Below are 56,586 nucleotides of genomic sequence, written 5' to 3' on the forward strand. Positions count from 1 at the left end.
CCCTGAAGGTCGCAGCAAGACTAGCTGCTTGATAGGGTAGATGTGTAAGCATAGTAATATGTTTAGCTGACTACTACTAATAGACCGCTTGGCTTTTTTATTAAGCGATACTGCCTTATTGAGTGTATTTAGATTCAATGAAGTAAGTGTGGAATGGAATCTATTTTAGCATTTGTGCTTATGCAAGTAAGCGTGTGTTTCGTCATGCTGAGCTTTTTGCGTAGCAAAAGGCGAAGCATCTAAAAACGCATTTAGATTCTATAAAAGCGTAATTATAAGTTAAATTAAAATTACTAAGACTATTAACAATACTTTCTCTTTAGAACTTTATGATTTATAGAATCTAAAAACAAGATTCTGTAAACCAACCAAAAAAGCAAAAAGAGACAAAGCAAAAATGGAAATAAGAGCAAAGATAGAATCTAAAATATAGAATCTAGATTCTACAAGATTCTAAAATTATAGAATCCAAACTTAGATTCTAAAAATTAAGTTTAAGACGAGTGCGAGACAACGCATTTTTGTTTGCTTTTATTTCCCTTTTTCTTTGTGTTTATATGATAGTAGGACACACCTAGCTCCATTCCGAACCTAGCAGTTAAGCTTCTATCAGCCGATGATACTGCACTTTTCAAGTGTGGAAATGTAGGTGAATGCAAGGATAGGGAAAATTACTTTTTTCTACAAACTGCAAATTACAAAACAAAATCACAAAACTACAAAAAGTAAAATTACGACTTACAAAAACGCACAAAATTACAAAACAAAAACATTTTAGACCATAAACAACATTCCACAAAATAAAATCATTAAAATCATAATACAGAATCTAGATTGCATATTTTCAACCGCACTCATTTACCACAAACAAAATTTTTTCTCAAAAACTCTCGCTACTCTTTAGGATTTTAAGGCAGGATTTTGTAGGATTTATAGTCATTGAATCTTAAGTAGATTAAGAATCTAGGCCAGATTCTATACAAAAATCTTAGAACCTCACAGGCCTAGCATCTGCAGATTCTGTATCGCTTATTTTGCTGTTTTATCACCCCTGTGCCGCATAGGATTTAGGCAAGCAAGGAGTGGAGATATAGAATCTAATGCGATTTGCGATATTCCAAAATCATCGCATAGGCTTCATCTTTGAGCCGTAGCTTTTGCTTTTTTAGCACCTCCAGTTCCATATCGCTCATCACCTCTTCCCCATCTTCAATTTTTTTAATCCTATCATCAAGCTCATTATGCTCCTCAAAAATCTTTGCAAAATGCGCGTTGTGCGTCTTGAGAGCAGTAACCTCATCTCGATACTCATGAAACATAGCCTCTCCTTGTGAAATAAAATGAGCCTTTATTGTAGGATATTTTTGATAATAGCACTATTTTTGCGCACAAAATGTCGCCTTTATGTGCCAAAAGCATGCAAAATAAGCACTAACTCCTGTAATCTGCATTGATTTTGACATATTCATAGCCCAAATCGCAGCCATAAGCCACATATTGCGCATCTCCCACACCCAAATCACAGGTAATTTTAAAGCTATCTTTTTTCATAATGTCTGCCGCACGCGCCTCTTGTGCCTCATCAAAGCAAATTTCTCCTTTGTCAAACACCACCACATCATCAAATGCAATGCACAATTGCTCCTGCACAGAATCTACACCACTCGCACCGATTGTGGAGGCTATGCGCCCCCAATTTGGGTCGCCGCCAAAGAGCGCAGTTTTTACCAAAAGTGAATTGCTAAGGGCTTTAGCCGCGCGCATGGCTTGTGCTTTATCCTTTGCGCCGCGCACTTCAAAGGCTACTACTTTGCTTGAACCCTCGCCATCGCGCAAAATATCAAGGGCAAGCTTGTGCATAACCATACTCAAAGCCTCCTTGAAAGCCTCCGCGTGATAAGCCTTGCTGCGCCCATTAGCAAATAAAAATACAGAATCATTTGTGCTTGTATCCCCATCTACACTAATGGCATTAAAGCTTGCCTGCGCGCATTCTTGTAGGATTGCCTGTCCTTGCTCTGCTGGCACTTGTGCATCTGTGGTAATAAAGCATAGCATAGTTGCAAGGCTAGGCTGTATCATTCCTGCACCCTTAGCCATAGCCCCGATAGTAAAGCTCTCGCCAGAATCTAGCTGCACTTTGATGGCGATTTCTTTTATAAATTTATCTGTAGTGCGTATGGCATTGGCCGCTCGCAAATGCGCGTCCTCACGCCGCTCAAAGGGCTTAAAATGCGCAAATGAAGCAATAATTTTCTCTTTAGGCAAATACTGCCCTATCACGCCTGTGCTTGACATAATGGGATTTTGGACAAAGCTAAAAGTATGCTTTAGCGCCTCTAAAATCTCACACACATCTTGCAATCCCCTTTTGCCTGTCATCGCGTTAGCGTTTTTAGTGTTAATGAGCACAAAATTGGTTGGTTTATTTGCTAGATATGTCTTAAAGTGTGTGATTGGTGCGGCTTCAAAGCGATTTTGTGTGAAAAGCACAAAAGGTATTACTAAATCTTGGCTATACAAGAACGCGACATCAAGGGAAGGCTCGCCATTTGCAAGCGGGGCTTTAAGCCCAGCAGCCACGCCATCAGCATAGAATCCTTGCACAGCATTAATGCCGCCCTTTATGGGAATAATCTCAAACATAATCCACCTCCCTTGGCTTTTGCTTTTTCATAATCAAACGCTTTGTAGCGCGGATATTTTCACTCGCACCAATCACAAGCAGCTTGCACTCGCTTGAAATGATAGTGTTGCCATTTGGCATCGTGATATATGTGCCATCTTTTTGCGTAAGCCCCACCACAGAAATATTAGTCACATCGCGAAAATGCGCTTCTTTGAGCTTTTTTAGCACAAGCCACGAGTAGCGTGGGACGATAATTTCCTCTAAATCAAGTGGCGTATCGCGCCGATACAAAAACCGCTCAAGCAGATTTTCCATATCAGGGCGCACCGCCATAGCTGAAATTCTCTGCGCCATAAGTTTAGAAGCAGAGATTACAGAATCACAACCTAGCTTTTTGAGCTTATCGCTCTCCTCTTGCGAGTTGGCATTAGCGATAATGTAATAGGGCTTGCGTCCTAGCTCCTCCTCAAAAAGCCGCGCGCTCACCACCATAGTGATATTATCCGCTGGATTTTTTGAAAAGCTCACAATCCCTCTTGCACTTGATAAATGCGATTTTAGCATAGCAATGTGCGTGTGGGGATTATCGATAATGTAGTAGGGGTATTTGTATTTTTGTGCTTGCTTTTCAAAATCTGGAGCATTGTCAATCACCACAAAAGGAATGTGAGATTCTAAAAACTGCCCAGCTAACTCGATAGTAAATTCATTGTGATAGCAAATTACATAGTGATTTTGCAAACGCGCCACTTTATATATCATTTTTTGCTCCTTAAGTAGTCTAATAAGCGTGCCATTATTCACCACGCTCATAATAAATGCCACGCTAAATGTTACAGCTCCGGCTCCACACACCATAAGCAAAGCCGTAAAAAGAATAGTGATAGTGCTAAAATCCTTTTCTTTTAATGAGCCAAAGCCGGTATTGGTGAAAGTGTAGGAGGTTTGAAAAAAGGCTTGCACCAAGTCATAATCCTCTAATATCAAATACCCCAAAGTGCCAAAAAGCAGAAAAAACTGAATGATAATAAGCGGAAGTCTAAAGGGCTTTAGCTGTTCATACAGCTCGCCCGATAGGGAGAAATCTGGCTTTGGCGTATTCCCCCAATGAAGAAGCTTTTTAAGTCTTGCAAACAAGATGAAAATAAATTTAAGAGTATTTTTTCATCGTGCGCAAAGTCGAAGCAGCCACTTTAACGCGAATGCTTGTGCCATCTTCAAGTTTAAGTTTAACATTGCGCAAATTAGGAAGTGAGCGCTTTTTTGTTTTATTATTCGCGTGACTTACATTATTGCCAACCATAGCACCCTTGCCCGTAAAAAAACATTTTCTTGCCATTATACAACCTTTAAAATGAAAGTAAATCCGCGATTATAGCACAAAATTATAGGCTAAACCTTAAGCCTTGCTAATCCCCACTCCCCCAAGCGTGCGTAGATTCTATAAATACAGAATCTACGCATCATCTAATCTATCAGCACGCTCATGCCCACGCGTAAGTCATTAATATGTGTAGTAGGATAGGCTTCTACCTCAAATGTCCTTACATCATAGCCTTTAGAAGCACTCGTAGCGCGCCAAGTGGCAAAATCTCCCATAACAGAAGTAAATTCCACTCTAAACTCTGCCTCTCTCTCAAGAGCTGGAATAAATGCCTTGAAAACCTTGCCCTTTGGGAAATCTTTCAGGCGATATTCTGGCAAATGGAAAGTAATCCACGCATCATTCATATCCACCATTAAAGCCACTGGAAAGCCGCTAGGAGCTAGCTCACCTTCATGCAAAAGCACATTGCTCACCTCGCCATTTGCTGGCGCTATGGCTTGCGTGTCTTTAGCATAGCTCTCTACTTCATCTACTTGCCCTGCTGCAGCGTCCTCTTTTGCCTGCGCGGCGATTTTGGTTTCATGACTTGCGCCATCAAGAGCAAGCTTATATTGCTGGTAGGCGACATTTTCATTATGCTTTGCTGTAGTGAAATTTGCATAAGCCTCATCACGCCTTTGTTGGCTTACTACACCATCTTTATATAAAGACTCTATACGCTCATAAGTGCTTTTGGCTAGATTTGCCATAGTTTTTGCGCCCTGCCATACATCTTTTGCCGATTGGATAGTCTCAACTCTAGCGCCCTGCTTTGTTTCACTGCTTAGCGCCTTTGCAGCCTCATAGCCTGCCTTAGCCTGCTCAAGCTTCGCGCGCAACTCTGGAGAATCTATGCTATATACCAAATCGCCCTTTTTAAGCATATCGCCCTTTTTGACAAAGATATTTTCAACCCTCCCTGCGACTTTGGAGCTAATGGCGTATTCTCGCGCCTGCACTTGAGCGTAGATTCTATTCTCCTTTGGCTCATAGGCGCGCACAAAGCTTATAACAAGCCATAGCAAAAACGCTAGCACAATCACAATAAGGGCTATTAGTTTGGCATTTATTTTCATAACTCACTCCTTATCAATTAAAAAAAGCATAAAATTGCTCAATCTCATCGCTCAAAGCTAGCAGCCTAGCTAATGCAAGCGCGTAATTATACGCAATGCTTTGACGCTCGATAATGGCTAAAGAGAGCGCATTTTGCGCATCGCTTACTTCTGTTGTCGTGCCTAACCCTTGAGAAAATGCCTTTTGGCGCAATTTAAGATTTTCCTCTGCTAACTCAATAGAGGAGCTTAGGCTAAAATACTGCGTTTTATACGCCTGCACTTCACTATAAGTCTTTTCACATAGTGTTTTTAAATCTTTTCTTGCTTGAGCGGTGGCAAATTGCGCTTCAATAGTGGCAATCTTGCTCGCTTGATATTTTTGAATTCTACCATTTGGGCTAAGTAGCGACCACCGAGCGCCCACACCCGCATACCAATTGGGCATAGCCTTATCAAGCAAAGAGCTATTATCATGAAACATATAGCTCCCAAATAGCGCCACTTCAGGCAAAAACGAGGCAAACTCGATATTAGTTAGCTCATTAGCGGCTTTAATCTTATTATCCATAAGCTGCAGCGCAGGATAAATCTCAAGCGCCTTATTGGTGTAGTGTTCCAAAGGCTGCAAGGCTTTATCTTGCTTAATATCAATACTTTGCGTAAGTTCAAGCGTGGTGTGAGATTCTCTATTAAGTATGGCATTGAGCGCTAAAGAAGCGATTTTAAGGTTATTATCTGCTTTTTGCACATCAATGCTTGATTTATCATAATTCACTTGCGCTTGCAGCGCTTCTATGCGCGCGATTTGCCCTTTTTCTTGTAGTTTAAGCGCATTTTGATAATGGGTTAAATGTCCCGCATTCGCGCTAGTGAGCGTGGATAGAATCTGATTGCTTAACACCACGCCATAGTAAAGCCTCACACAATCTTCAAAGAGGCTTAGCTCTTTGAGTTTAAGGGCTATAAAAGCATCTTGGAGCGCGATTTTAGATAATTTATTAGCAAAATACTTGCGCCCGCCTGTGAAAATGGGATAGACGATATTAAGCGCGCCAAAGATGATATTATTATCTTGCAGCGTAATGGGCTGGGCGAGATGACTAAGCAGCGGCGCTAAAGGCGCAAGTGCGGGCGAGCCTCCCAATGCGGCAAGCTGGGCATTATTAAACAAATGCGCATTCATAGGCTCTTGCAGGCGCACATATACGCCATCAAGCGAGATTTGCGGTAGATAAATCATTTTTGTCGCGCTATCTAGCTTTTCTTGCTTATCTACAGCACTTTGCGTGGATTTTAAACCATCATTATAGAGTAAAATTTGTTTGTAAGCAGATTCTATATCCAAATACTCCGCTTGTAGCGCGCTTAAAATAGCCATAAGTGCGCATATGAGCGAGCAAATCCACCTTTTCATTATTCACCTTTATGCTAAAATCAAAGCCTATTATTTTAACTTAATAAATATCAATATTACTTTAAGGACTGCTATGCGCAAGCTAAAGGCGCTACTTGATGAGCAATATAGCCTAAAAAACACCATAGATGAGCTGCAAGCTACTAAGCCAGACCCGCTTTATGTGGCTAGATTCTATACGCATAGCTCGTATTTTGCGGAGATTGCGCTGCTTTGCGCGCTTTTATCTTATGGGAATGCTAAAGCCATTGTGCATTTGCTGCAAGGCTTCGACTTCTCACTTTTGCAATCCATAGATACGCTATCAAAGCGCGATGTGCAGGACTTTTCATATTATCGCTTTCAAACACGCGCAGATATAAAAGCCCTTTTTGAAATTATTGCCGCAATGCTCGAAAATGGCGGATTAGAGCGCCTCTTTTTATACCACTATAAACACCCACCAAAAAGCTTAACATTATGGAATAGAAGTGGCAACAAATCCCATGCACGCCTTATTTATGGCATTTATGCTTGTATAGAATCTATGCTCACTATCGCGCAAAAGCGTGGCATTGTTTTAACGCAAGGGCTATCCTTTGCGCTTGGCACTTCACACTATGAGATACTGCGCGCCTGCGGCAATCCCCCGCGTAATGCCTCTGCGCTCAAGCGTTGGGCAATGCTGCTGCGCTGGCTTGTGCGCAAAGATGAGCTAGATGTAGGCTGCTGGCAGGAGCATATCTCGCCTGCAGATTTAATCTTGCCGCTAGATACGCACACTTTTGCCCTTTGCTCAAAGCTTAAGATTTTAGCGCGCAAAAGTTATGATTTGCAAAGTGCCCTGCAAGCCACAGATACGCTAGCATTTTTGCGCCCACACGACCCCGTGGCGTATGATTTTGCACTTTATCGTATAGGGCAGGGGAAAGTGGATATTACTTCATTTATCTAAGATTCTATCGGTGAAATCTTTGCATAGCGCCTCTTTAAGCAGGCATGAGATTTTAGGATTTATCACAAGCGAGGCAGGCTCAAGCACAAATTGCAAATTTTTAGAATCTACAATCGCCATAATAGAGCCGCTATGCACATAAAAGGCGCATTTAGCGCGATTATTTTGCTCTAAGCGTGAAAGAATTACATAAGCCTTTGTCGTATCTATAGAATCTGCTTGCAAAAAACGCTGCGCATAATACGCACTAAGCGCACTTTGAGTGCTTATAAGCCTGCTTTTAAGCTCATTTAAGCACTGCTTATGTCCTATATAGCCCATATAGCGCACACCAACGCTTGCAACAATAGCAAAAATAATAATGGCGCACACTAGCTCAACGCTGCTTAAAGCTGCTCTTTTAAAAGATAGCATTTGAGGTGCTAAGTGGCACAATCCTGCGCGTTTGATGTCTTTTTAGGAGTTTTTCACAGAGTGTGGAATCTGCTTTTTGCTGCACAAAAAATACAAGATTGCCATTTTCTTGTGTGAAATTTATGCAATCATTTTGCGTGTCAATCGCGCCATTTTTGGCAAGCCTTATGCCATTATTTTGCGCTACCCAGCGCGATGGGCTAAGCCCTGCTAAATCAAGCATTTTTGCGCCACTAAGGCTACTAGGCTCAATATTTTGGCTAAAGACTTCTCGTTGAATGGCATTAAGCGCGCTTAAAATATCATTTTCAACCGCAATAAGCTGCGCATCTCCGCGCGTTAAGGAAAGGCGCGGAATAGCAATAGCGGCTAAAATCCCCAAAATAATAATGACAAACACCAGCTCCATCATACTAAATGCAGCCCTTTTACGCTTAAAATGCCTCATTTTTTAAAATCTTCAAGCATAAAGGGCGGCAAGATAAAATCAATAATGCCCTCACTCTCTAGCGTTTGCGCGCTAGGATTAATAATAAAGCGCATCAAAACACCCTTTGGCACTAGTGCGCGAAATGAAGGGCAAAGATAAGTAGCAAAGCTTTTTAAATCAGGTTGATGACCGATGATAAGCACATTTGAAGCCTTTTGAAATGCCTTTGTTTGCGTGAGTTTCATATATCCATCCAGTCCGCAATCAGGGGCAATCTCATCGCAAAGCATTATAGAATCTGTAGGGATATATTTGCTTAGCGGCTTAAAAGTTTGTTGTGTGCGCTTAGCAGGCGAGCAAAATACCATATCGATATTAAGATGCTGTATGATAAAGCGTGCCAAAAGCTTGCTTTGGGCTTTGCCTAGCTTGCTTAGTGGGCGAAAAATATCGCTTTTATCTGTTTTGTTTTTTAAGCGGTATTCCTCGCGGCTTATGGTATCTGCGTGGCGCAGGAGCGTGATTGTTTTCATAGTTATCCTTTAAGTTTATTTGAGAATCTGCTCACACATCATTATGACAAAATCCGCACTTCGCTTTGCGGAGCTTTCTAAAAATTCATCAAAGCTCACATCTGCGCTGCCATCGGCGCTATCGCTAATTGAGCGCAAGATACAAAAAGGCACCTTGAGTAAATCACATACCACAGCCACCGCTGCGCCCTCCATTTCCACAGCATCGGCGCCAAAGTGCGTGATAATCCATTGCTTTTTTGCACTATCGGCAATAAACGCATCACCAGAAGCGATAATGCCTTGCTTTAATTTTATCCCTTGAGCCTTTGCAATGTCGCTAGCTACGGCATTAAGCGCGCTATCAGATTCTATAAATACCTTGCTTTCGGGGATAAAGCCTAGCGGGTGTCCAAAGGCAGTAATATCCACATCATATTGGCAAAGCTTTGTCCCTAGCACCAAATCGCCCACTTTCAAATCCGTGCTTAATCCCCCAGCCACGCCGCTAAAGATGATTTTCTCACAGCCAAAGTGTAAAATCATCGTGCTAGCAGTGAGTGCGGCATGCACTTTGCCAATCTTGCTATATGCCACATAGATTCTATGTTTGCCCTTTTTAATCTCATAATAATTATTGCCGCCCACTTGCTTTGTCTCATAGTCTCCAAATCGCTCTAGCAGCGGCGTAATCTCCTCTACCATTGCTCCAATAATGCCTAGTGTCATATTTGCTCCTTTTTTATAGTGATTTGCGCCCTTACGCCGCGCTTTATATTAATCTTGTCGTATGCCCTCCAGGCATTCTTTTAGGCTTGTGAGATTGCTTACATTCCAAGTGGGGTGTTCGCTTAGGCGTTTGTTTAAGCCGCGTAGCACACTGCCATTGCCAAATTCAATAAAGCCATCTACATGCTCATTAAGTTTTAAAATGGATTGTTTATACAGCACAGGTTGTGTAAGCTGCTTGCCTAGCAGTTCTGCAGCCTTTGGCTTTGTGTTATACACCTCAAGCGTGGCGTTTGATAGAATAGGCGTATTGAGGCCGCTATTGAGTGATTGCTCTAAAAGCTCTGTGAAAGGCTTTTGTATAGAATCTAGCATAGGGCAGTGGCTTGCTACCGACATAGGCAAAAGCAAAGCGCGCTTTGCTCCAAGTGCTTTTATGGCAGATTCACACTCACTCAAATCGCTTTTGCGCCCTGCTAGCACGATTTGCCCATCGCCATTGTAGTTAGCACACCATATATTTTTGCCCTCACTCCGCGCGTTTGTGCAGAAAGTCTCTAGCGTCTTATCATCTAAGCCCACTACGACCATCATACCTGCGTCTTTGCCCTCGCATGCCTGTGCCATAAGCTCACCGCGCTTTTGTATGACTTTTAAAGCTACTTCAAAGCTCATACCATCGCTTAAACTTACTGCGCTTACCTCGCCTAGTGAATGCCCCATAGCAATGCTGGGCATAAGCGGATATTCGCTTTGAAACACGCTATGAGCAATCGCACTCACAAGGAAAATCGCGCTTTGCGTGTATTGGGTGAGGTTAAGTTTGTCATTTTCTGTAAATAATAGGGCTTTCATATCCATATTAAGCGTATCGCTTGCTTGCTCAAATAGCTCTTTTGCAAGGGCAAAATTATCATAAAACTCCTTGCCCATACCTACGCTTTGTGAGCCTTGCCCGGGGAAAATAAATGCGTATTTCATCATAATCCTTTTGGTGTGGTGATTAACATTTAAGGGCTAGATTCTATCACTACTTTGCTTTATTTTTTACATAAAGGCGTTTGAAAATATATTTAAACACATTGTATAACTTATGCTACAATGCGTCCCTTTGCCATAGGCGTGCTTAAGCAAGCGCGCATTTTTAAAAATTAAAGGAGCAGAATGGGTGTTCTTAAAAAATACAATGAGGAAATAACGCTTATACTATTTTGCTTAGGGCTGCTCTTTTACTCCATAGGGCTTTCACAATTCACGCGCTCCATTCGAACGCAGTCACTTTTTCACATAGGCGGACTTATTTTTATTATCTTTCATTACAAGGCTTTTAATAAATACACTTTGCGCGTGCTGCTTGTGCCTATTATTTGCTTTGGGGTGGTGCTTGTCTGCGCATTACTTACTGCCTTTGATGATGTGTGGGAGCATAAATTCTCCATTATTTTAAAATCCATAAATCAGAATATCATTGGGCATTTTGTGCTTTTTAGCATGCTTTTTTTGTATGCGCTACACGCTAAGGCAAGAAATGTCAAAATTTTGCTTATATTTTTTGTGCTTGTTTGTATTGTGCAAGTGCTTGCTATGGATTATTTAGGGCTTAAAAAGGGCTTGTTAAAAGGTGGATATGTGCCATTTTTTCATCGTGGTATTATCATGTATAATATTTGGTTGCTTGCTCCTATGGCGATGAGTTTAGCGGGCATTTTTGCTTTTAAAAACAGAATCTATAAGCTTTTAAGTGTGTTGGGTGTGCTACTCACACTATGTGCAATGCTTACAAATAGCGAGCGTAGCTTTTTGGTAGCTTTTGTGGTGATGATTTTTGTGCCATTTTTTGCATGGCATTATCGCCATAAGTTTGCCATCATTTGCAGCGCGCTTGTGGTGGGCGCAGTGTTTTTAAGTAGCTTTTATCATATTTCTAAGAGCTTGCCAGAGCGCTATAATTTTGCTCATATGGTGGATAATTTTCTTATCGTGTGGAATACGCCGCCTGCGGAAATGGGGCAGTATGATGCAAATTGCTTTGCCAAGCAAAAATGGCTTATTTGCGCGAATCAAAGCTTAGAGCGTGGGAAAAGTGACATTTCGTGGGAGCATAGTTCGCTTTCACGCATAGCTATGGCAAAATCCACTTGGCTTGCTTGGCTTGACAATCCTTTAAAACCGCATGTTGTGGGAGTATTTCTGGTAGGAGAGTATTTAGCGCGCTATCATGCACAAAATGATACGCTAAATCGTTCCTATATCGCGGGCTTTAGGTTTAAAAAGACAACCGATAATAATGATTTTGGCTATGTGCATATTCACAATTTTCCTTTAAGCTTGCTTTTTTGCTATGGATTGGTGGGATTTATGGCAATTATAGCATTTCAAATATTTTTACTCATAAGCGCGCAAAGGCGCATTAGGGTGGCAAATGATAATCAAAGTGGCGCAATGGGATTTTGGGCTTTGAGTTTGTGTATTTTTGTATGTGGATTATGCGTGCAGTGCTTATTTGATGGTATTTATAGTGGCATTATGCAAAGTATTTTTATCTATTATGGATTTATGTGTGGGGTGATGTGGCGTGAAGATTGTCTTAACTATCGGTGATATAAGTATTACTGGCGGAGCAGAGCGCGTATGCGTGAATCTTGCCAATGCACTTTGTGAGCGTGGCTTTGAGGTGATTATCTTAAGTTTTTATAAGGCAAGCGATAATCTGCCCTATATGCTAGATTCGCGCGTAAAGCTGCATATTTGGAATGACTTTTCAGAATCTATTTTGCAAAATCGCGCTAAGCGCTCCTTTCTTTTTAAAATCTACTATAAAAATTTTTATAAATTTATCCTTAATCTCAAAATATGGGCGCATTTTAAGGACATTGATGCAGTGATTGCTAATTGCTTTACTTTCACGCCATTTTTAAAGCGTAAAAATGTGCGCTACTATCGGATTTTGCATACTAATTTTACACGCTACATCTCGCGCAATAGGTATTTTGATACGCTTATTGCGCTTTCAACGAGTGAATTGCACATCTGGCAGCGATTTCATAAGCATATTGTGGTCATTCCTAACTTTATCCCCACTATTCCCACACAATGCGCGGATATGAGTAAAAAGATGATTGTTTCTGCGGGGCGTCTGAGCAGTGAAAAGGGCTTTTTGCGCCTTATTGATATATGGGCAGCAGTGTGCAAGTATGAGCAGCATAATTGGCATTTGTGTATTGTGGGTGGGGGCGAGCTAGAAGCGCAAATGAGAGGCAAAATCGCGCAGTATAATCTCCAAGATTCTGTAATTATGAAGCCTTTTACAAAAGATATGGAATCTGTTTATATGAGTGCGAGTATTTATGTAATGACTAGCCATTCTGAGGGCTTTCCCATGGTGCTTGTAGAGGCGAGTAGCTATGGACTGCCTTGCATTGCCTTTGATGTGCCAACGGGTCCTAGCGATATTATAGAATCTAATATAAGCGGGGTTTTAGTCGCAGATAATGACTTAGAAGCCTATGCAAGAGCGCTTTTAGCACTTATGAATGATGAAAATAAGCGCGCCACAATGGGTGCGCATGCCAAAGCACGCATAAAGGCGCATTTTAGCAAAGAGGCGATTATGCCTTTGTGGGAGCGGCTATTAAGAGGCGAGCAAAATAAGGCAAATGGAGAAGCAAGTGGAGAGCATAGAGGGCAAAGCACATAAGGGGGAGCGCATGAGATTTTTTATTATTGTGCCTATTTTTAACGCACAGCATTACTTGCATAGGTGTTTAGATTCTATATTGGCGCAGAGTTATGCGCATTTTAGGGCTATTTTAGTAAATGATGGTAGCAGTGATGAAAGCTTAGAGATTGCTAAAATTTATGCGCAAACAGATGAGCGATTTGAAGTTATTTCACAGGCTAATGGAGGCTCAAGCGTAGCACGCAATAGTGGATTAAAGCGTGTGCGCGAAATACTTTATAATGATACGCTTTGTGGCGATACTTATACTTCGCCCCCCCCCCCGCAAGAATATCATAACTATATAGTTTTTCTAGATTGTGATGATTATTTGGAGCAAAATGGGCTTAGGATATTGCATGATAGGCTTAAAGGGCATAGGATACAAGTGCTGGTGGAGAGCAAAATCACCGCGCGCAGTGCGGAAGATGATAAGATTGTGCCATTTGGGTATCGGGTGTTTGCTCCTTATTTGAAAGGGCTTTATAATGCAAGTAGCATTGCCAAAGCTAATAATGCGCCAATCGCTACGACATGGGCGTTTATTATAGAATCTAGCTATTTTTTTGCGCATAATTTTGCATTTATCCCGCATATTATTTTTGAGGATATTGCTTTTTGCACGGAAGTTACGCTTAAAGCGCAAAGCATTTATATTGATGAGGCGCATTTTTATAATTATGTCCTAACACCCAACTCCATAATGCGCGCACACAAAGACGCGCAGCGATACATTAAGGAGGCGTATAGTTATTTTTTTACTTTGGAATTTTTTAGAAAAATGCGCCAAAGTAGCGATGATGAAGCCATTTGCGGCTATTGTGAGCGAATGCTAGTGCATTTTACTAAAGAGTTATTGCGCGCTTTGCAGTTTGTGGGCTACCGCGCGGAAGTGGGCTTCACACAGCGAGATTTAGACGCGTATGTGCCTTATATGCGCGGCAAATATTACTTTTGCTACAAATATCCTAGAATCTATGGCTACCCTAAACGCATTCGCCTTTGGTGCGAGAACGTATTTGCTAGACTTTGCAAGCACGCACATTCCACAAATTGACGCTAAAGCGCGCAGTTTCACGCAACTATTAAAACTAGATTCTATATTTTGATATAGAATCTAGCGCACAAGATGTTAAGATAATGCAAGAGATGATATTAAAGGAGCAAATATGCAAGAACTAAAAGGCAAAAACAATCTAAGCCTAGCCACGCCTGTGTATGCAAAAGATTTAGATGAGAGTTATTGTATTATTGATATTCGCTATCCTGAAGACTACGCCGCACGCCATATTAAGCATTCCCACCAACTCAATAATCCCTATGATGTCTATGCTTTTATTAAAACCCACCCACAGGATAAATGCGTGCTAGTGTGCTATTCTGGGCATACAGCAAGTATTCTAGGCACAGAGCTTGTGCAGGAGGGACTAGGAAATGTGTATTTTTATGATGATGATTTTAGCACGCTTGAGGGCGCAAAAGTGGAGCTTATTAGCCCATAATGCAAATATGCTATAATGTGCGCTTAAGATTTTGTGCCATAAGGTGCGATTAAAGGATAATTATGAGTGTTTTGGCGGATATGCTTTCTGTATTGAGTAATATTAATATCATTTTTTACATTATTGCTTTTTTGTTTGGAGGGATTCCTTTTGGGTGGCTTTTGGTAAAGCTTGTATATAAAGTGGATATTAGAGAAGTAGGCTCGGGTAGCATTGGCGCGACAAATGTTTATCGCGCGATAAAAGATAAAGATGAGAAAAAGGCAAAGCTTTTCTCGCTGCTTACTATCATACTTGATGCGATAAAGGGCTTAATAGTCGTAGCACTCGCAAAGATAGTGGGCTTAAGCTTTGAAACGCAATGGACTATCGCGCTTTTGGCAATTTTAGGGCATTGCTATAGCCCATATTTAGGATTTAAGGGCGGCAAGGGTGTGGCTACAGCGATTGGCTCTGTGCTATTACTTATCCCGGTGGAGGGCGTGTGCGGATTAGTGGTGTGGGGGATTGTGGGCAAGGTATTTAAGATTTCATCTATTTCCTCGCTTGTAGGCGTGCTAAGCGGTATTGCGCTTACTTTTGTTGTGCCTTATGTGCTGCCATTGCCCAAAAGCATATCTATCATCGAGCAAATCCACACGCACACGCCTGTGGTGCTTATAGGCATTATTATCCTCTATACGCATATCCCAAATATCAAGCGACTTTTTAGCGGGCAAGAAAGCAAGGTGCTATAACTTAGCGCTTAAAAATAAAGGCAATAGTCATACAATGAGTGAAATTATCACGCTACACATTGAAAATCTTAGCTTTGAGGCTATTATGGGCATTTTGGAATCTGAGCGGCAGACTCCCCAGAGTATTCTTATTGAGGCGCGCTTAGATTATGCGTATTTGCCTAATGGCGCGTTTTTAAACTATGTGGAGATTTGTGAGTTTATCATTCATCACATACAGCTTAATGCCTATGAGCTTATAGAATCTGCCCTACTTCAGCTCTCAAGCGCGCTAAAAGCAGCATTCCCACATATCAAGGGGCTTTATATTTGCATTAAAAAGCCCCAGATTCTATCTCCCTATGTTGTGGGCGCAAGCATAGAAAAAATATTTTAGAGTAAGCGCATCTTAAAGCAAAAGTGCCATTAAAATTTCTTTTTCTCTAATTGGCTTAAAATATCTTGCACAATAGCAAAGATTTTTTTACTTACTTCTTGTGTATCATCAGCAATATGCACATTGCCTTGTGTGGCTTGAGAAATAAGAGAGATATTTTCATTCACTTTTGCAATGCCAATATTTTGCTCATCTATGAGGCTTGTCATATCCGCAATGCCTTGTGTGAGTATATTTGTATTGCTTTCAATCTCGCCAAGTGATTTTTGTGTATTTTCTGCGAGTTTTCGCACTTCATCTGCTACCACTGCAAAACCTCGCCCATGCTCGCCTGCGCGCGCGGCTTCAATAGCGGCATTGAGCGCTAGTAGGTTAGTTTGCTCCGCGATAGCCTTAATCATCTCTACAATGTTTTTAATCTCTTCAGCCTGTGAGCTTACATCTTTAGATTTTTGCGCAATGCCGCTAATAGATTCTGTAATGCCCTCAATAGACTTTGCTGTATCCTCTACGCTTGTAGCTTGAGAAATAGAGCTATCGTGCAGCTTTGAGACATTCTCATCAAGAGTATGTGCTTGCGTGCCTAATTCTTTGGCTAGCACATCATTTGAGGCAAGCATTTTGGCAAACTGTGCAATAGTTAAGTTAATACCGCACTCTATACCGATTGGATTTTCAATCTGGCGTGAGTAGTCATCATTTTGCACAAATTCTAGCACAGAAGTTATGCGCGAGAGTTCTGGTGAAATATTCTTGCCCAAAAGCTCGCTCATAGCATTCAAAGAATGGATAATTTCTAATAAATTTGGATTATGGCTTGTAAGCTCTAGCTGCATACCAAAGCGCCCTTGCTTGGCTTGAGCGATGAGGTTATTAATGCCATTTAAAAGCTCTTTTTCCTCCTCTCTAGCCTGCAGCGTATCTGTAATCTCGCGATTAATCTTATAGCTCATTTTGCCTATTTCATCATTACTCACAATGTGCATAGCCTCTGGAGGATTAGGCGAGCGGAAACTTAGGAATTTAAAAAAGGCTGATAGGTTAGATTCTATAATCGCTAGCGGTTTAAGATTATAGCGCACGACAAATGCCACACCTAGACTCGCACAAATAATAATCCCCACAAACCACATTAAATTCCCTAAAAAGAGACTAACTAAAAAGGGCTTGTATTCATTTTCGCTGCTCACTACGCATATTTTCCACTCAAGCGAATTAACACGACAAATCCCATGCTTTTTATCACTCTCCCCTGCGCGATAAAAGCTAAATGCTTCGCCAGCATTGCGCTCTTTAGCCGCTTGCAAGGAATGCAGCACATCTTTGCCTGTGCTATTCATCACAAAGCTTTCAATGGGGTGAATGTAAAACACATCTTTTAAAATCACAATATCACGCGCTTTGCCACGCAGCACTTTAATTTTTTCACCAAAATCGCTTAGCTTTAAATTAATCGCTACTACACCGCTAATATTGCCACTTTCATTATGCATAGGGGCAAAAAATGTGATGATATTCTCCCCACTTACAGAATCTACATAAGGCTCGGTATTGCCTGCTTTACCACTTTGCAGGGCATTTTTAAACCATATAGAATCTCTTGCATCATAATTTTTCCCCTCTTTTGTTTTAGCAAATCTCACCTTATAGCCCTCGCTTTGCGCGGATACAAAGGTTAGCCCATCATCAGCATACGCCACAGAAATTTGCAACACATTTGAAATCACACCCGCATTGCGCAGATATGAGATGAGGTTATATTCTGGGTGCGAGGTTAAATCATTAGCAATATTTTGCGCAAAGGAGAGTTGTGCATTGACTAGATTATCCACATACGCCATAACAATATCTATACGCGTCGCATTGCGCTCAATACTATTATTTATAAACATCGTGCGTTGCTTATAATACTCCACGCCCCCAAAAATCAAAAAACATACAATCAAAATGCCTATAACGCCTATTAACATTTTCTTTAACATTCATGCTCCTTAAGATTTTCTTTAAATTTTGGAGCATCATTTTTATGAAGGCACTTAAAAAATGATGACTAGTTATGTAAGAAAAAAGTAAATTGAGGGGAGAAAATGTAAAATGTAAGGATTTATTCCTCTTTTTGTGAGGGTTTCATAAGCTTATTGAGGCGGCGTTGGTTGGCTTCACTAGGCTTTGCACCAAGCTCAATGAGTTTAAGCGCGACTGCAATTTGAGGTATATGCTGAAAATTTCTCGCATTTAATGCCGCATCAAGTGGCGTTTCACCTGCTTTTAGCATATCTATAGGCATTTTCTTATCTACAATAAGGTATTCTACTAGCTCCACATTCCCATTGCGTGCGGCATAATGTAAAATATGCCCACCCGCAAAGGTAGAGAGAAAAGATTCATTAAAGGCTAGCATTGTGTCCAAAATGCGCCCATCGCCAAAGGTTACAATACCGCTATTTTGCGGGTGTTTGGTATGCAAATACTCTGCACCTTTTTGTAATATTTTAGCAAACATCTCATAGCGATGATACATTGCACTTAAATCAAGCGCGCTTACGCCATTTGTATCATAGACTTTATCATGTAGGCTAAATGCCCCAAGCGCGGTGTATTCATCACTAATAACGCGATTAATATCGTACTGCGCGCTAGATTCTATAGTGAATACATCTAACTTTATAGAATCTGCTAAGATAAGCTCAAACACGCGCGGGGCATTAGCTATGATAGCTACCATAAGCGGCGTGATTTCAAGGCGCGGGGTATGCGTGGTGTAGTATAAAAAATACTTGCTACGCTCATTATTTTGTATCATTTGTGTATAAGTGGGCGCGTCATCTTCAAAAATAGCCTTTAAAAATTTCTGCTCTTTTTGACATTGTAAAATGGCTTGTTTGCCTTTGTAATGGGAATGTGGGGTGATGCCTTTGAGGGTTTTAATGTTTTTACAATCTAGGGTGAGATATGCTTGCAAGCTCTCCTCAATGCTTGGAGGATTATCCTTTATTTGATAGAACAATCCCCCACCAAAGCAGCAGCACACATATATGCTCGCAAGCATACAAACTTTAAGCATATTTGCCTACTCCACACCCACCATGACCGAAGTTGCTTTGATGATAGCATAAGCAGACTTGCCCACTTCAAGCTTAAGCTCGTTTATAGATTCTAAAGAAATGGTAGAAGAGATGATATTCCCTCCGCCAATGTCTATTTTTACAATCGCATTTACAGAGCCTTTTTCAATGGATACAATCTTGCCTTTAAGCTGATTTCTCGCACTAATTTTCATAGTCCTCTCCTTACAAGTGTGTGGGCTTGCATTATCTAGTTTTTGTATGAATATGTCAAATATGGCTTATAAAGGCTTTAATCCTCTCCAAACTCTGCTCTTTGCCTAAGGCTATTAGCACTTCGCACACGCCAATCCCCCCGCTTTTGCCTAAAAGCGCACAACGCAAAGTGGGCATAAGCTTGCCTATTTTTATCTGCTTTTGGCTCGCAAAATCATGCAGATAAGATTCTATATCTGCTACGCCCTCCCATGCTTTTGTCTGGATAGATAGTGTTTCATACAATGCTCCCAAAGATTGCAAAGCAGTGCTATCTAGCTTAGCGCGCATTTTTTCATCATAGGTTGTTGGAGGATTTAACACTTCTTGCAAGCTTTGAGTAAAATTTACAAGCGTATTGCACCGCTCTTTAAGCGCAGGATATAGAATCTGGCGCGATTTCTCACTTAATTTTGGTGCGCCAAATGCGCTTAAAAGCACTTCAAGCGCAGCATTATCAGTTTGCTTTATATAATGCTGATTAAGCCATAGGAGTTTATCCTCATTATATGCGCTAGGCGAGCTATTAAGCGCGTTAGGGTCAAAAAGTGCAAGCATTTCTCGCATGGAGAAAATCTCCTTATCGCCATAGCTCCAGCCAAGTCTTACAAGGAAATTTAATAAAGCCTCGCTCAAATAGCCCATTTTTTCATAATCCATAACGCCCATCGCCCCATCGCGCTTGCTTAGTTTCTTGCCCTGCGGATTTAAAATCATAGGCACATGAAAAAATCTAGGGATATCAAAGCCTAGCGCGTTATAGACGATAATTTGCTTGGGCGTGTTACTCAAATGGTCATCGCCGCGTATCACATCTGTAACGCCCATAAGCGCGTCATCAATGGCTACGACAAAGTTATATGTAGGGCTGCCATCGCTGCGTGCAATGATAAAGTCATCTAATTCTTTGGCATTAATGCTAATATGCCCCTTTACGCCATCATCAAATGTGATAGCTCCCTCAAGCGGGGCTTTTATGCGCACCACTGGCGCGACATTTTGAGGTGGCGTGCCGCTAAAATCTCGGTAGCGATTATCATAGCGTGGCGTTTGTTTATTGCGCTCTTGCTCTGCGCGCAGTTCATCAAGCTCTTGCTTACTCATATAGCAATAATACGCCTTTTTAGAATCTAGCAGCTGCTGAATGTATTGCTTATAAAGCCCAAAGCGTTGGCTTTGATACACCACTTCCCCATCATAGTCTAATCCCACCCATTGAAATGCCTCCAAAATGGCTTGTGTGGCTTCAATAGAGTTTCGCGCCAAATCTGTATCCTCAATGCGGAGTAAGAATTTCCCACCATTTGCGCGCGCATAGAGATAATTAAATAACGCCGTGCGCAGTCCCCCGATGTGTAAATAACCTGTGGGCGAAGGTGCAAAGCGCGTGATGATTGGCTTTTGTGCTGCTTTCATTAGCTTCCTTTGTAATAATCTAGATTCTATAAAAGTAAAGGCGTATTATAGAATCTAGATTCTATAAATTAGCTTGTAAAATGTCTTTGAAAAAGGCATGTTAAAAAGCAAGTTTAAAAGTGGGCTTAAAACGCGCTATTTGTCTCCTTAAATCTTTCATACTACAATTTTATATTTTTAAAAGCGCTAGATATAAATTTTTAAGGAGTAGAAAAGGAGCGGATATGTTTGTTATCACAGGAGGTGGGAGCGGCGGACATTTAGCCATAGCAAAGGCTTTAGCCGAGCAGCTCTATAAAATCAATCAACCAGCCATTTATATTGGCTCGCATATAGGGCAGGATAGAGCGTGGTTTGAGGGGAGTGAGCTTTTTAAAAAATGCTATTTTTTAGATTCTACAGGTGTGGTAAATAAGCGCGGATTAGGCAAGTTTAAGGCATTATTTAAGCAATTTAAAGCCGCTCTCTTTGCGCGCCAGATTCTCAAACAACATAAAGCGCAATGTGTGATTAGCGTTGGGGGATTTAGCGCGGGTGGAGCGAGCATTGGCGCACTTTTGTGTGGTGTGCCGCTTTTTATCCATGAGCAAAATGCCATTAAAGGCAAACTCAATGAGATTCTATCGCCCTTTGCTAAAGCCATATTTGGCAGCTTTGATACAGGATCTAAGCATTTTATTCGCACTTCTTATCCTGTGCGAGATGTATTTTTTGCGCACGCACGGGTGAGGGAGCATATTAGATATGTGCTTTTTCTAGGCGGCTCTCAAGGCGCTAAGGGGATAAATGATTTTGCGCTAAAAATAGCCAAAGAGCTATTACAAAGGGGCATTAGCATTGCTCATCAGTGCGGAGAGAGGGACTTTAGGCGTGTGAAGGAGGCGTATAAAAATCTTGGTATTTTGGAGCAAGTAGATGTGTTTGCTTTTGATAAAAATCTCGTGCAGCGCATAGAGAGGGCAGATATTTGCATAGCGCGTGCAGGGGCTTCAAGCCTATGGGAGATGAGCGCAAATGGGCTTATTGGCGTGCTTGTGCCTTATCCATATGCGGCAAAAGACCATCAGTATTATAATGCGCTAGCCTTTGCAAATGAGGGCTTAGGGCTAGTGATGAGAGAATCTGCGCTCAATGTGCCAGCGGTGCTAGATTTTTTTGATTTTTTAGAAAAAGTAGAGGGCAATCAAACGCATTTAGCGCAAAAATCCCGCCTTGTGATGAGTAAAATTCAGCCAAATGGCGCGCGCGAAATTATCGAGGCGATTAATGCTTTATTGCAAAAATCACAAGACTAAGGCTAATGCTAAGCATCACGCAAGCCACAATGCCCTCCAATATACGCCATGAGCGTTGTGAGCTAAAAAGCGGCGAGAGTGCATTTGCCCCAAATCCTAGAAGTGCAAACCATGCTACAGAAGCGCTAATGCAGCCAAACAAAAATATTGCTTGCGTGTGCGCACTCACGCCAATGCTGCCTAATAATACAATTGTGTCTAAATACACATGAGGATTTAAAAGCGTGATAGCTAGGGTTTTATAAAGGGTTTGTTTTAGTGTTGAATGCGTTTTTTGCACATTAATATTTAGTGCGTGGCTTGCAAATAGGGCGGATTTTAAAGAAGTGTAGCCAAGATAAGCCAAAAATAGCGCGCCCAAAATGGCTAAAAGCTTGCTAGCAAGGCTAGATTCTGAAAAAAGTGTGCCAAAACCTAGCACGCCTACACTAATTAAAACTACATCGCACGCCACGCATAGCGCACACACAGCAAAAGTATGCTCTTTTTTAATCGCCTGCTTTATCACAAAGGCATTTTGCGCGCCTATGGCACTAAAAAGCCCAAAGGAGATGAGAAATCCTTGCAAAAAATCTGGTATAAACATCTATTATCTCCAAATCCCACTTTAAAAATATATGCTTAAAAATGCTTGCGTCAAAAGGGCTAGATTCTATAAAATAGCGCTAGGGCGCATTGTAGCAAATCTTAAATAAACTCTGCTATACTTTTAGCGACCCTTTCATCTAGTGGCCAAGGATACCACCCTTTCTCGGTGGAAACGAGAGTTCAAATCTTTCAAGGGTCGCCATCTATACTATTAATTCAAATATTTTTAAGGACTATGTGTGAGATTAATTTCATGGAATGTCAATGGGCTGCGCGCGTGTATGAATAAGGGCTTTATGGAGTTTTTTAAACAAATTAATGCAGATGTATTTTGCATTCAAGAATCTAAAATGCACCAAAGCCAAGCAGATTTTAACTTCGCGCCCTATCACAGCTACTGGAATAGCGCGGAGAAAAAGGGCTACTCGGGCGTAGTGGTATTAAGCAAGCAAGCTCCTAGTAATGTCGCCTATGATATGGGCATCACTCATCATGATAAAGAGGGGCGCATTATCACCGCAGAATATGCTAGATTCTATCTTGTGAATGTCTATACGCCCAATGCCAAAAGGGAGCTAGAGCGACTAGAGTATCGTATGCAATGGGAAGATGATTTTAGAGCATTTGTGCGTAATCTTGCAAAGCATAAGCCTGTGATTATTTGTGGGGATTTAAATGTAGCACATAACGAAATTGATTTAAAAAATCCCAAAACTAATCGCAGGAATGCAGGCTTTACCGATGAGGAGCGGGGAAAAATGGGTGAGCTTTTAGGGAGTGGATTTATTGATACTTTTAGGTATTTTTATCCCACACTGGAGGGTGCATATAGTTGGTGGAGCTATATGGGCAAGGCAAGGGAGAATAACACAGGTTGGCGGATTGATTATTTTTTATGCTCTGCGAATTTGCAGCCATTTTTAAAAGATGCCAAGATTTATCCGCATATTTTTGGCAGTGACCACTGCCCTGTGGGGCTAGAAATTGATATCTAGATTCTATAAAATAAAAGGCTAGGGCTTTATGAAAGCAAAAATTATTAAACTGCTTGAGTTAAAGCAGCTCTATGGGCGCTATGCGTGCGGTGAGCATTACACGCATTTGCGCACAAACGCCCTAAAGCCGCTATTTGTGCAAAATAGTTTAGAATCTACTATCAAAAACTGCACGCTTTGCAATCGCATAAAGCACTGCAAAGAGCCAATTTTTGGCATTTTGCACCCTCAAAGCACATTGTGTTTTATTAGCGAAATCCCTCTTGTTGATGCGAGTGGACATTTTTTACAAAATAAAAGTGCGATTATGCTTCAAAACATTATCCAACGCGTATTTATGCTCCCACTTACAGCAGTGTCTATACTTTCGCTTGTTAAATGCGATGGGCTTAATCCGCATGTAGATAAAAGCGAGATACTCTCTTGTGTGGGATTTTGCCTTGCGCAATTACAAAAAATCACTCCAAAGGTGTGCATTTTGCTAGGCAATGAAGTCGCAGAGTATATTTTAGGGCGACATTTGGAGCGCGGACAAATTTTATGGCACAATAATAGAAATTTTTTGCTCACACATTCACTCAATGAGCTTGTGCGCAATCCCTCGCTAAAAACAGAGGCGCATACACATTTTCTCATCGCAAAAGGACAATTATGAAAGCTTTTTATCTTGCTCTAATTTTATGTATTGCATTTGTTTCAAATGCGCTTGCTAAAAGCTACATCATATCTCCACTTCCGCTCCCGCAGCAAGAGGTGCTTAATGTAAGCACAGATAAATGCAGCAATTCATGCTTGCTTGATTTTTTCACGCAAGGGCAGGTGTTTTCGTTTATCGCGTTTTTTGACACACATACAGATAATGTAGAGTTGCGTGCCAAACTTGCTGCAGTGCTTAATGATATGGGTATTTTTGAGCAAATGCTCCCCTCCACGCTGCAAAGTGGGGCAAATATTAAACTAGCATTGCTTATGCCTAAAAAAATCATTGGGCGATATTCTGCAAGCAGTATTGATACGATTTTAGCCTACCTTATGGCGCGGGGAAATGATTTTGTATTTGAGATTTTTGATACAGGCGATGAGAGCGGAGCTAATCTTAATAAAACTTATAAAAAAATTGCCGCGGCACATTATGATTTTGTCGTTGCTATCCTTACGCCAAATGGCGCACAAGAGTTTGTAAAGCTTGATATAAGTCTGCCCACCTACTTGCCAACTATTAACAAAAAGCAGATTCTATCCCACTCTATCCCGCAAAATCTTATCTTTGGCGGTATTGATTATGAAGCACAAATTGAGCTATTGCTCTCTTTAGCGGGTAATAAAGACATTGTCGCATATAATGATAGCAGTTATCTTGGGCGGAGTTTGGGCGAGATGCTAAGGAAAAAGACTAATCGCATTGTGTTAGAAGAGGTTATAGATTCTCAATCTGCTACTACATTTGCCCAAAAGCTCGCAAGTCATGAGCCAAAAATAGCAGATAATGTGATATTTTTTAACACGCCTGTGATTAAAACAGGGCTTATGGCTTCACAGCTCGCCCTCTCTAAAAAAAGCCCTGATAAACTTCTCTCCACGCAAATTAACTTTAATCCCGCGCTTTTGCTGCTTATTCAAAAAGATGATAGAAAAAATTTATTTATCACTAATGTGATTAATAATAAAAATGCGCATTTAGTGGAGTATGCTTCGCTGCTTGGAGGGGATTTGCGCTATGATTGGGTAAATTATTCAACCGCCATAGGTGTGGAGCAGCTCATTTCTGCATACATTAGCCAAAATAAACGATTTTTTGATGAGCGCGTAAAAGATTCTCAAATAGAGTATGTCAATAGAATCTACAAGAGCAATGCAAAAAATTTCTATGAGCAAAGATAGCCTATTTCCATTTAGCTTTGATAATAGCGCGTGCAAGGATTGCGGAGGCAAGTGCTGCACGGGTGAGAGCGGCTATGTGTTTGTTAGCATTCAAGAAATGCAAGACATTGCTCAAAGCTTGCAATTAAGCTTTGAGTCTTTTACGCTGCAATTTGTGAGGAAAGTGGGATATAGATTTTCGCTCATTGAAAAAAGCTATGAAAATGGCTTAGCTTGCGTATTTTTTGACACTCACACAAGGCAGTGTGGCATTTATGCGCATCGTCCCGCGCAATGCCGCAGCTTTCCATTTTGGGAGGCACATAGACATCTTGATAGTAAAGCCCTTGCGCTCTTAAGGCAGGAGTGCGCTGGCATTATCACTAAACAAAAGGAGTAGTATGAAAGCGATAAAAGCTCTAAGCGCGATATTAATGCTATGCTGTTTGGTTTGCGCAAGCTATGGGGCATTTGACGAGGATAGCTATCTTTTTGAAGCCGTTGAGCTAGAGGCGCAAAATCAATTTGATAAGGCAAGAGATACATATTTAGTGCTGTATGAGGAGACCAAAAAACTAGAGTATCTTAAAGAAGCTATTTTGCTCTCCTCCATGCTTGATAACCCTTCTGCTACGCTTGATTTTGCCAATGAATACATCGCAAAAGGCGGGGAGAAAGATATCACTATGCACAAAATCTTTTTAGATTCTTATCTTAAATTAGGTTTGAGTGAGCGCGCCTTTGAGGAAGCAAAAATTATTGCAAAAAGCGAAGATTCGCCTCTTTTAAATGATATTTTAGGCTCGCTTTATGCCTCAAAGGGCAAGTTTAAGGAGGCTTTGGAGTATCTTAATAAGGCGTATGAGCAGACAAAACTACAAGATGTGCTGCAAAAAATTATTACCATTTATCTTGCGCAATCTCGCCAAGATGAGGCGCTAAAGGCTTTAGATACGCATATTGAGCTTTATGGCTGCACAGGGAATTTTTGTAAATTTAGCATTGATGTGTATTCGCGCTTTTCGCAAGTTGAAAAGATTGAGGAGCTTTTTAAGCGTGCCTTTGAGAATGCTCCAACCATTGAAAACGCACAGAATCTTATTCTAATTTATGCCTATCAAAAAAAGTTTAAGCAAGCCTCCGACATAGCTGCGCAATTTCCTTTTAAACCAGAAGTGTTGCTAGAGCTTTATATCGCGCAAGAAGACTATCTGAATGCCTCTTTGCAGGCAAAATACCTTTATGAGGAGCATAAAAACCCCTATTTTTTGGCTCTAGAGCAGGTTTATGCCTTTGAGGCTTTGCACAATAAGCAAGATATAAAGCAAATAAAGCGCATTGCGACAAATCTCCAAAATGCGCTCACCCTTATGCGTAATCCTCCCAAAGATACACCTAAAGATAGCCGCGTTGATGTTTCATTGCAGCATTCGCAAAATAGTGAGATAGGCTTTTTTCTTAATTTCTTAGGCTACTTGCTTATTGATTATGATATTGATGTCAAAGAGGGCGTGGGGCATGTGAAAAAAGCGCTTGAAATCTCGCCGCAAAATCCTGCCTATTTAGATTCTCTCGCGTGGGGATATTATAAGCTTAAAGATTGCAGCGCGGCAAGAGAGCAGTTTAGCCTTATTCCTGAAGATGAGATAAAAAAAGAGCAAGAATTGCAAGAGCATAAAAAAATGATTGAAAAATGCGGACTTTAGGTAATTATAGAATCTAGATTCTATAGCATTATAGCATTGCCCTATACACTCATTTCATAGAGCCTTTTGCGCTCGCTTGAGCTAGCGATATTAAGCTGCTGGCGGTATTTGGTAATCGTGCGGCGCACCATTTTTAAATCAAATTTATCCTCCACCATTTTAAGAATTTTTAAATCACTCAAAGGCTTTTTCCTATCCTCATTTTTTACAAGGCTAAGGATAAAGTCCTTGATTGAGGCATTTGAAGTATCCCCATCAATGGCAGCTGTAAAAAAGCTTTTAATGGGGAAAATACCCCTATCGCACTCCAAATATTTATTAGCAATCGCGCGCGAAATCGTGCTAGGAGCATACCCCAAATCTTGGGCGATATCTTTAAGCTTCATAGGGCGGATTTCACCCCCCATAAAAAAATCATATTGATTTTCACGCAGTGCAATGGCGATTTTTAAAATCGTAGCCTTACGCATATCAAGCGCATCGACTAAATCCTTTGCCTCTTTTAATTTATTTTTTAAAAACTCCGCGCCCTCTCCTTTAATGCGCTCATTTTTTAACTTCTCTTCAATCAAAATCTTGGGATAATACGCATCATTAATAGAGACTTCAAGTTCATAAGTGGTATTTTTAAGACTATCATTTTTAATGCGCTCAAAAATAAAAATATCAGGGATTACTTCGGCTTCTCGCGCACCAAACTCAATAGCAGGGGGATTTTTAAAAGTTTTAATCGTTTTCATCACTTCATTATAAAGCGGATTATTTTTATATTTGCTATGATTATGCAAATCGCGTATCACACGCACTGCAAGTTCATAACACTCGCCTTCTAGCTCGGTATTATCAAGCTGGAATAAAAAAGATTCTATCACATCTTTTGCGCCCACACCATAAGGCTCTAAGTAAGCAAATCGCTTTCTTACGCGCTCAATCTCTTCTTCTTGCACGCCCATTTCTAGCGCTAACTCGCCCACTGCAATATCCAAATACCCCTCATCGTTAAGATTTTCTATAATTTTTAGCGCAATATTGCGCGATGTGGCTGTGGGGAAAAGTGTAGAATCTATTTGCTCCTCTAGCACTTCATAGAGGCTCTGCTCGCTAATGTATGCAGATTCAAAGCTTGTATTTGCACTCATAGAGCGAGTGGCTATGGATTTTTTATGACTTTTGCTTTGCAGGCTTTGTGTGATTTGGCTCTCCACACTCGCATAAGGATTAGATTCAGCTATGGCATTTAGTGTATCTTCAAGCTCCATAACGCCGCTTTGTAAAATGGGCAACCAGCTCTTAAGCGTAGTGGAAAGTCGCGCTTTGACATTGAGATTTCCGCGTAATTTGCCCCCTACACTCATGCTTTAAAATGCTCTCCTAAATAATATTTGCGCACCAATTCATTAGAATAAATCTCCTGCGCATTGCCGCTTGCTAGCAGCGCGCCGCTTTTAATCACATAAGTGCGCGAGCAAACCGAAAGCGTTTCGCGCACATTGTGGTCAGTGATAAGCACGCCAATATTCAGCTTTGTGAGTTTTAAAATAATATTTTGTATATCGCTCACAGCGCGCGGGTCTACCCCTGCAAAAGGCTCATCAAGCAAAATAAACTGCGGGTCTTTAATAAGTGCGCGAGCAATCTCTACGCGCCTGCGCTCCCCACCGCTTAGACTTACGCCTTTGCGCGTGCGGATAGGCTCGATATTAAACTCTTCAAGCATATTTTCAATTTTTAATTGGCGATTTTTCACATTTTTTATACTAATTTCAGCCGCAAGCATGAGATTTTCCTCCACGCTTAAGTCCTTAAAAATGCTTGATTCTTGGGGCAGATAGCCAATGCCTAAATTTGAGCGTTGATGCAAGGGGAGCTGCGTAATGTCATTATCATTAAGCATTACCTTGCCAGAGCTTGGGTGCAATAGCCCGCAAATCATATAAAATGTAGTGGTTTTGCCTGCACCATTTGGCCCTAAAAGTCCCACAACCTCGCCGCTTTTAACCTCCAAAGACACATCTTGCACAATTTTTGTTTTTTTAATATGTTTGCTAAGATTTTGTGCGTAGAGTGTATTCATAAGCTCACCTCATAGATTCTATCTTGTTGCCCTTGTGTTGGTGTGATGTGAATGCCTATGACATGGAAGCCGCTAGTTTTAAGCAAATTTTGCATATTATTATCCCCCCATTCTACAAAGTGCAAGCCCTCCTGCATAAGCATATCAAGTAAGCCTAGCTCGAGCATATCTTGTGGGCTTTTGCGATACATATCATAATGGTAGATAGCGCCATATTGCGCACTTTCATAGGCTAGTGCTAGGCTAAAAGTAGGGGATTGCACTTGTGTGGATTTATGCTTTTGTGTATGCTCCACAAACGCGCGCACAAGCGTTGTTTTGCCACTGCCTATCTCTCCTTGCAATAGCACAATATGGCCATTTTTTAGCATAGCCCTTAAGTCATTGCATAAAATATATAAATCCGCCTCTATAAGCCTATAATTCATCACTTCTCTCCCTGTGTGATGACATCTTTAATGCCTACACTATTATTAATGGCTTCTATGATGTTGCGATTTTGGACTAGGAATGCTTCCTTGGTATTTTTAGGCGTAGATTCTGTAACAGATTCTGGAGCAGATTCTGTGATTATAGAATCTGTAGAGTGAGGTGTAGCCATAGGCGCATCTTGCGCATTTAAAATATGCGGTTGGGTGGATTTTACATGTGTGGGCGGTGTAGATTCTGTAGGTGGCGCGGGATTAGCATTTTTGGCAACCTGCTCAATTTGTGTTTGCGTGCCAAAGACATCAGCCACTAGCGCTTTAATGATTTTAGCATGCTCTCTTAAAAGCTCTTTATCCGCACCTTGAGCCTTGCTCTGCCAGCGCAAAAGATGATTTTCAAAGCTCACAAAGCTTACATTTTGCTCAAAAACCTCGCCTAAGCGCATATTGCGGTCTTTGATTTTAGTGATGAGATTATTAAAGCGTATTTGCGCATTCATAGGCTCTTTAGCGGGTGTATGCGTAGTAGGCGCGCTTGTGTGGGATTGTGCTGCTTGAGGGCTTGGCGTTTGGGCAATATTTTGGGGATTTGTCATCTCTGTAGCAGGTGTGCGCGTAGAATCTTGCCCAAAAAGCTCGCCCTCAAGCTCCTCTATCATAGATTCTATATCTTTGACTTTGAGGGCTTCTTGCATTTTCATAGCGCATAAAAGTAGCACAAACGCTCCATCAGTATTAAGCCAAAGCAGGCTTTTAGATTCTGTAAGAATGCGCGCAAATCGCTCAAGCAGCAAGGGCGGAAAATCTACATCTTTTTGCAAGAGCTTATCTTTTAAAAAGAGCATCATTTCATCAATTATCATTTCGCATTCGTATTCGTAGAAAGTATCAAGGATATTTTGCATACTTTGACTATCTTTGCGCAAAATACTTTGAAAAAAATCACTCAATACTTGTGGGTCAATAACGCCTAGCATTTGGCTTACTTGCGCTACTTCAATGTGATTTTTGCAAAAAATAATAGCCTGCTCAAGCAGCGTTAGCGTATCGCGTAGGCTTCCTGCACCGCTACGCGCGATAATATCAAGGGCTTGAGGCTCATAGCTCACATTTTCTTTATTTAAAATATTAGCAATATGCTCTATGACTAGCCTATGGGAGATTTGCTTAAATCTAAAATGCTGCGTGCGGCTTAGAATGGTCGCTGGGAGCTTGAGCGGGTCAGTGGTAGCAAGGATAAATTTCACAAACTCTGGTGGCTCTTCAAGCGTTTTTAAAAGCGCATTAAACGCCTCTTTGCTTAGCATATGCACTTCATCAATGATAAAAATTTTATATCGTCCAAGGCTTGGGCGGTATTTTGTCTGCTCAATGACGCGCTTAATATCATCAATCCCGCGCGAGCTTGCTGCGTCCATTTCAATAATATCAATATGCTTATTTTGCAGAGCTGCTACACAGCTAGCGCACTCACCACAAGGCGTGCTAGTAGGTCCCTTCTCGCACTCTAGCGCGCGCGCAAAAATTCTAGCCGAGCTAGTTTTTCCGCTCCCACGCAAACCGCTAAAAAGATAGGCATGCGAGATATGTTTAGAATCTAGCGCGAGTGAGAGCGTTTGAGATATGGCATTTTGCCCCACTAAGTCGCTAAAGCAGGTAGGGCGGTATTTTAACGCTAAAGCAGTGGAGGACATTTTTACCTTTCCTAAGGCGCAAATGAGTTGCGCAAAATAAAGCGCAATTGTATAAAAAGATTCTACAAATTAGCTTGAAAATTTTAAATTTTACGCCCTATGATGCCCTCAAATAATTTTTAATTTTTTCATACGCTTCTTGAATGCGCCTAAATCTATCGCTATAGCTCTCAATGACCTGCTCATCTTGCCCAAAGACATTATCAGGGTGGTATTCTTTGGCAAGTTTGAGATAGTTTTTTTTCACAAGCTCAAAATCATCTTGATAATGGCACTCTAAAGTCATATAGCAGCCTCTAAGCACACGCTCTTCATCGGTGAGAAAGGAATCATCAAAGCTGCCTAGCCCACCGCGATTTTTAAAGCTATCATAATCAAAATCCAAAATCACATTATGAATGACCTTAAAGCTAATAAGATTCATTATACTTTCCCAAAAATAGGGCTTTGTGCTATCTAGATAAATCTCATCTCTATCGCAGCCCACATAATAGTCCTCAAAAATATGCGCGATATATCGCCTAGCCACGCTATTTGCCTTGTCCATTTTAAGCATAACGCGCTTTGTGTTAAGCAGGCGCAAAGAAATCTTAACGCGCTCTATGAGTGAGTTTTTCCCTACAATTTTAATGCGTATGGGGAGATAGGTAAAATCAAGCAGATATTTTAAATCCTGCAGCGGCTCCTCAATGGGGCTTTGCATAGAATCTGTGGTATCTAAATGGGGGGTATCTTTGGGCGGATTCTGTAAATTTTCGATGAGATTGTGGAGCTTTTGATGTTTTTCATCTTGCCCAAAGGCGTGATATGCCCAATTTACCAAATAGTCTTTCTTAAAACGTTCGCCATCATCAAGGATAAGCACCGTGCGCGACAAACGATAGCTTTTTGAAAAATATTTTTCTGCATAGGCTAATGCTTTGTGTAAAAATTCATTATCTTCTTCAACGGTGATTTGAATATATTTTTCTAGCAGCGTTACATTCATTCCTTGCACATATCCTTTGCATCTTTTACCTCTAGTTTAAGCAAATGCAGTTCCTAATCTTTACTCATCTTTTACAAGCGCGCTTATGGTTTTAAAAGATGTATGCGCGCTATCGCCTAAGATTGAAAATAAAATAGATTCTGTAGGTAGCACGCCAACCCCTTGAAAGCGCAAAAATTCAAGGGCTAAATGATAAGCGCTCTCTTTGCGCGAGCTTGTCGCATCAGCTGCAAGCAGGCATTTATAGCCCAAATTTTGCGCTTGCATAATGCTCTGTAATACACAAATATGGCTCTCTATCCCAAAAAACACCAAAGTTTTACGCTTGCTTTGCCCAATGTGTGCCTTTATATCTGCGTCATCAAATATACCAAAGCTTGTTTTTGCGAGTATGTGGGTATTTTGAGGGATTTTAAGAGTCTCTATCGTGCGCCCTAAGCCTTTGGGATACTGCTCTGTGATAAGTGTGGGAATGTCTAAAATATGCGCAGATTCTAATAAAATGCGTGTATTTTTAAGGATTTCATCGTGTCGCGCCATAGCTGGTAAAAGTCGCTCTTGCATATCAAGGCAGATAAAAAGTATTTTTTTTGCTTTAAGCGTCATCATTGCTCCTTGTGTTCATAGATTCTGTATTTTATAGAATCTAACCTTTAAGATGAAGTTGTAAGACCACGCATACTTTTCACAATTGCGATACAATCACCCTCGTATCCCGCGCAATGACTAGCTCTTCATTCGTTGGGATTACACACACCTTGACTTTAGAATCTGCAGTGGAGATAATAGCCTCCTGCCCGCAGATATTGTTTGCCTCCTCATCGAGTTTCACACCTAAAAATTCAAGCTGTTTGACAATCATACCGCGTATAAATTTTGCATTCTCCCCCACACCTGCGCAAAAACTCACCGCATCAACACCATTCATCGCCGCACAATATGCGCCCACATATTTCATCACACGATAGGCAAACGCATGGCGCGCAAGTTTAGCACGCTCATCTCCGCTTAAATCCGCATCTAATAAATCTCTAAAATCACTTGAAACGCCAGAAATGCCTAGCACACCAGATTTTTTATTTAAAATATTTAAAATACTTTGAATGTCTAAATCCTCTCTTTTAGAGATGTATTCTAAAATAGCAGGGTCTAAATCCCCGCTACGCGTCCCCATAATTAAGCCCTCCAAAGGCGTTAGCCCCATACTTGTATCCACGCATTGCCCATTTTTAATGGCTGAAATTGATGAGCCATTCCCCAAATGGCAAACAATAATTTTAGATTGCGCATAATTTAAGCCCAAAAATTCCGCTGTTTTTTGCGAGACATACTTATGGCTTGTCCCATGAAAGCCATATCGGCGCACTTTGTGCTTTTCATACCATTCATAAGGCACGCCATAAATATAGGCATGCGGGGGCATACTTTGATGAAATGCTGTATCAAAAACGACCACCATAGGCGTATCGGGCATTTTTGCTTTGCACGCCTCAATGCCCATTAAATGCGCAGGATTATGCAATGGCGCTAAGTCAGAGCATTCTTTTATGCGGCTAATGACATAATCATTAACTAGCACAGATTCTTTAAAAAACTCGCCCCCATGCACCACACGATGTCCAATAGCATGAATATCATCTAGTGATTTAATAACGCCATCTTGTTTATCTGTGAGTGATTGCAGCACTAACTCAACAGCTTTTGTGTGATTTGGTATATCCTCTCTACGCGCAAAGTTGCTATCATTTTTGCTTTTATAGTGCAATGTCCCGCCATCAATGCCTATTCTATCGCAAATGCCAGAGGCTAGCACTTCTTCTGTATAGGCATTGATAAGTTGAAATTTAAGTGATGAGCTTCCGCAATTCACAACTAACACATTCATGCTTTCTCCTTAAGGGTTAAAAACTTTTGTTATTTGGCTTGCAGGGCAGTGATTGCCACCACACCCACGATATCATCAGCACTACAGCCGCGCGATAAGTCATTCACAGGTGCGCTCATGCCTTGCGTAATAGGTCCATAGGCTTGGGCTTTGGCTAGTCTTTGCACGAGTTTGTAGCCGATATTCCCCGCATCTAAATCAGGGAAAATAAGCACATTTGCTTTACCTGCGACATTTGAGCCTTTGGCTTTAGAGGCACCCACACTTGGCACAATGGCTGCATCAAGCTGCAATTCTCCATCAATTTTAAGATGTGGGGCTAGATTTTTAGCTATTTGCGTGGCTTGGATAACTTTATCTACATCGGCATGGGCTGCACTGCCATAAGTAGAATGGCTAAGCATAGCCACTATGGGTTCATCTTGCATAATGGATTGAAAACTTTTAGCGCTTGATAGGGCGATATTAGCTAGCTCCTGCGCGTTTGGATTCTGACAAAGCCCACAATCAGCGAAAATAAAGTTCCCCTTAAATCCATAATCGCAATCAGGCACTATCATAATAAAAAAGCTTGATACTAGCTTAGAATCTGCTGCCACGCCCACAATCTGCAGCCCTGCGCGCAAGACATTTGAAGTAGGGTTTATCGCTCCAGCCACCATACCATGAGCTTTATGAGATTTAACAAGTGCTGCGCCAAAGTATAGACTATCATGAGTAAGCAATGTTTGGGCTTGGATTCTATCCATACCCTTATGGGCGCGCAGCGTAACGAGCAAATCTATAAGCTCATCTCTTAACACTTGCTCTTTGGGGCTAAAAAAGCTAGCTTTTTCTAGCGTTTGTGTGGGGAGATTATGAGCTTTAGCGTAGGATAGAATCTCATCTTTGTCCCCCACTAAAATAATATCTGCAAAATCTTTGTCTAAAATCTTTGCAGCTGCTTCTAGCGTGCGCACTTCTAGCGTTTCGGGCAAAACAATGCGCTTTTTATTAGCCTTTGCGCGCGCGTAAATACCCTCCATAAAGCCCTTATTCATAAGCTCCTCCTGTGTGTTTAATAACTTTCATCTTAGACTAAGTGTGTTTAATTTACACACAGATTAAAAAGTGAGCCACTTTTAGTGTGTATTTTTGATACAAAATATAAATTTTTCACGCCCCGCATACTAAAGTCAAAAAATAGGCAAAAAATTAAACTAAAGCGCGCCAAAGCAAGTGCTTATCTTAAAGCACAAAAATATCAAAAGGATAATTTTTCCCAAAAGATTTCAAGTCTAAATACGCATCAATGAGCTTATATTCACCCTTTGCATGCAAGCGATGGCGCTCTTTTGCCTTATCAATCATCTCAAGTTCAAACAAGACATAAAATAATGCCATTTCAGCCTTTTCATCATTATCTGCGCACTCCTCAAAGAATCTAATCCATTCATCAGGAGCAAATACGCCCTTACTCTCAATGGCATAATGGATATATTCCATCGTGTCAGTGCCAACATTTTTAAGGGATTGGCGCATATATTTAGCATCTATGGCTTTGGGGTATTTAAGGAAAATTTTAAACATCTCTTGCACAAGGCTTTGTGTAAGTGTGAGATTACAAATGCGTGCAAATAGTTTATCAAACTCCTTTGGTTCAGCATTTTTTAGGATTTCTAGCACGGCGTATTGTTTAAGCTCAATGGGATAATCCTCATCTAAGATTTGAAAGCCAAATTTATAATTAGCCGTAATTTTATTTTTTAGATTCTGTAAATTAAACTTATTATCCCTGCTTAAACGATAGCTTTTTAAATCCACGACATTTCCGCTCATCACGCTTTTATAATCCTCAAAGAGCGTATCAATTTTGCGATTAAAGCTCTCCATAGAATCTAGACGCGGCTTAAGGTAGAATCTCTGCAAGATTTTAGACAAATCACCAAAAGCCTTGCGCTTATAGACGCGGCTTTTTATGGGTTGATTAAGCGCTTGCTCATTAATTTGTGAAAGCAGTTTATCATAGTCATTTTTGCGATAATATTCCTCCAGCAAATCTCTCGCCCACACAGATGCAAAAAACGCTAGCGTAATAATAAAAAACACCAGCACAATGCACACAATCCACACCGCTAAGGGCAGTGTAAAGCTTAGAGAACTAAAAGGCAGCGCGTAAGTGTAGCTTTGAGATTCTAAGCTATAGACATATATGCCAAGCACAAGGGCAAAAAATATAGAAAACAGCACATAATATTTTAATTTCATCATCTCTCCTTTTTTTGCATTTTTTCAAACAGCTCGCGGCAATTAATGCAGAATTTAGCGTGAGGCTTGACTTTTAAGCGCTCTACATCGATTTGGTCATCGCACATTTCACAGATTCCAAAAATGCCATCTTTAATTTTTTGCAGCGCATTGCAGATTTCACGCACTTCATTATGATATAAATCAATCATACTCATTTCAAAGCTCCCTTGTAGCCTCGCTCCTACAATATCGCCCGCATCTTTATAGTGCGTATCTTGGATATGCCGAATGCGCGTGTTATTATTATCAATATTCTCACAAAGCTTACTTAAACGCTCACTCAAAAGCCTCTCAAAAAAACCATAATCCATACAAACCCCCTACTTATGATACGGATGGGCATTTAAAATGCTAAGCGCCCGATAAATTTGCTCGCACAATACAAGCTTTGCAATCTTATGACTAAAAGTCATAGCGCTCAAGCTCACACTTCTGCACATTTGCACAAAGCCCTCCTCAAGCCCATACGCCCCACCGATGAAAAACTGCACAAGGCGGGCAGATTCTAAAAGGTTGGCAAAGCTTATAGAATCATAGCTCTTCCCCTGTGGGTGCAGGGCGATATTAAGCGCTAAAGGTTTAATGTATGAGTGAAAAGTCTGTGTGTAGGACTGCTGGGCTTTGATAGATGAGATTTTTTGCGCCTTTAGCACGGAGGGAGGGAGGAGCTCAAAGATTTTTACTTCTGCGCCAAATTGTCTGCACTGCATGCAAAACTCCTCCTCTAAGACCTGAAATGCCGCATCTTTTTTAGCTATGGCGTAAATGTTTATCTGCATAGTTTGGGTTAAGCATTGTGCTTAAATCACTCAAAGTTTTTTTCAAATCTTTGCGATTTACTACCATATCAATGAGACCATGCTCTAGGAGAAATTCTGCCGTTTGAAAGCCCTCTGGCAAGTCCGCCCCAATAGTCTGCTTAATCACGCGCGGTCCAGCAAAGCCAATAATTGCGCCAGGTTCGGCAATAATAATATCTCCCAAAAATGCAAATGAAGCACTCACTCCCCCAAAAGTGGGGTCAAGCAGCACAGAAATAAAGGGCAAGCGCGCTTGTGAAAGCCTATTTAGCGCAGCAGAAGTCTTTGCCATTTGCATAAGTGAGAAAGTAGATTCTTGCATTCTAGCTCCCCCGCTTGTGGATAAAATAATAAGTGCTTGCTTTTTATCTAGCGCCCTATTAATGGCGCGCACAATCTTTTCCCCCTCTACAGAGCCTAAAGAGCCTCCCATAAAGGCAAAATCAAATAGCACCATTTGAACTGCCACATCTAAAATCACCGCCTCACCAGCAATCACAGAACTTGCTCTGCCTGTTTTTTCCTCGCCCTCTTGTATGCGCTTTTTATAACTTTTTTTATCCACAAACTCAAGCGGGTCGATAGGACGCAGATGTTTATCCACTTCCACAAAGCTATCGCAAAGCATTTCTATGCGCTCATTAGCGGAGATTCTAAAATGATAGTTGCATTTGGGGCAGATGTGAGATTGAGAAAATACCTCTTTGTAATACATAATAGCATTGCAGTGCGGGCATTTAATCCAATGACTTGGCGCATCATTGCTTTGACTTTGCGTCTTATGCTCTTCTTTTTTGCTCTTAAACAAATCGCCCAAACCCATTAACTATCCTTATGCTGTTGTAAATAAAAATGCGCGAATAATATCAAAAATATGTTTATCTTTGCTTATAAGCGTAAAATTCTTTGTGCTAATATGCCACAAAGGCTCACATATAAACAATCCTGCTTTGCTATCATAAGTGCGCATATTGCCTGCAAAAAGCATAAAATTTACTTCAAATGCCTTTGCCATAGAAAGCGCACTTGCACCCAAAGAGCGAAATTTTAAGCCATTTTCATACAAAAATGCCGCGATATGCGGATTGGTATATGCTTTTTCAAAGATACCACATTTTGCTTGTGGGCTTTGTGCGGTGCTAAGTGGCGTTTTAGAATCTATACTTTTATCCCCACACATTAGGCTAAAAGTCACATCGCCCACTCGCGCAATAGCCTCCTGTGTGCAGAAATTAAAAATAATGGCTTCTTTTACCTTGCCATGTTTATCACAAAGTGCGAGCGAAGAGCCATAATAGGGGATATGCGATAAAAAATTATCGCTCCCATCAAGGGGGTCAAGCACAATATAATCACTCCCCTCACCCTGCACAAAGCCGCTCTCTTCAGAATCTACGCTCGCTAGAGGCAGTAAATATTTCATATAAATCTGCTCGCTTAATAAATCCGCTCCAATACTCACATCACCGCCAGCACCGCGAGAGTGGAGGGCGTATAGATTCTGTGTGTGTTGCCTTAGGAGGGGGAGAATTTCTTGTGTGGCTTTATGCGCTGCTTGCAAAAATCTACTCATAACCTTACCGCTTAAATTATATTAAGCTAGAATTATGCTCTGTATTTTCTTAAAATAAGGATAGAGGCGTGCAAGGCTATATTTTGCATATACAAACAACGCGCACAGAAGATGTGATTGTAAAAATTTTAACGCCCCAAAGCATTAAAAGCCTGTATAGATTCTATGGCGCGCGCCATAGCATTATTAATATCGGGCGCAAAATCGACTTTGAGGAGCAGCCACAATCTACTTTCCTCCCAAAATTAAAAAATATCTTGCATTTAGCGCACAAATGGGAGTTTGACACGCATCGCTATTATGTGTGGCAGCATTTTATAAAGCTTTTATACAAGCATTTATTTGATGTATATGAAGTGCCTAGATTCTATTTTGATTTGCTAGAGGAGGGCGCGCATAAGCTTGAGAAGCAAAATCCTAAGCGTGTAGCCCTTGAGATGTATGCCAAATTGTTAGATTTTGAGGGTAGGGCGCAAAAAGATACAAATGCGGTATGTTTTATTTGCCAAGAGCGTGTTATAGAATCTGTAGCGCTTGGGCGCGCCTTTGTCTTTGCGCACCAAACTTGCATCGGGGGGAGAAGCTTTGATATAGCGCAGATTCTATCTTTTTTGCGCACTCAAAGCAGTATTTTGCTTGAAGATGATGTGGTAGATGAATTATGGGAAATTTTAGGACTAGGATTGTAAAAATTAGCTTTAGTTAAACTTAATTAAGAATATTTAAGCTTAATTATTTTAAAATCTGCAGTGCGTCTAACGCATATCTTACAATCTGAAGGAGAAACCATGTCATACGCAAAAAATGTTCTAAAAAAACTCAAAGAGCAGTATCCTTCGCAGATACTTTTTCACCAAGCTGTGGAGGAAGTTTTTGAATCACTAGAGCCAGCACTTCATAAGGATAAAAAATATGAATCCTATGCCATTTTAGAGCGTCTCACAATCCCAGATAGAGAAATCCACTTTCGTGTAAGTTGGGTTGATGATAATGGTAAGATTCAGACAAATCGCGCTTATCGTATTGAATTTAACTCCGCTATTGGACCATATAAGGGCGGTTTGCGCTTTCACCCAAGTGTAAATGAGGGCGTGATTAAATTTCTAGGCTTTGAGCAGATTCTAAAAAACTCTCTCACAACGCTTGCTATGGGCGGCGGTAAAGGTGGAAGTGACTTTGACCCAAAGGGCAAGAGTGAGGGTGAGATTATGCGTTTTTGCCAAGCTTTTATGAATGAGCTATATCGCCATATTGGCGCTACTACCGATGTGCCTGCGGGTGATATTGGCGTGGGCGGCAGAGAAATTGGCTTCCTTTTTGGACAATATCGCAAGCTTACAAACTGCTTTGAGGGCGTGCTTACAGGCAAGGCTCTCGCGTGGGGCGGTAGTTTAGTGCGCACAGAGGCTACAGGCTATGGCTGCGTGTATTTCGCACAAGAAATGCTTAAAGCGCGCGGAGAGAGCTTGGAGGGCAAGGTATGTAGCGTTTCAGGCGCAGGCAATGTGGCTATTTATACTATTGAAAAACTCTATCAACTTGGTGCGAAGCCCGTTACAGCTAGCGATTCAACAGGTATGATTTATGACAAAGATGGCATTGACTTAGCATTGCTTAAAGAAATTAAAGAAGTTAAGCGCGGCACACTTGCAGAATATGCCAAAGCACGCAAAAGCGCGCAATACACAAAGGTAAGCGAATATCCCAAAGATAGCAATCCCTTGTGGGCAATCCCCTGCTTTGCAGCATTCCCAAGTGCGACACAAAATGAGCTTAATGGAAATGACGCTAAACACTTGCTCGCTAATGGTTGTAAATGCGTGAGTGAGGGCGCAAATATGCCATCAACCATTGAGGCAGTGCATCAGTTTATCCAAGCAAAAATCTGCTATGGTCCGGGCAAAGCGGCAAATGCCGGTGGCGTGGCTGTGAGCGGGCTAGAAATGGCACAAAATGCGAGTATGAATCCATGGACTTTTGAGGTGGTGGATAAGCGCTTGCATGGCATTATGGAGAGCATATTTACTAATGCTGCAGAGACAGCTAAAGAATTTGGCGAGCCTACTAATTTGGTGCTAGGCGCAAATATCGCAGGCTTTAGAAAAGTCGCTGGTGCTATGATAGACCAAGGCGTGATTTAATCTTATAAGCACTACAAACGCGGGATTTACTCCCGCACTTTTTTATTTTTAATTCATTTTAGAATCTTCCCACATCTTGCGTAAAGTGATAATGTCTTTATCTTGTAAGAATTGCAAGCCCTTTTTTGCTACAAGATTTTCTATAAATGCCCAAAATTCGCTAATAAAGGGATTTGCCGCCGCGCTCTGCTTTAGCATTTTTTGCAAAATTAAATGCTCTTTTTGCAAACTTAGCTCAATGCTCCCACGCAAGGCTTTCCAAGTGTTGTAGTAATGCAGTTTTACCTTAAACATAAAGCCTTTAGAATCTTCAATCACAAAGCCCTCAATGTATCTGCCTTGCGTGTTTTTATCGCTTTTAGAATCTAAAGTAGATTCTATAAATTTGCTAGATTCCGCGCTAGATTCTATAAATTTAAAATCTACCTTGCAAACTTCTTGTATAAAATGCTCTAGCTCTGCGCTATCAAGCAATTTACACGCTCTAATCTTTAGCTTAAATCCATAAGTTTTAGCCAAATTTTCCAACTCGCTAAAGGGCAATTTTTTAGAATCTAAGGTATTAAAAATTGCATCTAATAAAATAATTTGTGGCGCGTCATACTCGATAATATGCGGGTCAAAGCACGGCTCTATTACTTCAAAAATAAGGCTAAGATTGTTTGATTTTAAGAAATATTTAAGCTTATTTTTAAGCTTTTCGCCATTATTTTCGCTCCTATTTTTATGCACACTCTCTTGGCTAGATTCTGTAAAATTTATAGAATCTAAGCTCATAAAATGTGCATCAAAAAGACTTTTAAACATCGCACTATACTCGCTTGTAGGGTCTGATTTAGAAGTTAGGAAAAACTCATCATTATCCACGCTTAAAATCCCTAAATATCCATTCTCCTTAACATACACATTTAGCGGATATGCGAGATTTTCTTTTATAGAATCTAGGCTTAAATGCGGCATTTCATTAAGATTAAAAAACTTATTATAGCTTCTAGCTAGGATTCTAGGCGCTTCAATATCCACAAAAAGCCCTCGCGCCTTGCAAGTAAGGGCATTCCACGATTTAGCAAAAAAGGCTTTTGGCGAGAAATTAAAGCTAGAAATGCGCTCATTAAAAAACTTCTTTTCGCGCACCATAGGCGATTTGCGCATATCCTCAATAAGCTTTAAGAGATTATAGGTCTCCATATACTCAAGCGCGTTTTTATGCAAATCATTTTTCACATAAATCTCGCTAAAGCCATCATTGTGGGAAATTACGCGGATTTTGTCGTTAGATTCTAGGCTAGATTCTGTGGGGGCAGATTCTGTAACTTTTGTAGCATTTTTAGAATCTGCATTTTTAAGGCATTCGTTAGGCTGTTTGAAATGAGAATCTATATGCTCAAGTGTTACTATGCGTAACGCTCCGCCAAATTCTACCTTACCCTCTAGCACAAAATTTTTTTGTTCATAGCGCAGCGGCAGCTCCTCTTTATTCCTATGCCCAAAGACTTGAAATTCGCCCTCTTTGCTATTATGCGTAAAACTACTCGCGCATACGCTCACATCGCCATAATCTCCGCTTCCATAAATCAAATTATGCGTAGAAATTAAAAGCAAATTATGAGGCAAACTAGGCAGACCACCATGCGTTACAAGCACCTTTTTTGTGCATTTAGATTCTATACTTTCATTACAATTTGTAACATTTTGCGCGGCTTTAGATTCTGTAGAATCTATATCACTAAATGTATAAAGCGCACACTGGCGTAATTTGCGATAAATATTGCGCGCGTCCCTTTGTGTGATGCCACAACTTTGCAAATCACGCAGAGTAAATCGCTTAAATTCCAAAGTATTAATCTCCTCGTCATTCCCCCATTTGCGCAAATATCGCTCATGATTGCCCTCTATCAAACACACATTTGGCAGCTCCATAATATCAAGCAAAAAGCGCAAAACTTTGCCATTTTCCACGCCCCTATCGATATAATCACCGCAAAAAATATAATACTCATCACTTTTTAAAAGTGCCTTGTGCGCGATACTTTGTATCTTTTGGCTAATGGGGGCGCTAGATTCTATAAAGTCCATAGAATCAGTAGAATCTTCACGCGAAATTTGTGTAGAATCTACACAAGATGCTATAAATTCTTGCATAGAATCTGCCCCATTTTGATACAAAAAGTAACGAATTAACGCACTATAACAGCCATGAATATCCCCAAAATGATGAATTTTCTTATATTTTGACAAATCAAGGGGCGCATAAGTTAGCGCGGTTGTATCATGCGGCTTAATGACTTTATACTTGCTAGGCAGAGGGCTTTTTAGGCTTTCTTGCAAACTTTCATGCATTTTATAAATTACACTTTCTTTTACGCTTTTATAATGCGCAAAGTCCGCATTTATGGCATTTTGGTCGCTATTAGATTCTATAAAATTTGCGTGGCTAGATTCTGTATTTTTATTAGATTCTATATTTTGCCTCCCACGCGCCGCATTACGCTCTAGTGCCACTTCTAGCGGCACATCGCTAAAATCTACCACCACAATGCGATAGCGATATTTTTCACACAAATCCTCATAGCGCCGTATCGCAGAGTGTTTCACATGCGTGGCGTCAATGATACTAAACTCACCCTTTGCCATACGCGCCTCTAAAAGCTCTAAAAGCAGCTTCCACACAGCATTATCGCTCTCTTGCGGAATGCCTAAATGATTATCCGCGCTAAGCGTTGGACTAGCATGCAACAAACGCAGAGTATCAGGGCTAATAGCGTAGGCTTCAAGGCGATTTTTGGCTATCCAAGTGCTTTTTCCACTTGCTGGCACACCTCGCATAAGGACTAAGATTCTCAAAAATATCCTTTGAAAAATGTTATAAAATGTAGCATATTGTAGCACAGGGGGATTAAATCTTAAGAAATGGTGTCAAAGGGGGGACTTGAACCCCCGACCTCCGGCTTATGAGACCAGCGCTCTAGACCAGCTGAGCTACTTTGACTGCTATTGCCTTTGAAACAAGCAAAGTGGGAATTTTAAGCAAAAAGTGCTAAAAAGTCAAGCCAAAGCCAAACTCGCACCTACACTTTAGCGCTAAATCAAGCTAGCAGCGCGCTTATTGTGACTAAGAAGATTGCAGCACCTTGTCATAGGCATTTTTATAGCGTTGGATAAAATCTTGCAGCATAGAATGCTCAATGCCAAAGGCTTTTTGCGCGTTAATGGTTTGTGGATTAAGCTCCTCTTGTTTTTCTTTGCCCTGATAAAAGCTTGTAAAACGATACAAACTCTGCGCCATAAGCATTTTTTCTGTCTCGCTCATACCCTCGCTTGCCCACAAAAACGCCCTGTATTCCTCATCGCTCATTAATTCAAGCACTTTAAGCCCATAAGTAATGCGATTTTTATGCCCCTCTAGCTCCTGTATTTTAGGCTTTGGCGCTTCATCTTGTGTGCGCTCTAGCTTGGTAGATTCTGTATTTTGCGCATTATTTGTCTCTTGCACGGAGGTTGCATCGGTGGATTGTGCGCGGCTATTTTGGGCATTTGTCTGCGTATTTGTATTATCTCGTATGTATGATGCATTATGCTTAGGTTCTAGCTCATTTTTATTGCGCGCGTAAGTGTTTGGCGTTATTTGAGGCATATTAGCATTAATCTGCATAGCGCGCTCCTTTATAGAATCTAAAATCCTACTGCTAGCAAAAATCGCTCCAAATTGCTTAAGAATTTATGCTTTTAGGCTACAATCGCGCCTTTTATAGCGCATCGTATTAGGGGGTAATATGGATTTAGCACAATTGCAAGCATTAGATAATGAGTTTGTTCTACACACTTATGCGCGCTATCCTGTGGCGTTTGTGAGGGGTGAGAATGCGCGTTTATTTGATATATCAGGCAAGGAGTATGTTGATTTTGCCTCTGGTATTGGTGTGTGCAGCGTGGGGCATGCAAATGCGCGCCTAGCAGAAGTCATAGCCAAACAAGCCAAAAACTTACTCCATACTTCAAATCTTTATTACATAGAGCCTCAAGTAAGGCTCGCTCAAAGGCTTGTGAGCCTTTTTTGTGGGGTAGATTCTAAACCTATGCGGGCGTTTTTTTGTAACTCTGGCGCGGAGGCAAATGAGTGTGCTATCAAAATTGCACGCAAATACGGTGCACAGCGGGGAGCGCATAAGATTATCACGCTAGATTCTAGCTTTCATGGGCGCACGATTGCTTCGCTTAAAGCTACAGGACAGCCTAAAATGCATGCGCATTTTGGACCTTACCCCGATGGATTTGTGTATGCTAAGGATATTGATGATATTTATAATCACCTTGATAAGCACACTTGCGCGGTGTTGCTTGAGCTTGTGCAGGGTGAGGGTGGCATAGCGCCTATGGATAGGGAGAAGGTTAAAGCGTTAAGCAAGCATTTGAGGGCAGAGCAGATTCTGTTTATGGTTGATGAGGTGCAAAGCGGCGTGTATCGCAGTGGGGAAATCTTTGCTTCTAGAATTTATGGCGTGCAGCCTGATGTGATAAGCATGGCAAAGGGGCTAGCTGGAGGTGTGCCAATTGGAGCGGTGCTTACAACTTTGGGCGATATTTTTGAATATGGCGAGCATGGAAGCACTTTTGGTGGGAATTTTTTGAGCTGTGCAGCAGCGCTTGAAGTGCTTGATATTTTGTATGAAAATTATACAAATGGGAGCTTAAAGGAGCGCATTATAGCCTTTGAAAGCGCACTAGATAGCCTTTTAAAAGATTTTGGGCATATATTTTTGCGCAGAGTAGGACTAGGGCTTATGTGTGGGCTACATACGCATAACGCGGATATGCTACCTACTATTATTAGCGCCGCTTTAGAATCTGGCGTGATTGTGCTTAAATCTGGCAAAGGTGTGCTGCGCTTTCTGCCGGCACTCACTATTCACAAAGATGATATAAACGAGGGCTTTTCGCGCTTGAGGGAGGCTCTAGCAAACTTGTAGTGCTAGATTCTATTATAGAATCTAGACATACGCTACGCATACTAAATAGCCGCTCTTAAGGGCTTAATGTTTGGCAAACACAGCCTTTATGCTGCCCTCTTGCAAGATAAGATGATTGCCTTTAATCTCTACTTTTTTAGTATCGCTTAATAAAAGCTTTATGAGCGTATCCTCGACATTCATGCTCTCCCCCGCGCACATCATACGCGTCATACCCACATTGTGATTAATTTTAAGCGCTTTGGCATTTATTTCGTAGCTGCCAAAAAAGTTATTACACCCGGCATTGCCATGAAAATTATTATCCGCCTCAAAGCTTATAAACGCGGGATTTTCACTTGCTTGCACATTGATAGTTCCATTATCGCCTGCTAAATCTTGGAGCTGCCATGAGCCTACAATGTTCTGCTCCTTTGCCTCTGTGCAGCCTAAAATTAAGGCTGCTAAAATCCCCAAACATACATAACGCATACTCTGCTCCTTTTAATTTATGCTTCCACCCATTCAAGCTCTTTAAACTCTTCTTTAATACGAGAATGCACTTTAAGATGGCTTACAAAAGTATAGCCTGAAGTATCATTTTTAATCCTTAAGCGTAGCTCGCGCGAACCTTTGAGGTTTTGGGCGTGGGCTTTAAGCCTATCTAAAATGCCATTTTGAATGCAGGATTCATCAATCACCACGCACAAAGGCGTGCAAATATCAACCTCGCTTGGGCGCATATCAAGGGGTAAAATCTTATCCTCGCTCTCTTGCTCTTTCTTTTTGTAGGAGAGCTTAATGGGCTTTTCTTGTTTGGCGGCTTCTTGTAGGGTAAGAATTTCAAGCAAGCGCACATTAAGGCTCTCCTCTCTCTCCTCTATTTTGCATTTAAGCGCGAGTGGCTCCTCAAGGTTTAAGCCCTCTAACACATCAAAATGCTTTTCAAATATCATAAGTTCAATTTTGCCCCCATAGTCTAAGAAATCAATGCTGCCAAAGGGCTTGCCTGTTTTTTTGCTAATCCTGCGCTTAATGGATAGCACTTTGCCCACAAGCACACAGCTAGAATTAAGCCTTAGATTCTCTAATTCAATGCTTTTAGCAATGCCAGAGATGTGCTTAAGCTCCTCTTTAAAATCATCAAGCGGGTGCCCTGATATATAAATCCCCATACATTCATACTCATAATCAAGCAATGTGCGCGTATCATGCTCGCCATTTTGTGTGATAGGCAGATATACATTAATTTCTACTTCCTCTTTATTAAAGAGCGAATCTCCAATCATTTCGCGTGCTTTATGAACTTCGCGCCCTTTGTCGCAGAGCATATCAATATGCTCTAGCATACTTTTGCGCGAGTAGCCTAGATTATCTAGCCCACCGGATTTAATGAGTGGCTCTAGAGAGCGTTTAGTGAGCTTGCTAAAATCCACGCGCAAGATAAAATCCTCTAAGCTTTTATACGCGCCATTTTTTCTCCTCTCCTCAATGATATTTTCAATAGGCGCTTCGCCCAAGCCCTTAATGGCGCTCAAACCAAAAATAATTTTTTTCACGCCATCAAATTCGCCCACGCCAAAGTCATTTTCAGACACATTCACATGTGGCGGGACTATTTCAATGCCTAGCGATTTGACTTCATCGATATATTTTGCTACAGATTCTATCTTGTTAGTTTCGCTTGTGAGCATAGCTGCCATAAACTCATGCTCATAATAAGTTTTTAAATATGCTGTTTGGTAGGTTATCATCGCATACGCGGCGGAGTGGGATTTATTAAACCCATAGCCTGCAAACTTTACGATAAGCTCCCACAAATCCTCTGCTTTGGCTCTATCAAATCCCTGCTTTTGCGCGCCATCGGCAAATTCTTTTTTTAATCTTATCATCTCATCAAGCTTCTTTTTCCCCATAGCGCGCCGCACCAAATCCGCCCCACCAAGCGAAAATCCACCAATAGTTTGCACAATTTGCATAACCTGCTCTTGATAGACAATCACCCCATAAGTGGGCTTTAAAATCGGCTCTAACACATCAAAAGCATAGCTAATCTCTGCTAGCCCATGCTTGCGGTTAATAAAATCATCAAGCATACCAGATTCCATAGGACCGGGGCGATAGAGGGCAAGCATAGCTATAATATCCTCAAATGTCGTTGGCTTAAGCTTTTTACTTAGATTTTGCATACCTTCAGATTCTATTTGGAATAATCCCAAAGTGCTGCCGCTTTGTATGCTCTCATAAACTTTCATATCCTCCATATCCATTGTGCTAAAGTCAATTTGCTTGTTGTAGCGTTTTTCTATAAGCTTAATGCTATCATCAATGACGGTGAGTGTTTTTAAGCCCAAAAAGTCAAATTTGATTAAATCCACAGCCTCAAGCCACTCCATAGCATACTGCGTGGCTACGCCCTCCATTTCGTTTTTGGTATAAAGAGGCACTTTATGCCATAGCTCCTCTGTAGAATCTATCACAATAGCCGCTGCGTGTAGTCCGGGATTGCGCTTTAAGCCTTCAAGTGAGAGGGCATATTCCCATACTTGTTTGGCGAGAGGGTCTTTTTCTACAAATTCTTTGATTTTTGGTTCTTTTTCCCATGCACCGGGCTTTGGCTTGCCATCTTTGCCTATTTTTTCAGTGAGTGTGATGCCTAGCTCATTGGGGATAAGTTTGGCAAATGTATCAGCATCTTTATAGGGCATATCAAGCACACGCGCCACATCGCGTATCACGCCCTTAGCAAGCAGCGAACCAAAGGTAATGACTTGTGAGACATTATATTTGCCATAAGTGCGCGTTACATACTCTATCATCTCTCCGCGCCTGCGCTGGCAGAAGTCCATATCAATATCGGGCATACTCACGCGTTCAGGATTTAAAAATCGCTCAAAGAGCAAATCATATTTGATGGGGTCAATATTTGTAATTTTAAGTGCATAAGCCACAAGACTGCCCGCAGCAGAGCCGCGCCCTGGACCTACTGGAATGCCATTAAGTTTAGCAAAATTCACAAAATCCCACACAATAAGCATATATCCGGGAAATTTCATCGCATTAATCACAGCTATTTCTTGCTCTAAGCGCTCTTTGTATTTGTCATGAGATTGGCTAGGTATATGTTTAAGCCGCTCTTGCAAGCCCTCTCTACACTTAAAAGCAAAATACACACTATCATCAATAGAATCTAGCTCACAGGATAGAATCTGGGGGAGATTTTCTTTTTGCGCATAATTTTTGGTGTTCTTAAAGCTAGGAGGCGTAGCGGGCGTGTTTTTAAGGATAATTTCACCTGTGTGTTTATTTTTAATCTCAATATTTTTAAGATTAAGGTTAAGCTGGCATTTTTGCGCGATTTCTTGTGTGTTTTCTATGGCTTCTGGTATGTCAAGGAAGAGTTTGCGCATTTGCTCTGGGGATTTAATGTAAAACTCCTTGACTGAATGTTTTAATCGCTCTTTGTCATTAAGCGTTTTGCCCATACCCACGCACATAGCAATTTCTTGCGCGGCGGCATCTTGCTGCAGTGAATAGTGCGTATCATTAGTGGCAATCACTTTAATATTAAGCTCTTGGCTAAGCTTTAGAATCTGCTCATCAATAAACATTTGGTCATTAATCCCATGCCGCATAATTTCTAAATAAAAATCATCACCAAAAATATCTTTATACTCTAGTGCGACCTCTCTAGCCACATCATAGCCCTTTGCACCAAATCTGGCGTTGCGCGGATTATTGATATTAAGCTGCCAATTTATCTCGCCCTGCAAACAAGCAGAAGAGCATACTAAACCTTCGCTGCGCTCTCTTAAGAGGATTTTATTAATACGCGGATAGTAGTGATAGCCGTGAATATGCGACTGCGAGCTAAGATACATAAGATTTTTATAACCCACTTCATTTTTGGCATATAAACAAAGGTGGAAGCGCTGCTTTGTGCTTTTATCATCAAGTTTATCGCCATTGTGCAAATACGCCTCTAAGCCGATTATAGGATTTAATCCTTCCTCTTTCATACTTACATAAAAATCAAGCGCACCAAACATATTGCCATGGTCAGTCATCGCCACAGATGTCATACCTAATTCACGAATGCGTTTGGCTAGAAATTTAATCTTATTTGCTCCATCAAGTAAGGAATATTCCGTATGCAAGTGCAGGTGCGTAAAGCTCATCATATATCCTTTTAAAAATCTATAAAATAATTGGCAGATGTGAGGCGGTATTATAAAATAAACAATGTTAGAAATGCTTAAAATGAGAAAGATTCTATAAATGCTATGCTATTGTTTTTTGTAAAAAGTGGTGTGCTACACTGATGGTAAATGTAGCTTTGCTTTCTTTGCGCGCGCGTGTTAAGTGTAGTTTTATGATTTTTTGCTTACAATAGCGATTTTTTACACAAGCGCGCAAGTGACTTTTATATGGACAGGTGGGTGAGTTGGCTGAAACCACGTCCCTGCTAAGGACGCATAGCCGCAAGGTTATCGAGGGTTCGAATCCCTCCCTGTCCGCCACTACTGCTTTTTAAATAGCTTTTAGATAATCCCAAGCTTTAATTTATTTAATCAAAAATTCATATCGTAGCTGCTCTATATCGTGCTTTAGGCGTTTATTTTCATCATTAAGCATATCGTATTGGGTTTGTAGGCTTGCTATGTCTTTGCTTAGATAATAAATATTGCTTGTCAAATAAATTTTAGGCATACATAAAAATAACACTAAAAGTAAAATAAGGCTTGCTATCTTTAGCTCCCTTAGCCCTAAGCCTTGATGCGGTTTGCCAACTGGCGCTTCATCACTCTCTAAGAGCAAATCTTTCTCCCATTGGCTTACGCGCGATTGCGGAATGGGATTTTCTAAGATAATATCATCTAGCTTCAATGGATTATCTGCCATATTTAGCTCCTAGCTCAAAGATTCTAAGTTTTGCACTGCGAGAGCGTTTATTTTGGGCGATTTCTTGCGGGGTTGGCGTAAGAGGCTTTTTGGTGAGAATCTGCCCTCTAGCGTGGTTATTGCCACATTCGCATTTATAATTTTCTTTAGGGCAAATGCATGAAGTTGTCCATTGCTTAAAATAATGCTTAATAATTCTATCTTCTAGCGAATGAAAGGCTATAATGCCCACTTTGCAGCCCTTAAGTGCGCCTCTATCAAATGCAGATTCTATACTCTCAAGCAATCCTGCTAGCTCCCTTAGCTCATCATTTACCTCAATGCGCAGTGCTTGAAAGGCAAGAGTTGCAGGGTGCAGTCCGCCTGTGCGTGGGAAATGCTGCTCGATGAGTGAGCTTAGCTCAAGGCAGCTTTCAAAAGGCTTTTTGCTCCTTTGCTCTACAATAATATGAGCGAGCTTTTTGCTCTGTCTTATTTCCCCATAGATTCTAAAAATCTCCTCTAGTCGCGTAGGCGAGTAGGTATTTACCACCTTTTTAGCACTAAGCGCGCTATTTTTATCCATACGCATATCAAGTGTATTAGCATGAAAGCTAAAGCCCCTATCACTTTCATCAAGTTGCATAGAGCTAACGCCAATATCAGCAATAATCCCTTTCACTTCTCCTAGCACATCTTGTGGGATAGTATCAAGCGCGCGTGAAAATGGAGCATGATAGATATGAACGCGCCCATTTATAGAATCTAGGCGCGCTTTTGCCAAAGTAAGGGCGTATTCATCTCTATCAAAGGCGTGTATGCGCACATTTGGACAGGCTTGCAAAATAGCCAAACTATGCCCGCCATAGCCTAAAGTGCAGTCCATAACCACGCCGCCCTCAAAGCTAAAATGCTCTTTTATCTCATTGTGCAGGACAGAATAGTGCTTGCTCATAGATTCTATAAACCCTCTATCAATTGCTATGGCTTAAAATTATCAAAGCGCAGGGCATTATCAAGGATAATTTGATGTTCTTTGTAGATAGATTGCTTAAGGCTTAAAATTATCACAAAGCGCATGTATTTGCTTTTCTCATCAAATTCCATTTTGATAGGTAGCTCCACGCGTGCAAAATAGGGCATTGTATTCACCCATACGATAAAATCCTCAATTTTTTGCGTATTTTGCGCATAGCCATTAATTTGGTAGCGCGTGCTAAGAATATCCTGCTCCTTAGTGCTATCAAGCTTTTTTATCTCCACTTCTATAAAATAATCCTGCAAGAGCGCTAAAAGCTTATTTTCATCGCCGATGTTATGCAGATTTGTAAGCAGAGGATAATTTTGTATGGCCACATTTTGGAGCTGGGATAGCACCGCTTGATAATCTTTTTCAATCTGTGTAAGCGTGGCTTTTGATTTTTTATTCTCTATAGCCTGTTTTTTGTATGCCTCAATTTGTGGCAGCAGCATTTTTGAAATGCAAAAAACGCAAATGGCGGCAAAAAGTAAAAACCACACAAAATTTTTAATAGCAAAATCTGTGCGAAAGTCGCTATTATTCATTTTTGCCCTCCTTTTTATCCACATCTAAGGGCTTTAGGGCAGGATTTGTCTTGCTTACAGATACAAAGTTAAACCACCCACTAACTAATGGATAAAACTCCACTCTAGTTTGCGTAAATATAGCGCGCAAAGGCGCTTCAAGCAGGAATTTATACACTTCTTTAGAAGGCGTTAAGCCTCGCATAATGAGCATATTTTCATCAAACTCAATGCTTTTTGCCGTGATTTGCTCTGGGATAAGTTTTAAGAGATTTACTAAGCCTTCTTGCAGCATTTTATTGCGTAGCTGTAGCTGCTTGCCAAGCTTTACTTCATAATCTAAGCGCTCAATATAATCTCTAATCACAATGCTTTTTAGCTTTAAATCTTGAATCTGCTCTTCTATGCGCATTTGCTCATTCATTTTTGCCACACTCTGCCTCTCTAGCACTTTAGCAAAGGCAAAAATACACACCACAGCCAAAATGCTATAAAAAATCCAAATTTTTGTATAGCGTTTAAAAATACTTTTGGGTTTAGGGCGTATGAAGCTATAAGCCATCTTATTTCTCCTTAAGCTCGGCTTTTGCAAGCTCAATGAGCCTATCTGGTATATTAAGCGGCTGCACATCTATATCTAGCATAAGCGCGTTGCGAATATGCTCAATGGCTTGCTCTGTAATGCCATAGGTATCTAAAATGACAATAGATTCTATAAATTGCGCATCATAAATGGGATTGCTATAGTATTCATTAATAGAATTTTTTAAAATTTCAGTGGCATTTGAGGCTCTTGCTAAATCTCTTAAACCCTCTAAGCGCGACATTTCAGCCTCTTGCTGCTTTGCAGAATCTAGCTCTTGAGGCGCAAACTCCTTGCGGATAAGCTCTTCATCTAAATCCTCTAGTTCCCCAATTTCATGCAGCTCATCAATAGAGCCAAGCAGAGAATCTAAATCACTCATTTCTTTTAAAGAGCGCACTTCCGGCACAGAAGTGCTATCATCATCATTATGCTCTAACTCTCCGCCCATCATAAAAAATCCGCCAAAATACACGCCGCTTTTATTTGCTACAAAAAGCGTAATGCTTGCGCGCTCTTGCAGCACATACAGCCGCACTTTGCTTGTGAGTTTGAGTTTGATAGATTCATACACTAGCACAAAGGGTGAGAAGAGATAATCTAAACCTAGTGCGCGGATAAATTTCACACGATTTTCATCAATGGCAAGCTGCTGGATATAAAAAAGCCATTGATTTGGCATATCCACAATGTATGAAGTCTTAGCATTAATGCCAAATTTAATAAGCTCGCTCCGTTTGGTGCAGTGCGCTAGCCCTTGATTATAAGTTTTGCTCATCGCGCTAAGGTAGGTAAAAGGATATTTGCGTTTGTAGTTTTTAATGAGCTTTGCTGCCTCCACAGGCAATTCTTTATCTACAATCTTAAAATCTTTGCTAAAAGTGCTTTTTACGCGCTTATTTTTCATCACAACGACTTTTAATGAGCAAACTTTCCCATCAAGGTTTATGCCAATTAAAATCGTAGAAAAAAATGGACGAAGCAAAAATTTTAGCACTAGCAAATCCTTACATTTTATTGATTTTTAGATTCTGTTAATTTTAGCAAAACTTAAATGAAGTTTCCAAAGAGTTATAAGCATTTAAAGTTCCTTTTCTAAATATGCCTTTAACAGCGCCTTTGCAGATTCTAAATCCATATCCTCCTCCACTACAAAGCCATCAAGAGCGTAATAATCAATACGCGAAAATGGTTTGGGAATGCGAAATTTATCCCAAGATTTAAGCTCCCAATATTTGCTATACACCACGCGCATGGGGATAATGCGCCGCTTTGTTTTTTTGCTCATCGCCACCACGCCATCGCCTATGCTGTGATAGGGTCCCTTTGGACCATCAGGGGCAATGCCTATGTCATAGCCATTTTCAAGCAGTTTTAAAGATTCTATTAATACCTTTAATCCTCCCTTTGAAGTTGAGCCGCGTAAGGGTTTTAAGCCAAAAAGTGCGCAAAGATTGACCATAAGTTGCGCATCAAAATGATGTGAAGCAATGATGTAGTAGCCCTTATTGCGCTCTTTGCTCATTTGTTTTTGTAATTGCTTATAAATAAAGGGCAGCATTAAAAATTCTCCATGCCAAAACGCCCCGATAATATTTTCCTTGCCCACATAGGGAGTAATATAAAATCTATGCCTTGTGAGCGCATACAAAATCCACAGCACCACATACATAAGCAGTGGAGCGACTTTGGCTATGATTTGGCGCTTTGTATCTTTGCTTAGCATACCACTCCAGCTACAACGCTGCTTTCCCCTTTGTTTGGCTTAGCGGTATGGGTTATTGTATTTGCTTTTAGGGCTTGCTCTAGGCTTAGCTCTTGCACAAATTCCCCCATAAGCGCGCCACCCTCATTTTTTGTAATTTTAACTTGCGCAATTGAGCCAATGGGACATTTTTTGCCTAGTATTTTAATGAGTTTATTATTGCTTGTGCGCCCCTCACTAAAGCAATGCTCCTCATCATCGCGATTATTTTCGACTAAAATTTCATAACATTTGCCAATTTCTTTTTGCGCCTTTTTGCGTAAGATTTGCTTGTGTAGATTCTGTAATGTCGCTAGGCGCTCTTTTGCTAGCTTTGGCTCTATAAGCCAGCTTTTATCATATTCATACGCGCTTGTGTGCGGTCGGGGCGAATACACAAAGCTATAGAGCGTATCAAACTCCACTAAAGAAAGCACTTCTAAAGTATCCTTAAAATCTGCTTGAGATTCTGTAGGAAAGCCCACAATAATATCCGTGCCAATGCCCACATCAGGCAGCAGCGCTTTAAGCTTTGCAATCCTATCAAGATACCACGCCTTATCATAGCCGCGCTTCATCATTTTTAGCACTCTGCTTGAGCCGCTCTGCAGGGGAATATGTATGCCTTTGGCAATCACAGGATTTTGCGCAAAAGTATGCAAAAACGCATCGTCCATATGCAGCGGGTGCGGAGAGGTAAAGCGGATTCTATAAAGCCCTTTAATTTCACTAAGATTATTTAATAAATCTGCAAAATTAGTCTTAGGGTGCGGGGTAGAAAATCTCACTCCATAGTGATTGACATTCTGCCCTAAGAGCAAAAGCTCTTTTACTCCAGAATCTACAAGCCTCCTTGCCTCCCTTAAAAGCAAATCTTGTGGGATTGAAATTTCGCGCCCACGCGTAAAAGGCACAATGCAATAGCTGCATTTTTTATCACAACCAATAGAAATATTCAAAGTGGCTTTAATGCCCATAGTCTGCGGCGAGGCAAACACATAGGTGCTATCATCATAGTTAATATCCACCTCCACAGCCTTTGGGCGCTCCAGCACTTGCGTGATTTTAGAGACATTGCGCGCGCCTAACACAAAATCCACACTAGGGGCTTTTTTGATAATCTCCTCGCCCAAATGGCTAGCTGTGCAGCCGCAAATGCCAATTTTTGCCCCTGCTTTTTTCTCTTTTGCAAATTGTCCAATTTCTGAAAATAGCTTTTTTTCGGGCTTTTCTCGCACAGAGCAGGTGTTGATTAGGATTAAATCTGCTTCTTTGGCATTATCTGTTAGCGTGTAGTGCTTTTTTTGTGATAATTCTGCAATAATATGCGCCGAATCGCGCTCATTCATCGCACAACCCATAGTTTGTATGAAAAGTTTCATTTTTTAGAATCTAGATTCTATAAATTAGTCTCAAACGATGTGTAGCTCATAAATATAGCTTGTCTCATCAAGCCCATAGCGCACTTCATTTAAATAAGTGTGCAAGCCCGCCTTTTGAAAGAATGCGCAGGCTTTTTGCATATCTTTATGCGAATTTTCTCTATCAAAGTAGAAAATATGCTCACCTTGTGCAACTTTTTTGAGTATATCCTCACAAGTGATTTTTGCCGCATTTGCTTTTTTGTTCGTAGATAGCGTGTTTTTAGCAAGTTTAAGCTCCATAAATGCTCCTTGAAAAATGGCAAGTAAAAGCGCGCATTATAGCTAAAAAAGGCATATTTTTGAAACTTTAAGCTAAATTTTATTATAATCACTTATCTCGCATGAACGCCCTTTGCGCATTGAGATGCCTGCACGCAAAGGCGCAATCCACATAAATACGATTGTAAGGAGTATGCATTTTATGGAAAAAATTTTGGACATTATTGAATTGATTGCCTATGAAAAGGGCTTAGATAGCCAGGTGGTGCTAGATATTGTAAAAGAGGGGATTATTAAAATCGCGCAAGAAGAGATTAATCCGCTTTATGATTATTTCATCGAGCAGGATACCAAAGAGCGCACTTTAAAGCTT

The 56,586-nt window shown here is 40.9% G+C and carries 58 protein-coding genes, 3 tRNA genes and 2 rRNA genes (1 of these 63 only partly in view); 21 read left to right on the forward strand and 42 right to left on the reverse strand.

What is annotated here, in order from left to right:
* Both LS71_RS03660 and rrf read left to right on the forward strand, forming a co-directional pair.
* Nucleotides 1–101: ribosomal RNA gene (locus tag LS71_RS03660) — 23S ribosomal RNA — on the forward strand; the annotation flags it as partial.
* 444 nt (nt 102–545) lie between these two features.
* Nucleotides 546–662: ribosomal RNA gene (rrf, locus tag LS71_RS03665) — 5S ribosomal RNA — on the forward strand.
* Nucleotides 663–1,097: 435 nt separating this feature from the next.
* On the opposite strand, the gene LS71_RS03670 is transcribed toward rrf, so the two are convergent.
* The 6 genes from LS71_RS03670 to LS71_RS03695 all read right to left on the reverse strand — a co-directional run bounded on the left by LS71_RS03670 (nt 1,098) and on the right by LS71_RS03695 (nt 6,467).
* Nucleotides 1,098–1,319, reverse strand: a complete 222-nt coding sequence (locus tag LS71_RS03670; RefSeq protein WP_034352754.1) for an HP1242/YdcH family protein — start codon at nt 1,317–1,319, stop codon at nt 1,098–1,100.
* Between the two features lie 112 nt (nt 1,320–1,431).
* Nucleotides 1,432–2,646 carry a bifunctional glutamate N-acetyltransferase/amino-acid acetyltransferase ArgJ gene (gene argJ / locus LS71_RS03675; protein ID WP_034352756.1) on the reverse strand — a complete coding sequence of 405 codons (1,215 nt, stop codon included), beginning with the start codon at nt 2,644–2,646 and terminating at the stop codon, nt 1,432–1,434.
* Nucleotides 2,639–3,766, reverse strand: a complete 1,128-nt coding sequence (locus LS71_RS03680; RefSeq protein ID WP_034352759.1) for a potassium channel family protein — start codon at nt 3,764–3,766, stop codon at nt 2,639–2,641. The genes argJ and LS71_RS03680 overlap by 8 nt, the downstream gene beginning before the upstream one ends.
* Before the next feature lie 13 nt (nt 3,767–3,779).
* Nucleotides 3,780–3,968, reverse strand: a complete 189-nt coding sequence (gene rpmB / locus LS71_RS03685; protein ID WP_034352761.1) for a 50S ribosomal protein L28 — start codon at nt 3,966–3,968, stop codon at nt 3,780–3,782.
* Between the two features lie 128 nt (nt 3,969–4,096).
* Nucleotides 4,097–5,071, reverse strand: coding sequence for an HlyD family secretion protein (locus tag LS71_RS03690; protein WP_034352764.1), 975 nt, complete (start codon nt 5,069–5,071; stop codon nt 4,097–4,099).
* 13 nt (nt 5,072–5,084) lie between these two features.
* On the reverse strand, nt 5,085–6,467 hold the full coding sequence (locus LS71_RS03695; protein WP_034352766.1) for a TolC family protein: 1,383 nt from the start codon (nt 6,465–6,467) through the stop codon (nt 5,085–5,087).
* Nucleotides 6,468–6,540: 73 nt separating this feature from the next.
* On the opposite strand from LS71_RS03695, the gene LS71_RS03700 reads away from it, so the two are divergent.
* Complete coding sequence (locus LS71_RS03700; protein ID WP_034352769.1) at nt 6,541–7,401, forward strand: TIGR02757 family protein; 861 nt, start codon at nt 6,541–6,543, stop codon at nt 7,399–7,401.
* On the opposite strand, the gene LS71_RS03705 is transcribed toward LS71_RS03700, so the two are convergent.
* From LS71_RS03705 to fabD, 5 genes are read right to left on the reverse strand one after another with little or no spacing between them, the layout of a single operon-like run.
* The gene (locus tag LS71_RS03705; RefSeq protein WP_034352770.1) at nt 7,390–7,815 is read right to left on the reverse strand and encodes a hypothetical protein; all 426 of its coding nucleotides are present in this window, start codon (nt 7,813–7,815) and stop codon (nt 7,390–7,392) included. The two genes, LS71_RS03700 and LS71_RS03705, sit on opposite strands and share 12 nt — an antisense overlap.
* Nucleotides 7,802–8,263, reverse strand: a complete 462-nt coding sequence (locus LS71_RS03710) for a prepilin-type N-terminal cleavage/methylation domain-containing protein (protein ID WP_034352773.1) — start codon at nt 8,261–8,263, stop codon at nt 7,802–7,804. The genes LS71_RS03705 and LS71_RS03710 overlap by 14 nt, the downstream gene beginning before the upstream one ends.
* A complete protein-coding gene (locus LS71_RS03715) occupies nt 8,260–8,778 on the reverse strand; it encodes a SixA phosphatase family protein (RefSeq protein WP_034352775.1) in 519 nt (172 codons plus the stop codon). The genes LS71_RS03710 and LS71_RS03715 overlap by 4 nt, the downstream gene beginning before the upstream one ends.
* 15 nt (nt 8,779–8,793) lie before the next feature.
* Nucleotides 8,794–9,486, reverse strand: coding sequence for a 5'-methylthioadenosine/adenosylhomocysteine nucleosidase (locus tag LS71_RS03720; protein WP_034352778.1), 693 nt, complete (start codon nt 9,484–9,486; stop codon nt 8,794–8,796).
* A 48-nt stretch (nt 9,487–9,534) separates the two neighbouring features.
* Nucleotides 9,535–10,467 (reverse strand): ACP S-malonyltransferase, encoded by a 933-nt coding sequence (fabD, locus tag LS71_RS03725; RefSeq protein ID WP_034352781.1) that lies wholly within the window; start codon nt 10,465–10,467, stop codon nt 9,535–9,537.
* Nucleotides 10,468–10,650: 183 nt separating this feature from the next.
* Between fabD and LS71_RS03730 the strand changes: the two genes are divergently transcribed.
* The 6 genes from LS71_RS03730 to LS71_RS03755 all read left to right on the forward strand — a co-directional run bounded on the left by LS71_RS03730 (nt 10,651) and on the right by LS71_RS03755 (nt 15,819).
* Nucleotides 10,651–12,087 carry an O-antigen ligase family protein gene (locus LS71_RS03730; RefSeq protein WP_034352783.1) on the forward strand — a complete coding sequence of 479 codons (1,437 nt, stop codon included), beginning with the start codon at nt 10,651–10,653 and terminating at the stop codon, nt 12,085–12,087.
* A complete protein-coding gene (locus LS71_RS03735) occupies nt 12,062–13,183 on the forward strand; it encodes a glycosyltransferase family 4 protein (protein WP_052057820.1) in 1,122 nt (373 codons plus the stop codon). The genes LS71_RS03730 and LS71_RS03735 overlap by 26 nt, the downstream gene beginning before the upstream one ends.
* Nucleotides 13,184–13,193: 10 nt before the next feature.
* On the forward strand, nt 13,194–14,261 hold the full coding sequence (locus LS71_RS03740; protein ID WP_034352921.1) for a glycosyltransferase: 1,068 nt from the start codon (nt 13,194–13,196) through the stop codon (nt 14,259–14,261).
* 112 nt (nt 14,262–14,373) lie between these two features.
* On the forward strand, nt 14,374–14,706 hold the full coding sequence (locus LS71_RS03745) for a rhodanese-like domain-containing protein (RefSeq protein WP_034352786.1): 333 nt from the start codon (nt 14,374–14,376) through the stop codon (nt 14,704–14,706).
* Between the two features lie 62 nt (nt 14,707–14,768).
* Nucleotides 14,769–15,443, forward strand: coding sequence for a glycerol-3-phosphate 1-O-acyltransferase PlsY (gene plsY, locus LS71_RS03750; RefSeq protein WP_194145659.1), 675 nt, complete (start codon nt 14,769–14,771; stop codon nt 15,441–15,443).
* Nucleotides 15,444–15,477: 34 nt separating this feature from the next.
* Nucleotides 15,478–15,819 (forward strand): dihydroneopterin aldolase, encoded by a 342-nt coding sequence (locus tag LS71_RS03755; RefSeq protein ID WP_034352789.1) that lies wholly within the window; start codon nt 15,478–15,480, stop codon nt 15,817–15,819.
* A 29-nt stretch (nt 15,820–15,848) separates the two neighbouring features.
* Here the strand turns inward: LS71_RS03755 and LS71_RS03760 are convergent, their stop codons facing one another.
* The 4 genes from LS71_RS03760 to gltX all read right to left on the reverse strand — a co-directional run bounded on the left by LS71_RS03760 (nt 15,849) and on the right by gltX (nt 20,555).
* Nucleotides 15,849–17,801, reverse strand: coding sequence for a methyl-accepting chemotaxis protein (locus LS71_RS03760; RefSeq protein ID WP_238700312.1), 1,953 nt, complete (start codon nt 17,799–17,801; stop codon nt 15,849–15,851).
* A 122-nt stretch (nt 17,802–17,923) separates the two neighbouring features.
* Entirely contained in the window at nt 17,924–18,883 is a 960-nt protein-coding gene (locus LS71_RS03765) for an ankyrin repeat domain-containing protein (RefSeq protein ID WP_034352792.1), read from the reverse strand.
* A 6-nt stretch (nt 18,884–18,889) separates the two neighbouring features.
* Nucleotides 18,890–19,099, reverse strand: a complete 210-nt coding sequence (locus tag LS71_RS03770) for a TOBE domain-containing protein (protein WP_034352795.1) — start codon at nt 19,097–19,099, stop codon at nt 18,890–18,892.
* Nucleotides 19,100–19,154: 55 nt separating this feature from the next.
* A complete protein-coding gene (gene gltX / locus LS71_RS03775) occupies nt 19,155–20,555 on the reverse strand; it encodes a glutamate--tRNA ligase (RefSeq protein WP_034352798.1) in 1,401 nt (466 codons plus the stop codon).
* A gap of 224 nt (nt 20,556–20,779) precedes the next feature.
* On the opposite strand from gltX, the gene LS71_RS03780 reads away from it, so the two are divergent.
* Nucleotides 20,780–21,850, forward strand: a complete 1,071-nt coding sequence (locus LS71_RS03780) for a UDP-N-acetylglucosamine--N-acetylmuramyl-(pentapeptide) pyrophosphoryl-undecaprenol N-acetylglucosamine transferase (RefSeq protein ID WP_034352800.1) — start codon at nt 20,780–20,782, stop codon at nt 21,848–21,850.
* Here the strand turns inward: LS71_RS03780 and LS71_RS03785 are convergent.
* Complete coding sequence (locus tag LS71_RS03785; protein WP_238700314.1) at nt 21,819–22,436, reverse strand: LysE/ArgO family amino acid transporter; 618 nt, start codon at nt 22,434–22,436, stop codon at nt 21,819–21,821. The two genes, LS71_RS03780 and LS71_RS03785, sit on opposite strands and share 32 nt — an antisense overlap.
* A gap of 128 nt (nt 22,437–22,564) precedes the next feature.
* Between LS71_RS03785 and LS71_RS03790 the strand changes: the two genes are divergently transcribed.
* The 6 genes from LS71_RS03790 (at nt 22,565) to LS71_RS03815 (ending at nt 26,999) form a co-directional block, all read left to right on the forward strand.
* Nucleotides 22,565–22,640: transfer RNA gene (locus LS71_RS03790), tRNA-Glu, on the forward strand.
* Between the two features lie 37 nt (nt 22,641–22,677).
* Nucleotides 22,678–23,433, forward strand: coding sequence for an exodeoxyribonuclease III (locus LS71_RS03795; RefSeq protein ID WP_034352803.1), 756 nt, complete (start codon nt 22,678–22,680; stop codon nt 23,431–23,433).
* A gap of 28 nt (nt 23,434–23,461) precedes the next feature.
* Nucleotides 23,462–24,088, forward strand: coding sequence for a uracil-DNA glycosylase family protein (locus LS71_RS03800; RefSeq protein WP_034352806.1), 627 nt, complete (start codon nt 23,462–23,464; stop codon nt 24,086–24,088).
* The gene (locus LS71_RS03805; RefSeq protein ID WP_034352809.1) at nt 24,085–25,314 is read left to right on the forward strand and encodes a hypothetical protein; all 1,230 of its coding nucleotides are present in this window, start codon (nt 24,085–24,087) and stop codon (nt 25,312–25,314) included. Before LS71_RS03800 ends, LS71_RS03805 begins: the two co-directional genes overlap by 4 nt.
* Nucleotides 25,301–25,693 carry a YkgJ family cysteine cluster protein gene (locus LS71_RS03810; protein ID WP_034352931.1) on the forward strand — a complete coding sequence of 131 codons (393 nt, stop codon included), beginning with the start codon at nt 25,301–25,303 and terminating at the stop codon, nt 25,691–25,693. The genes LS71_RS03805 and LS71_RS03810 overlap by 14 nt, the downstream gene beginning before the upstream one ends.
* Before the next feature lies 1 nt (nt 25,694).
* On the forward strand, nt 25,695–26,999 hold the full coding sequence (locus tag LS71_RS03815; RefSeq protein ID WP_238700315.1) for a tetratricopeptide repeat protein: 1,305 nt from the start codon (nt 25,695–25,697) through the stop codon (nt 26,997–26,999).
* A gap of 41 nt (nt 27,000–27,040) precedes the next feature.
* Here LS71_RS03815 and LS71_RS03820 read toward each other — a convergent pair whose 3' ends face one another.
* The 13 genes from LS71_RS03820 to LS71_RS03880 all read right to left on the reverse strand — a co-directional run bounded on the left by LS71_RS03820 (nt 27,041) and on the right by LS71_RS03880 (nt 38,730).
* Nucleotides 27,041–28,354 (reverse strand): RNA polymerase factor sigma-54, encoded by a 1,314-nt coding sequence (locus tag LS71_RS03820; RefSeq protein WP_034352812.1) that lies wholly within the window; start codon nt 28,352–28,354, stop codon nt 27,041–27,043.
* Nucleotides 28,351–29,073, reverse strand: coding sequence for an LPS export ABC transporter ATP-binding protein (lptB, locus tag LS71_RS03825; RefSeq protein WP_034352815.1), 723 nt, complete (start codon nt 29,071–29,073; stop codon nt 28,351–28,353). The genes LS71_RS03820 and lptB overlap by 4 nt, the downstream gene beginning before the upstream one ends.
* A complete protein-coding gene (gene tsaE / locus LS71_RS03830) occupies nt 29,070–29,501 on the reverse strand; it encodes a tRNA (adenosine(37)-N6)-threonylcarbamoyltransferase complex ATPase subunit type 1 TsaE (protein WP_034352817.1) in 432 nt (143 codons plus the stop codon). Before tsaE ends, lptB begins: the two co-directional genes overlap by 4 nt.
* Nucleotides 29,501–31,195, reverse strand: coding sequence for a DNA polymerase III subunit gamma/tau (locus tag LS71_RS03835; RefSeq protein WP_034352820.1), 1,695 nt, complete (start codon nt 31,193–31,195; stop codon nt 29,501–29,503). Before LS71_RS03835 ends, tsaE begins: the two co-directional genes overlap by 1 nt.
* Before the next feature lie 97 nt (nt 31,196–31,292).
* Nucleotides 31,293–32,183: a J domain-containing protein gene (locus LS71_RS03840; protein WP_034352823.1), complete on the reverse strand. Its 891-nt coding sequence runs from the start codon at nt 32,181–32,183 to the stop codon at nt 31,293–31,295.
* 60 nt (nt 32,184–32,243) lie between these two features.
* Complete coding sequence (locus LS71_RS03845) at nt 32,244–32,789, reverse strand: isochorismatase family protein (RefSeq protein ID WP_238700317.1); 546 nt, start codon at nt 32,787–32,789, stop codon at nt 32,244–32,246.
* Nucleotides 32,790–32,868: 79 nt separating this feature from the next.
* Nucleotides 32,869–34,068, reverse strand: coding sequence for an acetate/propionate family kinase (locus LS71_RS03850; RefSeq protein ID WP_138109824.1), 1,200 nt, complete (start codon nt 34,066–34,068; stop codon nt 32,869–32,871).
* Nucleotides 34,069–34,097: 29 nt separating this feature from the next.
* On the reverse strand, nt 34,098–35,108 hold the full coding sequence (gene pta / locus LS71_RS03855) for a phosphate acetyltransferase (protein WP_034352830.1): 1,011 nt from the start codon (nt 35,106–35,108) through the stop codon (nt 34,098–34,100).
* A gap of 187 nt (nt 35,109–35,295) precedes the next feature.
* Nucleotides 35,296–36,315, reverse strand: a complete 1,020-nt coding sequence (locus LS71_RS03860; protein WP_034352833.1) for an ABC transporter permease — start codon at nt 36,313–36,315, stop codon at nt 35,296–35,298.
* On the reverse strand, nt 36,315–36,668 hold the full coding sequence (gene dksA, locus LS71_RS03865; RefSeq protein ID WP_034352835.1) for an RNA polymerase-binding protein DksA: 354 nt from the start codon (nt 36,666–36,668) through the stop codon (nt 36,315–36,317). The genes LS71_RS03860 and dksA overlap by 1 nt, the downstream gene beginning before the upstream one ends.
* A gap of 9 nt (nt 36,669–36,677) precedes the next feature.
* Nucleotides 36,678–37,136 carry a 23S rRNA (pseudouridine(1915)-N(3))-methyltransferase RlmH gene (rlmH, locus tag LS71_RS03870; protein WP_034352838.1) on the reverse strand — a complete coding sequence of 153 codons (459 nt, stop codon included), beginning with the start codon at nt 37,134–37,136 and terminating at the stop codon, nt 36,678–36,680.
* Nucleotides 37,108–37,980, reverse strand: a complete 873-nt coding sequence (accD, locus tag LS71_RS03875) for an acetyl-CoA carboxylase, carboxyltransferase subunit beta (protein ID WP_034352841.1) — start codon at nt 37,978–37,980, stop codon at nt 37,108–37,110. Before accD ends, rlmH begins: the two co-directional genes overlap by 29 nt.
* A 9-nt stretch (nt 37,981–37,989) precedes the next feature.
* The gene (locus tag LS71_RS03880) at nt 37,990–38,730 is read right to left on the reverse strand and encodes an inositol monophosphatase family protein (protein WP_034352844.1); all 741 of its coding nucleotides are present in this window, start codon (nt 38,728–38,730) and stop codon (nt 37,990–37,992) included.
* Nucleotides 38,731–38,798: 68 nt separating this feature from the next.
* Here LS71_RS03880 and recO point away from each other — a divergent pair, with 68 nt between their 5' ends.
* Nucleotides 38,799–39,419, forward strand: coding sequence for a recombination protein RecO (gene recO, locus LS71_RS03885; protein WP_034352847.1), 621 nt, complete (start codon nt 38,799–38,801; stop codon nt 39,417–39,419).
* Nucleotides 39,420–39,518: 99 nt separating this feature from the next.
* Entirely contained in the window at nt 39,519–40,871 is a 1,353-nt protein-coding gene (gene gdhA / locus LS71_RS03890; RefSeq protein ID WP_034352850.1) for an NADP-specific glutamate dehydrogenase, read from the forward strand.
* Nucleotides 40,872–40,919: 48 nt separating this feature from the next.
* Here the strand turns inward: gdhA and LS71_RS03895 are convergent, their stop codons facing one another.
* The 3 genes from LS71_RS03895 to LS71_RS03905 form a co-directional block, all read right to left on the reverse strand.
* A complete protein-coding gene (locus LS71_RS03895) occupies nt 40,920–43,715 on the reverse strand; it encodes an RNA ligase (RefSeq protein ID WP_138109825.1) in 2,796 nt (931 codons plus the stop codon).
* Nucleotides 43,716–43,782: 67 nt separating this feature from the next.
* Nucleotides 43,783–43,860 (reverse strand) — tRNA-Met (locus tag LS71_RS03900).
* A 123-nt stretch (nt 43,861–43,983) separates the two neighbouring features.
* On the reverse strand, nt 43,984–44,523 hold the full coding sequence (locus tag LS71_RS03905) for an HP1233 family protein (protein ID WP_052057827.1): 540 nt from the start codon (nt 44,521–44,523) through the stop codon (nt 43,984–43,986).
* A gap of 121 nt (nt 44,524–44,644) precedes the next feature.
* Here LS71_RS03905 and LS71_RS03910 point away from each other — a divergent pair, with 121 nt between their 5' ends.
* Nucleotides 44,645–45,838 (forward strand): aspartate aminotransferase family protein, encoded by a 1,194-nt coding sequence (locus LS71_RS03910; RefSeq protein ID WP_034352855.1) that lies wholly within the window; start codon nt 44,645–44,647, stop codon nt 45,836–45,838.
* A gap of 63 nt (nt 45,839–45,901) precedes the next feature.
* Here LS71_RS03910 and LS71_RS03915 read toward each other — a convergent pair whose 3' ends face one another.
* Nucleotides 45,902–46,309: an META domain-containing protein gene (locus LS71_RS03915; RefSeq protein ID WP_034352858.1), complete on the reverse strand. Its 408-nt coding sequence runs from the start codon at nt 46,307–46,309 to the stop codon at nt 45,902–45,904.
* Nucleotides 46,310–46,326: 17 nt separating this feature from the next.
* Nucleotides 46,327–49,995 carry a DNA polymerase III subunit alpha gene (dnaE, locus tag LS71_RS03920; protein ID WP_034352861.1) on the reverse strand — a complete coding sequence of 1,223 codons (3,669 nt, stop codon included), beginning with the start codon at nt 49,993–49,995 and terminating at the stop codon, nt 46,327–46,329.
* Between the two features lie 251 nt (nt 49,996–50,246).
* Between dnaE and LS71_RS03925 the strand changes: the two genes are divergently transcribed.
* Nucleotides 50,247–50,337, forward strand: a tRNA-Ser gene (locus LS71_RS03925).
* A gap of 43 nt (nt 50,338–50,380) precedes the next feature.
* On the opposite strand, the gene LS71_RS03930 is transcribed toward LS71_RS03925, so the two are convergent.
* From LS71_RS03930 to LS71_RS03965, 8 genes are all read right to left on the reverse strand, one after another.
* Nucleotides 50,381–50,719 (reverse strand): hypothetical protein, encoded by a 339-nt coding sequence (locus LS71_RS03930; RefSeq protein ID WP_034352864.1) that lies wholly within the window; start codon nt 50,717–50,719, stop codon nt 50,381–50,383.
* Nucleotides 50,709–51,653, reverse strand: coding sequence for a 16S rRNA (cytosine(1402)-N(4))-methyltransferase RsmH (gene rsmH / locus LS71_RS03935; RefSeq protein WP_034352867.1), 945 nt, complete (start codon nt 51,651–51,653; stop codon nt 50,709–50,711). Before rsmH ends, LS71_RS03930 begins: the two co-directional genes overlap by 11 nt.
* 26 nt (nt 51,654–51,679) lie before the next feature.
* Nucleotides 51,680–52,264 carry a hypothetical protein gene (locus LS71_RS03940; protein WP_034352871.1) on the reverse strand — a complete coding sequence of 195 codons (585 nt, stop codon included), beginning with the start codon at nt 52,262–52,264 and terminating at the stop codon, nt 51,680–51,682.
* Nucleotides 52,257–52,805 carry a hypothetical protein gene (locus tag LS71_RS03945; protein ID WP_034352874.1) on the reverse strand — a complete coding sequence of 183 codons (549 nt, stop codon included), beginning with the start codon at nt 52,803–52,805 and terminating at the stop codon, nt 52,257–52,259. Before LS71_RS03945 ends, LS71_RS03940 begins: the two co-directional genes overlap by 8 nt.
* A 1-nt stretch (nt 52,806) precedes the next feature.
* The gene (locus LS71_RS03950; protein ID WP_034352878.1) at nt 52,807–53,823 is read right to left on the reverse strand and encodes a hypothetical protein; all 1,017 of its coding nucleotides are present in this window, start codon (nt 53,821–53,823) and stop codon (nt 52,807–52,809) included.
* Between the two features lie 84 nt (nt 53,824–53,907).
* The gene (locus LS71_RS03955) at nt 53,908–54,552 is read right to left on the reverse strand and encodes a lysophospholipid acyltransferase family protein (protein ID WP_034352881.1); all 645 of its coding nucleotides are present in this window, start codon (nt 54,550–54,552) and stop codon (nt 53,908–53,910) included.
* Nucleotides 54,546–55,952 carry a tRNA (N6-isopentenyl adenosine(37)-C2)-methylthiotransferase MiaB gene (gene miaB, locus LS71_RS03960; RefSeq protein WP_081946226.1) on the reverse strand — a complete coding sequence of 469 codons (1,407 nt, stop codon included), beginning with the start codon at nt 55,950–55,952 and terminating at the stop codon, nt 54,546–54,548. Before miaB ends, LS71_RS03955 begins: the two co-directional genes overlap by 7 nt.
* Before the next feature lie 30 nt (nt 55,953–55,982).
* A complete protein-coding gene (locus LS71_RS03965) occupies nt 55,983–56,234 on the reverse strand; it encodes an HP0268 family nuclease (RefSeq protein ID WP_034352883.1) in 252 nt (83 codons plus the stop codon).
* 181 nt (nt 56,235–56,415) lie between these two features.
* Here LS71_RS03965 and nusA point away from each other — a divergent pair, with 181 nt between their 5' ends.
* A protein-coding gene (gene nusA / locus LS71_RS03970) for a transcription termination factor NusA (protein ID WP_034352885.1) crosses the window boundary here: on the forward strand, nt 56,416–56,586 show its beginning. The gene runs 954 nt beyond the window's last position; the window shows 171 of its 1,125 coding nt (coding positions 1–171); the start codon lies at nt 56,416–56,418; its stop codon lies off the right edge, out of view.

Origin of the sequence: Helicobacter jaachi (assembly GCF_000763135.2) — a bacterium.
GTDB lineage: Bacteria > Campylobacterota > Campylobacteria > Campylobacterales > Helicobacteraceae > Helicobacter_C > Helicobacter_C jaachi.

Excerpts from the sequence above, each read along its gene's own strand:
- LS71_RS03670 (WP_034352754.1), bottom strand. The coding sequence starts at position 1,319 with ATGTTTCATGAGTATCGAGATGAGGTTACTGCTCTCAAGACGCACAAC.
- argJ (WP_034352756.1), bottom strand. The coding sequence starts at position 2,646 with ATGTTTGAGATTATTCCCATAAAGGGCGGCATTAATGCTGTGCAAGGA.
- rpmB (WP_034352761.1), bottom strand. The coding sequence starts at position 3,968 with ATGGCAAGAAAATGTTTTTTTACGGGCAAGGGTGCTATGGTTGGCAAT.
- LS71_RS03690 (WP_034352764.1), bottom strand. The coding sequence starts at position 5,071 with ATGAAAATAAATGCCAAACTAATAGCCCTTATTGTGATTGTGCTAGCG.
- LS71_RS03695 (WP_034352766.1), bottom strand. The coding sequence starts at position 6,467 with ATGAAAAGGTGGATTTGCTCGCTCATATGCGCACTTATGGCTATTTTA.
- LS71_RS03700 (WP_034352769.1), top strand. The coding sequence starts at position 6,541 with ATGCGCAAGCTAAAGGCGCTACTTGATGAGCAATATAGCCTAAAAAAC.
- LS71_RS03705 (WP_034352770.1), bottom strand. The coding sequence starts at position 7,815 with ATGCTATCTTTTAAAAGAGCAGCTTTAAGCAGCGTTGAGCTAGTGTGC.
- LS71_RS03710 (WP_034352773.1), bottom strand. The coding sequence starts at position 8,263 with ATGAGGCATTTTAAGCGTAAAAGGGCTGCATTTAGTATGATGGAGCTG.
- LS71_RS03715 (WP_034352775.1), bottom strand. The coding sequence starts at position 8,778 with ATGAAAACAATCACGCTCCTGCGCCACGCAGATACCATAAGCCGCGAG.
- LS71_RS03720 (WP_034352778.1), bottom strand. The coding sequence starts at position 9,486 with ATGACACTAGGCATTATTGGAGCAATGGTAGAGGAGATTACGCCGCTG.
- fabD (WP_034352781.1), bottom strand. The coding sequence starts at position 10,467 with ATGAAATACGCATTTATTTTCCCCGGGCAAGGCTCACAAAGCGTAGGT.
- LS71_RS03730 (WP_034352783.1), top strand. The coding sequence starts at position 10,651 with ATGGGTGTTCTTAAAAAATACAATGAGGAAATAACGCTTATACTATTT.
- LS71_RS03740 (WP_034352921.1), top strand. The coding sequence starts at position 13,194 with ATGAGATTTTTTATTATTGTGCCTATTTTTAACGCACAGCATTACTTG.
- LS71_RS03745 (WP_034352786.1), top strand. The coding sequence starts at position 14,374 with ATGCAAGAACTAAAAGGCAAAAACAATCTAAGCCTAGCCACGCCTGTG.
- plsY (WP_194145659.1), top strand. The coding sequence starts at position 14,769 with ATGAGTGTTTTGGCGGATATGCTTTCTGTATTGAGTAATATTAATATC.
- LS71_RS03755 (WP_034352789.1), top strand. The coding sequence starts at position 15,478 with ATGAGTGAAATTATCACGCTACACATTGAAAATCTTAGCTTTGAGGCT.
- LS71_RS03760 (WP_238700312.1), bottom strand. The coding sequence starts at position 17,801 with ATGTTAAAGAAAATGTTAATAGGCGTTATAGGCATTTTGATTGTATGT.
- LS71_RS03765 (WP_034352792.1), bottom strand. The coding sequence starts at position 18,883 with ATGCTTAAAGTTTGTATGCTTGCGAGCATATATGTGTGCTGCTGCTTT.
- LS71_RS03770 (WP_034352795.1), bottom strand. The coding sequence starts at position 19,099 with ATGAAAATTAGTGCGAGAAATCAGCTTAAAGGCAAGATTGTATCCATT.
- gltX (WP_034352798.1), bottom strand. The coding sequence starts at position 20,555 with ATGAAAGCAGCACAAAAGCCAATCATCACGCGCTTTGCACCTTCGCCC.
- LS71_RS03780 (WP_034352800.1), top strand. The coding sequence starts at position 20,780 with ATGTTTGTTATCACAGGAGGTGGGAGCGGCGGACATTTAGCCATAGCA.
- LS71_RS03785 (WP_238700314.1), bottom strand. The coding sequence starts at position 22,436 with ATGTTTATACCAGATTTTTTGCAAGGATTTCTCATCTCCTTTGGGCTT.
- LS71_RS03800 (WP_034352806.1), top strand. The coding sequence starts at position 23,462 with ATGAAAGCAAAAATTATTAAACTGCTTGAGTTAAAGCAGCTCTATGGG.
- LS71_RS03805 (WP_034352809.1), top strand. The coding sequence starts at position 24,085 with ATGAAAGCTTTTTATCTTGCTCTAATTTTATGTATTGCATTTGTTTCA.
- LS71_RS03810 (WP_034352931.1), top strand. The coding sequence starts at position 25,301 with ATGAGCAAAGATAGCCTATTTCCATTTAGCTTTGATAATAGCGCGTGC.
- LS71_RS03815 (WP_238700315.1), top strand. The coding sequence starts at position 25,695 with ATGAAAGCGATAAAAGCTCTAAGCGCGATATTAATGCTATGCTGTTTG.
- LS71_RS03820 (WP_034352812.1), bottom strand. The coding sequence starts at position 28,354 with ATGAGTGTAGGGGGCAAATTACGCGGAAATCTCAATGTCAAAGCGCGA.
- lptB (WP_034352815.1), bottom strand. The coding sequence starts at position 29,073 with ATGAATACACTCTACGCACAAAATCTTAGCAAACATATTAAAAAAACA.
- tsaE (WP_034352817.1), bottom strand. The coding sequence starts at position 29,501 with ATGAATTATAGGCTTATAGAGGCGGATTTATATATTTTATGCAATGAC.
- LS71_RS03835 (WP_034352820.1), bottom strand. The coding sequence starts at position 31,195 with ATGTCCTCCACTGCTTTAGCGTTAAAATACCGCCCTACCTGCTTTAGC.
- LS71_RS03840 (WP_034352823.1), bottom strand. The coding sequence starts at position 32,183 with ATGAATGTAACGCTGCTAGAAAAATATATTCAAATCACCGTTGAAGAA.
- LS71_RS03845 (WP_238700317.1), bottom strand. The coding sequence starts at position 32,789 with ATGACGCTTAAAGCAAAAAAAATACTTTTTATCTGCCTTGATATGCAA.
- LS71_RS03850 (WP_138109824.1), bottom strand. The coding sequence starts at position 34,068 with ATGAATGTGTTAGTTGTGAATTGCGGAAGCTCATCACTTAAATTTCAA.
- pta (WP_034352830.1), bottom strand. The coding sequence starts at position 35,108 with ATGAATAAGGGCTTTATGGAGGGTATTTACGCGCGCGCAAAGGCTAAT.
- LS71_RS03860 (WP_034352833.1), bottom strand. The coding sequence starts at position 36,315 with ATGAAATTAAAATATTATGTGCTGTTTTCTATATTTTTTGCCCTTGTG.
- dksA (WP_034352835.1), bottom strand. The coding sequence starts at position 36,668 with ATGGATTATGGTTTTTTTGAGAGGCTTTTGAGTGAGCGTTTAAGTAAG.
- rlmH (WP_034352838.1), bottom strand. The coding sequence starts at position 37,136 with ATGCAGATAAACATTTACGCCATAGCTAAAAAAGATGCGGCATTTCAG.
- accD (WP_034352841.1), bottom strand. The coding sequence starts at position 37,980 with ATGGGTTTGGGCGATTTGTTTAAGAGCAAAAAAGAAGAGCATAAGACG.
- LS71_RS03880 (WP_034352844.1), bottom strand. The coding sequence starts at position 38,730 with ATGAGTAGATTTTTGCAAGCAGCGCATAAAGCCACACAAGAAATTCTC.
- gdhA (WP_034352850.1), top strand. The coding sequence starts at position 39,519 with ATGTCATACGCAAAAAATGTTCTAAAAAAACTCAAAGAGCAGTATCCT.
- LS71_RS03905 (WP_052057827.1), bottom strand. The coding sequence starts at position 44,523 with ATGCAGATTAATGCTAATATGCCTCAAATAACGCCAAACACTTACGCG.
- LS71_RS03910 (WP_034352855.1), top strand. The coding sequence starts at position 44,645 with ATGGATTTAGCACAATTGCAAGCATTAGATAATGAGTTTGTTCTACAC.
- LS71_RS03915 (WP_034352858.1), bottom strand. The coding sequence starts at position 46,309 with ATGCGTTATGTATGTTTGGGGATTTTAGCAGCCTTAATTTTAGGCTGC.
- dnaE (WP_034352861.1), bottom strand. The coding sequence starts at position 49,995 with ATGAGCTTTACGCACCTGCACTTGCATACGGAATATTCCTTACTTGAT.
- LS71_RS03930 (WP_034352864.1), bottom strand. The coding sequence starts at position 50,719 with ATGGCAGATAATCCATTGAAGCTAGATGATATTATCTTAGAAAATCCC.
- rsmH (WP_034352867.1), bottom strand. The coding sequence starts at position 51,653 with ATGAGCAAGCACTATTCTGTCCTGCACAATGAGATAAAAGAGCATTTT.
- LS71_RS03940 (WP_034352871.1), bottom strand. The coding sequence starts at position 52,264 with ATGAATAATAGCGACTTTCGCACAGATTTTGCTATTAAAAATTTTGTG.
- LS71_RS03945 (WP_034352874.1), bottom strand. The coding sequence starts at position 52,805 with ATGGCTTATAGCTTCATACGCCCTAAACCCAAAAGTATTTTTAAACGC.
- LS71_RS03955 (WP_034352881.1), bottom strand. The coding sequence starts at position 54,552 with ATGCTAAGCAAAGATACAAAGCGCCAAATCATAGCCAAAGTCGCTCCA.
- miaB (WP_081946226.1), bottom strand. The coding sequence starts at position 55,952 with ATGAAACTTTTCATACAAACTATGGGTTGTGCGATGAATGAGCGCGAT.
- LS71_RS03965 (WP_034352883.1), bottom strand. The coding sequence starts at position 56,234 with ATGGAGCTTAAACTTGCTAAAAACACGCTATCTACGAACAAAAAAGCA.